Source organism: Pandoraea sp., from assembly GCF_004297875.1.
Classification (GTDB): Bacteria; Pseudomonadota; Gammaproteobacteria; order Burkholderiales; family Burkholderiaceae; genus Pandoraea.
In genome coordinates, this window is sequence record NZ_SCSK01000003.1 from 1 (window position 1) to 55,311 (window position 55,311).

Below are 55,311 nucleotides of genomic sequence, written 5' to 3' on the forward strand. Positions count from 1 at the left end.
GAGGGCATCAACAACACCATCAAGGTCATCAAGCGTCGGGCTTACGGGTACCGCGACGAGGAATATTTCTTCCTCAAGATCCGCGCCGCCTTCCCCGGTATCCCGCGATGAACCAAAAAAAAGCCCTGCCTAAGCAGGGCTTTTCGAAGTCAGAGTGCTTACTTCTTGGTGCCGACGACTTCGACTTGCACGCGACGGTTCGGTGCCAGGCAGGCGATCAGCGCCTTGCGGTTACGTTGGTGGCAATCGGTCTTGACCGGATCACGCTTGCCTTTGCCTTCCGTGTAGATGCGGTTGGCTTCGATGCCTTGGCTGACCAGGAATGCCTTGACAGCTTCGGCGCGACGCACGGACAGGCGATCGTTGTAACGGTCGGAACCGATGCGGTCGGTGTAGCCGGTGGCAACCACGACTTCGAGGTTCACGTCCTTGATCTGAGCGGCCAGGTTGGTCAGCTTTTCTTTGCCTTCGGGTTTCAGGACAGCCTTGTCGAAGTCGAACAGCGCGTCAGCCTGGAAGGTGACTTTTTGGCTGACCGGAGCCGGTGCCGGAGCAGGTGCCGGAGCCGGAGCCGGGGCTTGTGCAATGATCGAGCCGTCGCATTTCGCGTTGGCAGTCGCCGGAGTCCAGAAAGCATCGCGCCAGCACAGTTCGTCGGAACCGTTCTTCCACACCCACTGGCCGCTACCGTTGACCCAGTTGCTGTTGACGGCTTGCTTCGAAGCCGCGATCGGACCCGGTGCGGTCTGGACGTAGCTTTCAGCCATTGCGGATGCAGCCATCACTGCGGTAGCTGCAACAATCGCGAGCTTTGCGAATTTATTCATATTTCTCCTCTCGAAATGAGATTACCGCAGGTTTACTGCGAGCCTAGACGACGGAACAAGTCTTACATCGCTCGAAGTATAGCATCGCCGAACCGGCGCGAGCCGCTACGTACACTTCGAGTAATGTCTAACTTATGCACCGGCATTTTGCCATAGAGCTTTTCTCCGACGCTAAAAAAAACCCCGGTTGCCAAACCTTCTGCGCGGGATTGTGGTTTGAGAGCAACAGTTCGATGTTGGTATTTTCAATAGGGCGACTCCTAACTTTACGGATTTTATTTTCCGACCCGTGAGAGCTTCCCGATAAGGACTGTGGCGAACCCGGAGCCGATGGTCGCGCATGTTAGAATGTTTGGATAATATCGCGCGCAGCTTCCTATCGCGATAAACGCTTGATAGAAACCAATAATGGATCAGTTCGCCAAAGAAACGCTCCCGATATCGCTAGAAGAAGAGATGCGCCGCTCGTATCTTGATTACGCCATGAGCGTGATCGTGGGGCGAGCCCTGCCGGACGTTCGGGACGGCCTCAAACCGGTGCATCGGCGCGTTTTGTTTGCGATGCACGAACTGAACAACGACTGGAATCGGGCGTACAAGAAGTCCGCGCGTATCGTCGGGGACGTGATCGGTAAATACCATCCGCATGGCGATTCGGCGGTGTACGACACGATTGTTCGGATGGCGCAGGATTTCTCGCTGCGTTACATGTTGGTGGACGGTCAGGGCAATTTCGGTTCGGTCGACGGCGATAATGCGGCGGCAATGCGCTATACCGAAATCCGCATGGCGAAGATCGGCCACGAGTTGCTGGCCGATATCGACAAGGAAACCGTCGATTTCGGTCCGAATTACGACGGCAGCGAGAGGGAGCCTCTCATCCTGCCCGCCAGGATTCCCAACTTGCTGATCAACGGATCGTCCGGGATCGCCGTCGGGATGGCCACCAATATTCCACCGCATAATTTCAACGAAGTGGTTGATGCCTGTCTGCACGTGCTCAAACACCCGGAGGCGACGGTCGACGAGCTGATCGAGATCATTCCGGCGCCGGACTTTCCGACCGCCGGGGTCATCTACGGCATTGCCGGCGTTCGCGACGGTTACCGCACCGGCCGCGGTCGTGTGGTGATGCGCGCCACCACGCATTTCGAAGAAATCGACAGAGGGCAGCGCACGGCGATCATCGTCGACGAACTTCCTTATCAGGTGAACAAGCGCTCGTTACTCGAGCGCATTGCCGAGCTGGTCAATGAGAAGCGCCTGGAGGGCATCTCCGATATCCGCGACGAATCCGACAAGAGCGGCATGCGCGTCGTGATCGAGCTCAAGCGCGGCGAGGTGCCGGAGGTTGTCCTCAATAACCTGTATAAGAATACGCAGTTGCAGGACACCTTCGGCATGAACATGGTGGCGCTGGTCGATGGCCAGCCGAAGCTGCTGAATCTGCGTGAAATGCTGGTGCATTTCCTGTCGCATCGCCGCGAAGTCATCACGCGCCGCACCATTTTCGAGTTGCGCAAGGCGCGCGAGCGTGGTCACGTACTCGAAGGCTTGGCGGTCGCGCTGGCCAATATCGATGAATTCATCGCGATCATCAAGGCGGCGCCGACGCCGCCGGTTGCGAAACAGGAGTTGATGGCGCATGCCTGGGATTCCGCGGTGGTTCGCGAGATGCTCGGTCGCGCCCAGGCCGATACGCCGGGCGGGCTGGCCGCATTCCGGCCCGATGGCCTCGATCCGCTGGTCGGGATGCAGAGCGACGGGCTGTATCGCCTGTCGGATACGCAAGCGCAGGAAATTCTGCAAATGCGGCTGCAGCGCCTGACCGGGCTCGAGCAGGACAAGATCGTCGCGGAATACAAGGAAGTCATGGCGCAGATCGCCGATTTGCTCGATATTCTTGCGTCGCCGGAGCGCATCACTACGATCATTGCGCAGGAGCTGAGTGCAGCGCGATCCGAGTTCGGCGATGCGCGCCGCTCGCGGATCGAACTGAATGCGACCGAGCTTTTCACGGAAGATTTGATCACGCCGCAGGACATGGTCGTGACGCTGTCCCATGCCGGATACATCAAGTCTCAGCCGCTGTCCGAATACCGGGCGCAAAAGCGCGGAGGGCGCGGCAAGCAGGCAACGGCGACCAAGGAAGACGACTGGATCGACACGCTGTTCATCGCCAATACGCACGACACGATACTTTGCTTCTCCAATCGCGGGCGCGTCTACTGGCTGAAAGTGTACGAGGTGCCCCAGGGTTCGCGCAACTCGCGCGGCAAGCCAATCGTCAACATGTTCCCGTTGACGGATGGCGAGAAGATCAACGTGGTGCTGCCGGTCAAGGAGTTCTCGGATGATCGGTATGTCTTCATGGCGACCAGTCTGGGGACGGTCAAAAAGACGCCGCTGGAGGCATTTAGCCGCCCGATGAAGCGCGGCATCATCGCCGTCAATCTCGACGGTGGAGACATCCTGATCGGGGCCGCGATCACGGATGGAGCGCACGATGTCATGTTGTTCTCCGACGCCGGCAAGGCGGTGCGCTTCGACGAAAACGACGTACGCCCGATGGGGCGGGAGGCGCGCGGCGTGCGCGGCATGCAACTGGAAGACGGCCAGCAGGTCATTGCACTGCTGGTGGCGGAGAACGAGCAGCAGTCGGTGCTGACCGCCACCGAAAACGGTTACGGAAAGCGCACGTCGATTGTTGAATATACGCGCCACGGCCGCGGCACAAAGGGTATGATTGCTATCCAGACCAGCGAGCGAAACGGCAAGGTGGTAGCTGCTACACTGGTGGAGGCCGACGACGAGATCATGCTGATCACGACGGGCGGCGTGCTGATCCGGACCCGGGTGGCTGAAATCCGGGAAATGGGGCGCGCCACCCAAGGTGTGACGCTGATCAGTCTGGACGAGGGCACCAAACTGTCGGGGCTGCAGCCGATTGCTGAGACCGATGGTGAGGTGGATGAAGCCGACCTCAAATCGTGACGGTCGATTGTACTGGCAAGCGAAATCTCGAACGAGAACGCATCTCAACATGTCAGGCGATTTGCCTGCGAATTATGTAATGGAGTTACCAAAATAATGCGATTCATTAACGTCAAGAAGTGGATGTGGTTGTTGCTGGTTGTGCCTGCGATGGCGATGGCTCAGCAAAGCACCTCGATCGATGCCGGCAAGCGTGCCGCGATCAAGGACTTGCTCAATGCGATCGATGCCGACAAGTTGGTTCAGGCGATCGGCGAAGGCGCTCAGGAACAATCGAAGCAAATGGTGCCGGCGATTCTCGAGCAGGCGCTGGTGCAGAACAAATCGTTGACGGAAGCGCAAAAGCGGGCGGCCGTCCCTACCTTGCAGAAAGACTCGATTCCGAAATTGGTTGATCAGGCCGGCAAGGTATTCACGTCCGACAACTTCAAGAACGACGCGATCCAGGCGCAATACGAAGCCTATGCCAAGTACTATACGACCGACGAAATCAAGGACCTGACCAAGTTCTACAAGAGCCCCACCGGCCAGAAGTACATCAAGGTGCAGGATCAGGTCGGTCAGGATGTCGTTGGCGGCCTGATGCGCAAATACATGCCGCAAGCCATCCAGGCGACGCGCACCTTGGCCGAAAAGGACGTCGCTGCCGTCAAGCCGGCGAAGTGATTTTCTTTTCCGTTTGACCGATAATGGCCGTTCGCGGGTAACTGCTGGCGGCCATTGTTGTTTTGGCGGCGCCCAGTGCGCCCCATACCAGAGTTGAAACGCAAGAGGCGACGCAGACTTGTTGCTGCGCATCCTTTTGCGTTTCAACTTTTCCCTTGAACAGCAATGACACGCCCCTACAATTTTTCGGCTGGTCCTGCGGTGCTGCCCCCCGAAGTGCTCGCGCAGGCCGCCGCTGAAATGCTCGACTGGCATGGCTCGGGCATGAGCGTGATGGAAATGAGCCATCGCGGCAAGGAGTTCACATCGATCATCGAGCAGGCCGAGGCTGATCTGCGTGAGTTGCTGGCGGTGCCGCGCGACTACCGAATCCTGTTCATGCAAGGCGGGGCGCTGGCCGAGAACGCCATCGTGCCGATGAATCTGCTGGGCAACAGGCGCGAAGCCGATTACATCGTCACTGGCGCATGGTCGATCAAATCCCAAAAGGAAGCGGGCAAGTATTGTTCGGTGAACATTGCCGCCAGCAGCGAGGCGGACGGATTCAAGGCGATCCCGCCGCAGGAGACCTGGCGTTTGTCCAAGGATCCGGCTTATGTGCATATCTGCACCAACGAAACGATTCACGGCGTCGAATATTTCTGGGTTCCGGACTTGAGGTCGGCCGGGTTGCACGATGTCCCGCTGGTGGCCGACGTGTCGTCGCACATCCTGTCTCGACCGATGGACGTTTCGAAATTCGATGTCATGTATGGTGGCGCACAGAAGAACATCGGGCCGGCTGGTCTGACGCTGGTGATCGTGCGTGAAACGTTGTTGGGACGAGCATTGCCGGTTTGTCCGTCAGCCTTCGACTGGAAAACCGTCGCCGAAGCCCATTCCATGTATAACACGCCGCCGACCTATGCGATCTACATTGCCGGGTTGGTGTTCCAGTGGATCAAGCGGCAAGGCGGCCTGGCTGTCATGGAGCGGCGCAACAAGGCAAAGGCCGAGATGCTCTATCAATGTCTGGATGAGAGCGATTTCTATCGTACCCAAGTTGCCCCGGCCTGCAGGTCGCGCATGAACGTACCGTTTTTCCTGCCCGATGAGCAGATGAACGAGTTGTTCCTGAATGGCGCGCGCGAACGTGGTCTGCTGCAACTCAAGGGGCACAAGCTCGTGGGCGGCATGCGGGCGTCGATCTACAATGCGATGCCGCTCGAGGGCGTGCAGGCACTGGTCGATTATCTAAAGGAATTTGAGCGCAGCCACGGCTAACGGCACCAGCGCCCTATGCTCATGAGCTCTTTCCCGGGCGCAGGACCGATCACATTCGCTGAACAAAGACAGATTGATGGCAGACGAACTCTCCGCATTACTGGCGCCGCTGCGCGCGAAAATCGACGCGATCGACGAACAGTTGCTCCGATTGCTGAACCAGCGCGCGGCGGTCGCGCTCGAGGTCGGTGAAGTCAAGAAACGCCTGGGCGCTCCGGTTTTCCGGCCTGAGCGCGAGTTGCAAGTGATCGCCCGCTTGCAGGACGCGAATGGTGGACCGCTTGGCAATGACAGCCTGTCGGCGATCTGGCGCGAAATCATGTCGGCTAGCCGCGCGCTCGAAAAGCCGCTGGCGGTTGCTTACTTGGGGCCGTCCGGAACCTACAGCGAGCAGGCTGCATTCGGTTACTTTGGGCGCAGTGTTCAAGAGCAGCCCTGTGCTTCGATCGATGATGTATTCCGCGCCGTCGAAGCCGGAGCTGCCGATTTCGGCGTCGTGCCGGTAGAAAATTCCACCGAAGGCGCCGTTTCGCGCACGCTCGACTTGCTGCTCCAGTCGCCGCTGACGATCAGCGGTGAAGTGGCGCTGCCGATTCATCATAATCTTCTGACGCTCAGCGGCAAGTTGACAGGCGTGACTACCGTCTGTGCCCATCCTCAGGCGCTGGCGCAATGCCAGCACTGGCTGAGCGCCAATGCGCCGCAACTGGAGCGGCGCTCGGTATCCAGCAATGCTGAGGGGGCACGGCTGGCCAGCGTCGATGCGACGGTGGCGGCCATTGCGGGGGACGCGGCAGCGGTGCAATATGGTTTGCAGGTCGCACAAGCGCATATTCAGGATGATCCACACAACAGAACCCGCTTCGTTGTGATCGGCACGCTTGACACAGCGCCGAGCGGGCATGATCAAACTTCGCTGATTCTCTCCGTGGCCAACCGTGCGGGAGCCGTGTTTGGTTTGCTCGAGCCCCTGGCGCGGCACGGTGTTTCAATGACTCGCTTCGAATCCCGTCCGGCCAAGAGCGGTGCGTGGGAATATTATTTCTACGTCGATATCGAGGGTCATCGCGCCGACCCGAAAATTGCCGGCGCGCTGGCGGAGCTTGAGGAACGCGCCGCGTATTGTAAAGTGCTCGGCTCGTATCCTCAGGCTCGCTGAGCCGCTTGACGTCTCCTTTTCTCATGTCCATTCAAAAACTTGTCATCGCTGGCGTCGGCTTGATTGGAGGATCGCTTGCGCTGGCGCTCAGGCAGGCGGGCGTCGTCGGGCAAATCGTCGGTATCGGACGCAATCGCAGCAGCTTGCAGCATGCACTGAGGCTCGGCGTTATCGATGACATCGCCGAGTCGATCGAGTCGGCCCTGGCGGGCGCGGATATCGTCGTCCTGGCCGCTCCTGTGGCCCAGACGCCGGCCTTGTTGGGCGCCATGGCGCCGTACCTGCGCGGCGACACGATCGTGACCGACGCCGGCAGCACCAAGAGGGATGCGGTCGTTGCGGCGCACGCCGCGCTGGGTCCCGATGCCTGGCGTTTCGTGCCGGCGCACCCGATAGCCGGCGGGGAATTGAGCGGTGTCGATGCGGCTCAGGCTGACCTGTATCGCGGCAAGCGGGCGATAGTATGTCCGTTGCCGGAAAATCGTCTGACCGACGTCGCCCGTATCGAGCAGATGTGGCGCGCTGCCGGCGCGCTGGTCAAGCATATGACGCCCGAGCAGCACGATGCCGTGTTCGCGGCAGTCAGCCATCTGCCGCACATTCTCTCGTATGCGATGGTCGCGCAAATCCTGGACAGCTCATACGCAGATCTGAAACTGGACAACGCGGGCGCTGGATTCCGTGATTTCACACGAATCGCGGCATCGAATCCTGAAATGTGGCGTGATATTTGTTTGGCCAATGGGGCGGCCCTGCTGGGTGAAATCGACGGTTACATGGCAATGTTGCAAGATATTCGGCGCATGCTTGCGGCCGCAGACGGCGCCGCGCTCGAGCGCGTATTTTCGCGCGCCAGTCGGGCGCGACTCGACTGGGGAAAGCTGCAAGGAAAATGATGAACTTCCTCGATCTTGGTCCATTCTCGAGGGCTTCCGGCACGATCAAGTTGCCTGGCTCGAAAAGCATTTCCAATCGTGTGCTGCTTCTGGCTGCGTTGAGTCAGGGCGTGACCGTAGTGCACGACCTGCTGGCGTCGGACGACACTCATGTGATGCTCGAAGCGTTGCGCACACTGGGCGTTCAGTGGGAACAACCCGGTGACGGCAGCACGATAGTACATGGCGTTGGCGGCAATTTTCCGGTCAAGCAAGCGACCCTTTTCATGGGCAACGCGGGGACCGCAATTCGACCACTGACAGCCGCCTTGGCGCTCAATCGAGGCGATTATCATGTTTCCGGCGTGCCACGCATGCATGAGCGGCCGATCGGCGACCTGGTGGACGGCCTGCGGCAGATTGGCGCCCGCATCGACTACACGGGACAGCCCGGCTTTCCGCCGCTGCATATCCATCCGGCTGATGCGCAACTGAATCAGGCGCCGATTCGGGTGCGAGGTGATGTTTCCAGCCAGTTCCTGACCGCACTGTTGATGGCCGCCCCGCTACTGAGGGCGTCCGGCGACGGGGTCGAGATTCTTGTCGACGGTGAACTGATTTCCAAGCCGTACATCGATATCACGTTGCGATTGATGAGCCGCTTTGGTGTGCAAGTGCAGCGCGACGGGTGGCAGCGATTCATGGTGCCGGGTGCCGCGCAAGGCAACGGGTACCGAAGCCCCGGGGCGATTCATGTCGAGGGCGATGCGTCGTCAGCATCCTACTTTATCGCGGCAGGCGCCATCGGCGGCGGGCCGGTCACTGTCGAGGGGGTCGGGCGCGACAGTATTCAGGGGGATATCCGGTTTGTCGACGCCCTCGAACAGATGGGCGCCAATATTACGCTGGGTGAACATTCGATCGTTGCGCACGGCGTCTCGACCAAGCATGGCAAGTTGCGCGCGATAGACATGGATTTCAATCACATTCCCGATGCGACGATGACGATTGCCGTCGCGGCATTGTTTGCCGATGGCACCAGTTGCCTGCGTAATATCGGCAGTTGGCGGGTCAAGGAGACCGATCGTCTGGCCGCCATGGCGACCGAATTGCGCAAACTTGGCGCCGATGTCGAGGAAGGTGCCGACTTCCTGTGCATTACGCCGCCGTCAATATTTTGCGGCAATGCGGCCATCGATACCTACGATGATCACCGTATGGCGATGTGCTTTTCGCTCGCCAGTCTGGGGGGCGTGCCCGTGCGCATCAACGATCCGGGTTGCGTGGCAAAAACATTCCCCGATTATTTTGCTGAATTTGGCCGGATTGTCGATTAGAGCGATACCCTCCGGGAGGCTCCATTCGTCCGATTGCGAATGCCCCGACTATACTGAATCCGGTAACAGGGCAATGTCTCGCGAAGAGATTCGGAGGTTGACGGGCGGGGATCGTGCCGTAACGTGGGGGTGCGGGCCCGCTCTCTTTGCTCCCCACGGTGCCGGGTCTCGGTGTCTGAAAATATCATAACCAAGCGGGGATTTTGCTATCTCATGGATGCCTTTGAGCGCGACGATAACGCGATACCAGTGATTACCGTTGATGGGCCGACGGCCTCGGGGAAAGGAACCGTAGCGCATCGGGTTGCCGATGCGCTGGAGTTTCATTATCTGGACAGCGGCGCGCTATACCGCTTGACCGCGCTGGCCAGTGCTCGCCACGGTATCGCGCCGGACGACGCCGACGCCCTGTCGGTACTGGCCGAGACCCTGGATGTTCGCTTCAGCGGGCAGCGAATATGGCTCTCCGGTGAGGACGTCACAGACGCGATTCGTGCCGAGGCGATCGGTAACCGGGCATCGGCAATTGCCGTCCATGGCGCGGTCAGGCACGCTCTGCTGGCGCTTCAGCACGGCTTCAGGAAGGCGCCGGGACTGGTTGCCGATGGCCGCGACATGGGCACAGTCGTCTTCCCTGATGCGGTTTTGAAGGTGTTTCTGACCGCGAGCGTTCAGGCTCGCGCGCAGAGGCGATATAAGCAATTGATAGGAAAAGGTTTTTCTGCTAATATAGATAGTCTTTTACTGGATTTGCAGGAGCGCGACGCGCGGGATCGCACCCGTGCCGAAGCGCCGTTGCGACCGGCGGAAGGAGCGAGAGTCCTCGATACTTCTGGCATGACTGCCGATCAGGCGGTTGCGCAGGTGCTCGAATGGTTCTCGCAGGCGCAGTACCCGCAAGGTGCCTGAACCTGTGTTCAAGGTGTGTTTTTAACTTTTAACCCCCCGTTGTGGCGCGGCTCCACATGCGTGTCTCACGGTATTTTTCATTTTTATGTCCGACCTGCAAACCTCGACAAACGAATCTTTCGCGGCCCTGTTCGAAGAGTCGCTCTCCCGCCAAGACATGCGCGCTGGCGAAGTTATCAGCGCAGAAGTGGTGCGTGTCGACCACAATTTCGTGGTTGTCAACGCGGGACTCAAGTCCGAAGCTTATATTCCCATTGAAGAATTCCTGAACGATCAGGGCGAGGTCGAGGTTCAGGCCGGCGATTTCGTTTCCGTGGCAATCGACGCCCTGGAAAACGGCTATGGCGACACGGTCCTGTCGCGTGACAAGGCCAAGCGCCTGGCTTCGTGGCTGTCGCTCGAAAAAGCTCTGGAATCGGGCGAGCTCGTCACAGGCACGATCACCGGCAAGGTCAAGGGCGGCCTGACCGTCATGGTCAACGGCATTCGCGCTTTCCTGCCCGGTTCGCTGGTGGATACCCGTCCGGTCAAGGACACCACGCCGTACGAAGGCAAGACTCTCGAATTCAAGGTCATCAAGCTCGATCGCAAGCGCAATAACGTGGTGTTGTCGCGTCGTGCCGTCATCGAGGCGACCCAAGGTGAAGAGCGCGCCAAGCTGATGGAAACGCTCAAGGAAGGCGCGATCGTCAAGGGCGTGGTTAAAAACATCACCGACTATGGTGCGTTCGTTGATCTGGGTGGCATCGATGGCCTGTTGCATATCACCGATATCGCCTGGCGTCGCGTTCGTCATCCGAGCGAAGTGCTGTCCGTTGGTCAGGAAGTGACCGCCAAGATTCTGAAGTTCGATCAGGAAAAGGGTCGAGTTTCCCTGGGCGTGAAGCAGCTTGGCGAAGATCCGTGGGAAGGCATCGCACGCCGTTACCCGCAAGGCACCCGCCTGTTCGGCAAGGTCACGAACATCACCGACTACGGTTCGTTCGTTGAAGTCGAATCCGGTATCGAGGGTTTGGTGCACGTGTCCGAAATGGACTGGACCAACAAGAACGTGGCTCCGTCCAAAGTCGTTCAGTTGGGCGACGAAGTCGAAGTCATGGTCCTCGAGATCGATGAAGACCGCCGGCGTATCAGTCTCGGCATGAAGCAGTGCAAACCCAATCCTTGGGACGATTTCAGCCGCAACTTCAAGAAGGGCGACAAACTGACGGGCGCGATCAAATCGATTACCGATTTTGGCGTGTTCATCGGCTTGCCTGGCGGTATCGATGGGTTGGTGCATCTGTCGGATCTGTCCTGGAGCGAAACTGGCGAAGAAGCCGTGCGCAAGTACAAGAAGGGCGACGAGGTCGAAGCCGTCGTGCTGGGCATCGATGTCGAGAAAGAGCGCATTTCGCTCGGTATCAAGCAACTCGAAGGCGATCCGTTCAACAATTTCGTGGCGATGAACGACAAGGGTGCGCTGGTCAACGGTGTCATCAAGTCGGTTGACGCGAAGGGCGCGGTCGTCAGCTTGGGCGATGATGTCGAAGGGTATCTGCGTGCCTCCGAGATTACCCACGATCGAGTGGAAGATGCACGTAACGTCCTCAAAGAAGGCGATACGGTGAACGCGATGATCGTGAACATCGATCGCAAGTCGCGCAACATCAACCTGTCGATCAAAGCGAAGGATTCCGCCGAGCAACAGGAAGCCATCCAGAAACTGCAGTCGCAGTCAGACAGCTCGGCTGCCAGTGGCACCACCAATCTGGGGGCGCTACTCAAAGCCAAGCTCGATAGCCAGAATCAATAAGGTTCGAGCCTTATGACCAAATCCGAATTGGTCAACCAGCTCGCGGCGCGGTTTCCGCAACTGGTGCTCAAAGACGCCGATTTCGCCGTCAAGGCGATACTTGATGCGATGGCCGATGCCTTGGCATGCGGTCACCGCATCGAGATTCGCGGCTTCGGCAGCTTTGGGCTCAACCGGAGGCCGCCGCGGGTTGGGCGTAATCCCAAATCAGGGGAGAAGGTGCTGGTGCCGGAGAAGTTCGTGCCACACTTCAAGCCAGGCAAGGAATTGCGCGAGCGAGTCGACCACAAGGCCGAGCAAAACTAGCAATTCGTTTCCCAAGCAAAAAAAGCGTCTTCTGACGCTTTTTTTGTTTCTGCGCGGGACGTTTTCTTTCGCTCGCCTGTCGTGCGGCGATGCACGAGGGCTTTCCGGTACAATACGGCGACACTGCATGGCGCAGGCCCGAAGGCGGGTTGTCATGTATTTCAAACCTGCCGCAGGAGCATTTCGACATGAAATTAATTGTTTGGATCGTACGGCTGGTGATTTTCCTGGTGCTTTTGCTGCTCGCGCTGGCCAATACCGATGAGGTCCCGCTGCATCTGTTTCTTGGGCACACATGGACTGCGCCCCTGATTCTGATCGGCCTTGCGTTCTTCGTGGTGGGAATGCTGATGGGTGTGCTGGCGACGTTGCCGAGTCTCGTGCGTCAGCGCTTCGATCTGCGCCGCGCGCGCCGGGCGCTCGACCAGGCTCAACGAGACGCGGGCGGGGCACAACAGCAACCGCCCATCCTGCCGCCCGTCTGAATGCCCCAACGCCAGTTTGACGGCGTTTAACCCGACACTATCAAAAGAAATACCACAATGGAATTCGAGGTCTGGTGGTTGCTGGCGATCCCAGTGATCTTTGGGCTGGGTTGGGCCGCATCCCGGTTCGACGTCAAAAGCCTGCTTTCCGAGAGCAGCAACTTACCGCGATCTTATTTTCGTGGGCTCAATTTTCTGCTGAACGAGCAACCCGATAAGGCGATCGACGCTTTCATCGAGGTTGCCAAGCTCGATCCTGAGACAACGGAGCTGCATTTTGCGCTCGGCAGCCTGTTTCGCCGGCGGGGCGAAACTGAGCGCGCCATCCGGGTTCACCAGAACTTGCTGAGTCGCGACGATTTGCCGCTGAGCGAGCAGGAGCATGCGCTTTTCGATCTCGGGCAGGATTTCCTGAAAGCAGGCTTACTGGATCGCGCGGAAGAAGCCTTTCAGCGACTGCAAACTGGCAGCTTCGCAAAGCAGGCCCAGCACAGTGTGCTGGCAATCTACCAAATCGAAAAAGAGTGGCACAAGGCGCTCGAGTGCGCCGACCGCCTGGCAGCCGACGATGGTTCTTCCTACCAAAAGGAAATCTCCCAATTTCATTGCGAACTGGCGCAGGAAGCATTGCAGCGAAAAGACGCTGCAGCCGCCTCGGCCGAAATCGAGGCGGCATTGCGCGTCAACCCGGCGAATGTGCGGGCAATGCTGCTGCGCGGCGATATGCTGCTGCACAATGGCGATGCGGCGGGTGCGCTGGCAATCCTGAGTGAGGTGCCCCGACAGAATCCAACCTACGTGGGCTTTGCCGCGGGCCGCCTGATGCGCGCTTATGAGTCGCTGGGGCGGACGGCCGAGGGTATCGTTCATCTGCGCGACATGCTTTCGCGCCATCCTTCGGATGATCTCGCCGAAGTCGTGTTTGACAAAGTCATGGCGCAGGATGGACCCGACGCGGCCTATGCCGTAGTGCGTGACGAAATGAAACGTGCACCCAGCGTGCAGTCCGCCGTCAAACTGCTGACAGCGCATCATGAACACGCCAGTGAATCGCAACAGGCCGATTTGGCGATGGTGCGAGAGTGGCTACTGCAGCGTACCAGGAATTTGCCACGCTACGTCTGCGAACAGTGCGGCTTTCGGGCCCGCTTTTTTTACTGGCAATGCCCAGGGTGCGGTGGCTGGGAAACCTACGTGCCCCGCCGCGCCGACATGCCAGCTTCATCCTGATCCTATTTGTATCGAGCAGCTATGAAAGTTACTATCATCGGCACCGGTTATGTTGGACTTGTCACGGGAGCCTGTCTGGCCGAGCTTGGCAACGACGTTTTTTGCCTGGACATCGACCAACGCAAGATCGACATTCTGAATGGTGGCGGCGTGCCGATCCATGAACCTGGCTTGCAGGAGATCATCGACCGTAACCGTGCCAGCGGGCGTATGGTGTTCTCGACCGACATCGCCGCCAGTGTGGCGCATGGGCAGATTCAGTTCATTGCTGTGGGCACGCCACCGGACGAAGACGGCTCGGCAGATTTGCAGTATGTGCTGGCAGCGGCTCGGAACATCGGACGTTACATGACGGAGTACAAGGTTGTTGTCGATAAATCGACGGTCCCGGTCGGAACGGCGGACAGGGTGACCGAAGTGATTGCCCGGGAACTGGCGGCGCGCGGCGCCGATACCGAATTCGCTGTGGTGTCGAATCCGGAGTTCCTCAAGGAAGGCGCCGCGGTAGAAGATTTCATGCGCCCCGATCGCATTGTGCTGGGCTGCCGTGACGACGTTGCCGGGCAGAAAGCCAAGGCGCTGATGAAAGCGCTATATGCGCCGTTCAATCGCAACCATGAACGGACTTTTTTTATGGATGTGCACTCTGCGGAGTTCACCAAATATGCCGCTAACGCGATGCTGGCGACGCGCATTTCCTTCATGAACGAACTCGCCAACCTGGCCGATCGCGTCGGTGCCGATATCGAGCACGTGCGTTTGGGCATTGGTTCGGATCCGCGTATCGGCTATGACTTCCTCTACGCCGGATGTGGCTACGGCGGGTCGTGTTTCCCCAAGGACGTCCAGGCGTTGATGCGAACCGCGAACGAGAACGGTCTGCCGCTGCAGATTTTGGCGTCGGTCGAGGCAGTCAACGAACGGCAAAAGGAAGTGTTGATCGCCAAGATCCTGGCGCGCTTGGGTGAACGCCTGGACGGCAAGACATTTGCTATCTGGGGGTTGGCGTTCAAGCCCAATACCGATGACATGCGCGAAGCGCCGAGCCGGCGCATCATTGCCGCACTGCTGGCGCGTGGCGCTTCCGTGCGGATTTATGACCCCGTCGCCATGGATGAGGCCCGCCGAGTGCTGGCGCTCGATTTCGCGGGACAAGAGGAGTTACTGGCTCACATCACCTTTGCCAAATCACAGAATGATGCACTCGAAGACGCCGACGCGCTGGTCATCGTCACGGAATGGAAGGCTTTCCGTAGTCCCGACTTCGAGCGCGTCAAGGCAGCCATGAGGGCGCCGCTGGTATTCGACGGTCGTAATCTTTACGCTCCGGACGCGATGAGCGAACTGGGCATCGAATATTACGCCATTGGGCGCTCTGCCGCGCCGCAACGTTCATGAGCACGACGATGACTGATTCAGACACCATTACGCGCGCGCGACTCGCTGCGGCACACGTGTTGGTCGTCGGCGATGTGATGCTGGACCGGTACTGGTTTGGCGATGTCAACCGTATATCACCCGAAGCGCCGGTACCCGTCGTGCATGTAAAACGCAACGAAGAGCGCCTGGGCGGCGCCGCCAACGTCGCCCTCAACGCCGCCGCACTCGGGGCAAAAGCCGATCTGCTCTGCGTGATTGGGCAGGACGAACCCGGTGACCGCATCGCGGACATGTTGGCGGCGAGTGCCGTGGCATCGCACATCCACCGCGATGCGGAATTATCGACAACGATCAAGCTGAGAATCGTGTCGCGCCAACAACAATTACTGCGGATCGATTTCGAAAATCAGCCGGCTCACGAAATTCTGCTCGGCGTTCTAGATCGATATCGCAAGCTGCTGCCAGCGCACAACGTCGTTTTATTGTCTGACTATGCCAAGGGCGGTCTGACCCATGTTCAGCCCATGATCGAGGCGGCCAGGGCCGCTGGTGTGCCGGTTCTGGTCGACCCCAAGGGCAGCGAATACGCGAGATACCGGGGCGCCACCGTACTTACCCCCAATCGTTCGGAATTGCAGCAAGTCGTTGGGCAGTGGCACTCGGAGGGGGATTTGGTGGCGCGCGCGCAAAAGCTTCGCAGCGATCTGGCGCTCGACGCGCTACTGCTGACTCGTTCCGAGGAAGGCATGACGCTGTTCACTGCAGATGATGTGCTGAACGTGCCTGCTCAAGCACGCGAAGTGTACGATGTCTCCGGCGCGGGCGACACCGTGATCGCGACGCTGGCCTCGCTGGTCGGGGCGGGCGTGCCTCTGGCTGATGCGGTGCGGCACGCGAACCGGGCGGGCAGTATCGTCGTCGGCAAGCTCGGCACGGCGACCGTCGATTACACAGAACTTTTCCCGGGCAACTGACATGACTATTATCGTCACCGGCGCCGCAGGCTTTATCGGCGCCAACCTTGTCAAGGCACTCAATGAGCGCGGCGAGACCGACATCGTGGCGGTCGATAATCTGACTCGTGCCGACAAGTTTCGCAATTTGGTTGATTGCGAGATCAGCGATTACCTCGATAAAACCGATTTCATCGAGCGCATGGCGCGGCGCGAGTTCGGTAAAGTACGCGCGGTATTCCACGAGGGTGCATGTTCCGACACGATGGAAACCGACGGCCGCTACATGATGGAAAACAATTTCCGCTACACGCGCGCGCTGCTCGACAGTTGCCTGACGCAAGCAGTGCCATTGCTGTACGCGTCTTCGGCTGCGGTCTATGGCGGCTCTGACACTTTCGTCGAGTCGCGTGAACATGAGCGGCCGCTCAACGTCTATGGGTATTCGAAGTTTCTTTTCGATCAGGTTATACGGCGGCTGACTCGGAATGCCGGCGGAAAACTGCCGAGCCAGGTCGTGGGGTTTCGCTATTTCAATGTTTATGGTCCGCGCGAGGCGCACAAAGAGCGCATGGCGTCGGTTGCCTTTCACAATTTCAACCAGTTCCGCAGCGAAGGCAAGGTCAAGCTGTTCGGCGAATATGGCGGGTATGCCGCCGGTCAGCAAAGCCGTGATTTCGTATCGGTCGAGGATGTCGTAAAGGTCAATCTGCATTTCTTCGACCACCCGGAACAAAGCGGTATTTACAACCTGGGATCTGGCCGTGCCCAGCCGTTCAATGACGTTGCAATGGCGGTAGTCAATACGCTTCGCGGTGTGCAGGGCATGCCGGCAATGCCGCTGGACGCGTTGGTGCGTGACGGATTGATTGAATATATCCCGTTCCCGGACGCATTGCGCGGCAAGTATCAATGCTTCACGCAAGCCGATATCGCTCAATTGAGGGCGGCGGGCTATGACGCCCCGTTCCTGAGTGTCGCTCAAGGCGTTGAGCGGTATTGCCATTGGCTACTTTCAAAATAGTTCTGTAACAGCCTTCGAGAGCTGGAAGCGTTTGCGCCACGCGCTCGTTGCTGTCGGTTCTCCACCGATGGCGAGGGTGCGGGGTGTTGACACAGGGAGGGCAACGGCATCGTCGTATGCCCATTTTAAAAGTGGTCAATCTCGATAAGGACCGCATTATGTTGAAGAAAGTACTGCTGGCAGTTGTCGCTTTTTTTGTTTTCTCTGGTATGGCTGCGGCCGCCGTTGACGTCAATACGGCCAGCCAGGCTCAATTGGAAACGCTCAAGGGTATTGGCGCCGCCAAATCAAAGGCGATCGTGGAAGAACGCGCCAAGAATGGCCCGTTCAAAAGCGCCGAGGACCTCGCCAGGCGAGTCAAGGGCCTTGGGAGCAAATCCGTTGCCAAACTCGAGGCGGAGGGATTGACGTTCGGTGGCAAGACGGCCGCTCCAGTGACATCAAGCAAGCATCGTGACGCGAAAGGCAGTGCCCATACGGCCGACAAGCCAGTCAAGAAAAGCGCCACGAATCAGGGCGCAGCGAGCTCGCCTGCCGGCCATTCCGCGCAAAAGTAGCGATCCGTCGTTTCTTCAATGAACCGCCCCTGGCCTCCGCCTTCGGCGGTTTTTTCTTTTCCCCATGACCGGTTGGGCGACTGTCCGAGCCGATCCGAAGCGTCGCGCTCTGCCCTGGTTTAGAATGCAAGCACTCTCTATGCTCGCGAGCTTTTTGCAATGACTTACAAAACCATTGAAGACACGATCGGCAATACCCCCCTGGTGCAACTGGTGCGCTTGCCGGACGAAGAGGCGCGTCGTCGCAACAACGTGGTTCTGGGCAAGCTTGAAGGCAATAATCCGGCGGGGTCGGTCAAAGACCGCCCGGCGTTGTCGATGATCAAGCATGCACAAGCCCGCGGCCGGATCAAGCCGGGTGATACGCTGATCGAGGCGACCAGCGGCAATACCGGTATCGCGCTGGCGATGGCGGCTGCCATACGCGGGTACAAAATGATCCTCGTCATGCCGGAAGACTTGTCAATCGAGCGCCGCCAGAGCATGGCAGCCTATGGTGCGCAAATCATTTTGACGCCGGTCAAGGGCGGCATGGAGTACGCCCGCGACCTGGCGAATCAAATGGAAAAAGACGGCAAAGGGGTGATTCTCGATCAGTTCGCCAACCCGGACAATCCGCTGGCCCACTACGAAACGACGGGCCCGGAAATCTGGCGCGACACGGGCGGGAGGATCACGCACTTCATCTCGGCCATGGGCACGACCGGCACGATCATGGGCGTATCGCAGTATCTGAAAGAACAAAACGCAGCAATTCAAATCGTTGGCGCCGAACCTGCGGAGGGATCGCGGATTCCCGGCATTCGCAAATGGCCGGAAGCCTACTTGCCGAAAATTTTCGACAAGAACCGGGTCGATCGTACCGAGTCCGTCACCCAAGCCGAAGCAGAGGTCATGGCACGACGCCTCGCGGCTGAGGAAGGTATTTTCTGCGGCATTTCGGCAGCTGGAGCATGCGCGATTTCGTTGCGCATCGCACGGGAAGTCGAGAACGCTACGATCGTTTTCGTGGTCTGCGATCGCGGCGATCGCTATCTGTCGACCGGCGTATTCCCGGCCTGAGCCCCGTATCGGTCGCATACCACTGCTGGGCGGTGGATTTCCGCGGGCACCCGAGTTTTGTTTATCGCGCGTCTCGGTTTATACCGTTCAGACTCAGGGGGCTTTGGCCGCCTTGATCGCCTGGGCGAGGTCATACACCGCCATCGCATAGAAAAAGCTGCGGTTATAGCGAGTGAGAACGTAGAAATTCTGTAGCCCGAGGAAGTATTGGGTGGGTTGATCGGGAGTCGGCAAATCGACCACCAACACCGGTGTGTTGCTCTGCGCGGCCAAATTCAATCCGGGTTCGTTCATCTCGATGCCCGCCTTCAGGAAATTGCCCAGCGTCCAATGCGGATTGGCCTGCCCGTCCGCGCCAGCCTGCGCCAGCCCTTGGCTGCCAGGGTCGCTTCCGATATGCCAGATGACCGGCCGATCACGCTCCCAGCCATGCTGCATCAGGAAATTGCCCACGCTGCCGATGGCGTCCGCGGCGCTGTGCGCCAGATCGATCTTGCCGTCGCCGTCGTAATCGATCGCGTAGTTGATCAGGCTGGTCGGCATGAATTGAGGGATGCCGATGGCGCCCGCATAGGACCCATAGACCGACAGCGGATCGACATTGCGCTCGCGGGTCCAGATCAAGAAATTTTCCAGCTGCTTGCGAAACATGGTCATGCGGTCGTCCCGATTCTTCGTCTGCGGATAGTCGAAGGCCAGGGTCGTCAAAGCGTCGATGGTACGGAAGTTGCCCATGTGCCGGCCGTAGACCGTCTCGACGCCGATGATGGCAACTATGATGCTCGCGGGCACGCCGAACTGGTTGGAGGCTCGTTTCAAGGCAGCATCGTTGTCCTGCCAGAACTGGACACCGTCGTTGATGCGGATGGAGTCGACCATGCGCGATTGATATGCGGTCCAGTTCTTTGGCGCTGGGATTGGCGGCGGTGCGACCAGACGCGCCGCCGTTTGAGAGTAATCGACTTGCGAAAACAACCGTTTCAACGCCGTGCCGTCGAATCCGTCACGCGCCACCAGATCGGCAATGAACGCGTCGACATCCGGATTGTTGGCATAATGCTGGGGCTCGATTTCCTCCTCCAGCGCGTTGTTTGTCCGATCGTTTCTCGGGGTCGCATGCGCGTGGACAGGGGCCAGGACGACAGCGACGACGGCAATCAAGAACGAAAATGAGACTTTGGCAACAATGCGCACCAGCTTGTCCACGTGAGGAGTCCTTAGCGGATTTTTCATACGGTCAGGCGAGAGTCGGGCAGGAGAAAAGCAATCCACGCAGTATAACCGAGTGAACCTGTGATACCTTAATTCGCGATTTCCCCCAGTTGCCAGCCGTGATGCGAACAGGCGGATAATAGTAATAGAGGCGGCGGAGCCTGGAGACTGGCCACGCAGCGATTTGAATAGATCGAGACAAAGATTTTGTATGGCGACCGGCTTTTACACGCACCCGGACTGTGTGCTCCATGAAATGGGCGAATGGCATCCGGAATGCCCTGCCCGCCTGCAGGCCATTGAAGACCAGTTGATCGCCGGGCGCATCGATGGCCTGCTGGAGCGGCGCGAAGCGCCGTTGGTGGCGGAAGCGGATATTTTGCGCGCGCATACGCGCGCCCACTGGGATTTCCTGTTGGCCAACGCGCCCAAAAGCGGCTACTTCGCGATCGACGGCGATACGGTTCTCAACTCTTACTCCCTGAGGGCTGCCCAACGAGCGGCTGGCGCGGCGGTTGCCGCGACCGACGCGGTGCTGGCCGGCGAGCTGGAGAATGCCTTTTGCAGTATCCGTCCGCCCGGACACCATGCGACTCCCGGCACCGCCATGGGGTTTTGTCTGCTGAATAATATTGCTGTTGCAGTGCGTCATGCGCTCGATGTCCATGGCTTGCAGCGGGTCGCCGTCATCGATTTCGACGTGCATCACGGCAACGGCACCGAAGCCGCGTTCGCGGGAGAGTCCCGCGTGCTGATGTGCAGCATTTTCCAGCATCCGTTTTACCCATACAGCGGCACCGAAAACCCAGCGGCCAACATGGTTAACGTGCCGGTGCCCGCGCGCACCGGCGGGATGGAGGTGCGCGAAATGATCGACCTGACCTGGCTGCCGCGCCTGGAAGAGTTCAAGCCTCAAATGATCTTCATCTCGGCGGGTTTCGATGCGCACCGCGACGACGACCTCGGCGGCCTTGCCTTGACCGAGGCGGATTTCAGCTGGATCACCGCGCAGGTCAAGGCGGTTGCGCAGCGCCATGCTCATGGACGCATCGTCAGCTGTCTGGAGGGGGGATATAACCTGTCGGCGCTTGGTCGCAGTGTCGTCGCGCATTTGAGGGTGCTTGCCGACCTGTAGCCGGACAATTCGCCAGTCTCACAACGAGGAGTTGAGCAATGAACCAGGAAGCCCAGCCGGATGCTCCCCTGCTGTTGCAAACACGCGATGCCCAGGGTGTCGTAACGCTGACCTTGAATCGGCCACGCCAATTCAACGCCTTGTCCGAGGCGATGCTGGATGCGCTGCAGCGGGCTTTGGAAGCTATCGCGGTCGATGAATCGGTGCGGGTGGTGATTATCGGCGGTGCGGGGCCGGCATTTTGCGCCGGACACGACCTCAAGGAGATGCGCGCCGCACCGTCGCTGGCTTATTATCAGGCGCTGTTTGCCCAATGCAGTCGCCTGATGCTGACGATTCAGCGTCTTCCCCAGCCGGTAATCGCCCGCGTGCATGGCCTGGCAACCGCTGCCGGATGCCAGTTGGTCGCCATGTGCGACCTCGCCGTAGCGGCCGACGTCGCGCGATTTGCGGTCTCCGGCATCAACTACGGCCTGTTTTGCGCCACACCCGGTGTGGCGCTGAGCCGGAACGTGTCGCGCAAGCAGGCGATGGAGATGCTGCTGACCGGCGAGTTCATCGATGCCAATACCGCGCGTGAGCGAGGCCTCGTCAATCGCGTCGTGCCGTTGGACAAACTCGACGACGACCTGGGGGCGCTGGCCCGCACGATCTGCGCCAAACCGGCGGTCGCCGTGGCTGCCGGCAAGGGCCTGTTTTATCGCCAACTGGAGACTGGTATCGAAGCCGCATACCAGCTGGCGGGGCAGACGATGGCCTGCAATATGATGGCCGGCGATGCCCTCGAAGGCGTTCAAGCCTTCATCGAAAAGCGCCCGCCGCAGTGGTCCAACGGCTGATCGGTGCGCGAGCGCTCACCACTGGTTTTCGAGCGCGAGCGGGCCGGGTGTCGCCGAGCGGCTCACCGCATAGCCCATATCTGTGAGCAGTTTGCGCGTATCACGCACCATTTCGGGGTTGCCGCACACCATGATGCGTGAATGCTGCGGTGAGAGCGTGGCCTTTGCTGCCTGTTCCAGCGCGCCGTTTTCGATAAGTTGCGTGATACGCCCATCAAGCGTGTCGGGTGCGTTCTCCCGCGTGACTGTTGCCAGATAGCGCAATCTGGCGGTGTGAGTCTCTGGTCCATTGCGAAGCGCGAAATCCTCGATCTCGTCACGGTAAGTCAAATCCGCGGCCAAGCGCACACTGTGCACCAGGAAGATTCGCTCGAATCGATGCCAGGGTTCCGGAATTCGTAGCATAGAGATATATGGCGCGAGCCCGGTGCCGGTCGCAAGCAGCCAGAGATCGCGGCCGTCCTCGAAGCGATCGAGCGTCAGGAAGCCATGGGCGGTATGCGCTACCAGCAATTCGTCGCCTGGCTGCATTTTGGCCAAACGCGGACTGAACTCGCCATTGGGTGCGACTATCGAATAGAACTCCAAATTTTCTTCATCAGGGGCGCAGACGAACGAGTATGCGCGCCAGACTTCGCTGCCATCTTCCTTGTGCAACCCCAATCTGACGAACTGCCCCGCGGTAAAACGCAGGCCGGCCGGGCGCGTCGTTTTGAAAGTAAACAAATTCGGCGTCCAGAATTTAATCTGTGTGATGCGTTGCGCAGAAAATTTCTCCGAATCACTCATGAGACCGGCTCCAATAGTCATGCTTGAAGTATAGTCCGCACGCCGTGCCAGCGAGCTTTAGCCGGAAAGCCGTTAAGGGCAAAGGGTCTTGTGGGTTACGCCGCCGACGCAGCACTTTGCGAATGGGCCAGCAGCCAGCCGGCCAATTCCTGCAAAACCTGCTCCCGGTCGAGGTCGTTCATGGTTTCATGGTAACTGCCGGGATACAGGCGCAGCGTCTTGTCGAGCGAGGCCGAGCCGGCATACAACGCCTGACTGCCGGAAGGCGAGGTCAGGCGATCCTCGGTGCCGTGGAAGATATACAGCGGCATGCGCAACGTGCCGCAAGCAGCCAGCACCCTGGACATGGCGTTGAGCAATTCCGCGCCCGTGCGCGCCGGTGTGCCGCCGTAACAGTTGAGCGGGTCGCTTGCCGCCTGAGCAATGACGGCAAGATCACGCGATATCAGGCGAGTGTCAATCTTGCGCACTGGCAGGCGAGGCAACGCGCGGGCCAGCCAGCGTCCGACCACAATCAGCGCTTTGGGAATGTCCGCGCCGAGTTGAATGGCTGGGCTGCTCAGGACCAGTCCGCGTACTGCCGGTTGGCGGGTGATTGCATATAACGCAGCGATCGTGCCTCCCATGCTGTGGCCTACCAGAAACACGGGTGTCGGACCGCAACGTCGTCGCAGGTCCGTCAGAAACACATCGGTATCGCTCAGATATTCGTCGAACTTGTCGACATACACTCGCGGGCCGCCGGAGCGCCCGTGACCGCGCAAATCGTAAGCGTAGGTGGCGAAGCCATGCTGGCCGAGGTATTCCGCAAGTTTGGCGTATCGGCCGCTATGCTCGCCCATGCCATGCACCAGTGCGATAGCCCCTCGCGGCGCGCCATCGGGCGCTTGCCACGATTGGGCGAACAAGGGCAGACCGTCGCTGCCGTGCAATTCGTAAGCGGTATGGGGCATGATGGGCGCGGCCGAGCATTAAAGCCGCTATTCGATCATAGTCGCTACCTCGGGCGCGAGGGCGGCACTAGAGGAAAAATCCCAAAATCAAAGTGGGAATTCGCTGGTTTTCAATTAAAATAGCACGATCGTTCGAAGCGAGTTTATCGCATCAAACTCATCAAAAGCGCAAAAAACACCGCAATTTGCATCATGATGCCTGTGGTTATAATGGCGCTGGAATGATGTGAATACCATTGTGGAGGAAGTTGATGAAAATTCTGGTACCGGTCAAGCGGGTGGTGGATTACAACGTCAAGGTCCGCGTCAAGAGCGATGGCAGCGGCGTGGACATTGCCAATGTGAAGATGTCGATGAACCCGTTCGACGAAATCGCGGTGGAAGAGGCGGTGCGGCTCAAGGAAGCGGGCGTGGCAACCGAAGTGATCGCCGTGTCGTGCGGCGCCACGCAATGCCAGGAGACGCTGCGCACGGCGCTGGCGATCGGCGCGGACCGCGCGATCCTGGTCGAGTCTGGCGAGGAACTGCAGCCGTTGGCCGTAGCCAAGCTGCTCAAGGCGCTGGTCGACAAGGAGCAGCCGCAACTGGTGATCCTGGGCAAGCAGGCGATCGATGACGACAGCAACCAGACCGGCCAGATGCTGGCCGCGCTCGCCGGCCTGCCGCAGGCGACTTTCGCCTCCAAGGTAGTGGTGGCCGACGGCCAGGCGCAAGTCACGCGCGAGGTCGATGGCGGGCTCGAGACGCTGGCGCTGAATCTGCCGGCGGTGGTCACCACCGATCTGCGCCTGAACGAGCCGCGCTACGTGACGCTGCCCAACATCATGAAGGCCAAGAAAAAGCCGCTGGAGACGGTCACGCCCGAGGCGCTCGGGGTGGACGTCGCGCCGCGTCTGAAAACCCTCAAGGTGAGCGAGCCGGCCAAGCGCAGCGCCGGGGTCAAGGTGCCCGACGTGGCCACGCTGGTCGACAAGCTGAAGAACGAAGCCAAGGTATTGTGAGGGAAGCCGTCATGAGCATTCTTGTAATTGCAGAACACGACAATCAGAGCATCAAGGCCGCCACGCTGAACACCGTGAGCGCAGCGGCGCAGTGCGGCAGCGACGTGCACGTGCTGGTGGCGGGCGCCAATTGCAGCGGCGCGGCCCAGCAGGCGGCCAAGATCGCCGGGGTGAGCAAGGTGCTGGTCGCCGATGCGCCGCATCTGGCCGACGGGCTGGCGGAGAACGTCGCTGCCCAAGTGCTGGCGATCGCCCAGGGTTACAGCCATATCCTCGCGCCGGCCACGGCGTACGGCAAGAACATCGCGCCGCGCGTGGCGGCGCTGCTGGACGTCGCGCAGCTCTCCGACATCACCCGCGTGGAGAGCGCAGACACGTTCGAGCGGCCGATCTATGCGGGCAACGCGCTGGCGGTGGTGCAAAGCGCAGACGCGGTGAAGGTCATCACGGTGCGCAGCACGGGGTTCGACGCGGCGGCGGCCGAAGGCGGCAGCGCGGCCATCGAGAACGTGACGGCGGCAGCCGACGCAGGCCTGTCGCGCTTCGTGGGGCGCGAGGTCACCAAGCTGGACCGGCCGGAGCTGACCTCGGCCAAGATCATCGTCTCGGGCGGTCGCGGGCTGGGTTCGGGCGAAAACTACACGAAGGTGCTCGAGCCGTTGGCGGACAAGCTGAACGCGGCGCTGGGCGCTTCGCGCGCGGCGGTCGACGCAGGCTACGTGCCCAACGATTATCAGGTCGGGCAGACCGGCAAGATCGTCGCGCCCCAGTTGTACATCGCGGTGGGCATCTCGGGCGCGATCCAGCATTTGGCCGGCATGAAGGATTCGAAGGTGATCGTGGCGATCAACAAGGATCCGGAGGCGCCGATCTTCTCGGTGGCGGACTACGGCCTGGTGGGCGATCTGTTCACCGTGGTGCCGGAGCTGATTGGCGCGTTGGGCTGAGCCACGCGAGAACACCCGGCAGGTGAAGCAAAAAGCAAGGGCGCATGGCAATTTCCTGCGCCCTTTTTCTCGGTCTCGCGCGGCGTGCATCCCGCGGAACAACACATTTTTTTAATGTCAAAGGAGACGGCCATGAGCTATCAAGCGCCTGTCAAGGAAATGTTGTTTGTCATGAACGAATTGGCCGGACTGGCGCAAGTGGCGGCATTGCCGGGCTTCGAGGATGCCACGCCGGAAACGGTGCAGGCGGTGCTGGAGGAGGCCGCCAAGTTCAATCAGGAGGTGGTCGCGCCGTTGAACGTCACCGGTGACAAGTACCCCAGCACCTGGCAGGACGGCAACGTTCACACGACTCCCGGTTTCAAGGAGGCATTTCGCCAATTCGGCGAAGCTGGCTGGCAGGGGGTGCTGCACCCGCAGGCGTACGGAGGGCAAGGGTTGCCGAAACTGGTAGCGACCGCCTGCAACGAGATGCTCAATGCCGCGAATCTCTCGTTTGCCCTCTGTCCGCTGCTCACCGATGGCGCCGTCGAGGCCTTGTTGACCGCCGGCAACCCGGCGCAACAGCAGCTTTATGTGCCGCGCCTGCTGTCGGGGCAATGGACTGGCACGATGAACCTGACCGAGCCGCAGGCAGGGTCCGACCTGGCACTGGTGCGCACGCGTGCCGAACCACAGGCCGACGGTAGCTACAAGCTATTCGGCACCAAGATATACATCACCTATGGCGAGCACGACATGGCCGAGAATATCGTCCATCTGGTGCTGGCGCGAACCCCCGATGCCCCCGAGGGAGTAAAAGGCATCTCGCTGTTTATCGTGCCCAAGTTCCTGGTCAACGACGATGGCACGCTCGGGGCGCGCAATGACGTGCATTGCGTATCGATCGAGCATAAATTGGGCATCAAGGCGAGCCCGACGGCTGTGTTGCAATTCGGCGACCATGGCGGAGCGACTGGCTACTTGGTCGGCGAACTCAATCACGGCCTCGAGTATATGTTCATCATGATGAACGCCGCCCGGTTTGCTGTCGGCATGCAGGGTGTGTCGATTGCCGATCGCGCTTACCAGAAGGCGGTGGCATACGCCCGCGAGCGGGTGCAAAGCCGGCCAGTCGACGGCTCGGCGCGCCAGGCGGTCACCATCGTCCACCACCCAGACGTCAGGCGCATGCTGATGACCATGCGTGCCCAGACCGAGGGCGCACGGGCGTTGGCTTATGCGGCGGCTGGCGCGTGCGACATCGCGCACCATCACCCCGATGCTCAGGTGCGGCGCGACAATGCGGCGATCTATGAATATCTCGTGCCGATCGTCAAGGGATGGAGTACCGAGATGTCGCTGGAGGTCACCAGCCTGGGCGTGCAAGTGCATGGTGGCATGGGATTCATCGAAGAAACCGGTGCGGCGCAATACTACCGCGACGCAAGGATCCTGACGATTTACGAGGGCACCACGGCCATCCAGGCCAATGACCTGGTGGGGCGCAAGACGGTGCGCGACGGTGGCGCTGCGGCCAGGGCGCTATGTGCCGAAATTGAAGCGACCGAGGCACAATTGACGGCCCAGGGCGAGGCCGGCGCGGCCATCGGCCGGCGTCTGGCGGCGGGGCGGCAGGCATTGCTGCGCGTGGTCGACTTCGTGGTCACCCAGACCAAGTCGCAGCCCAATGCCGTCTTTGCCGGCAGCGTGCCGTACTTGAAACTCGCCGGTATTGTATTGGCCGGCTGGCAATTGGGTCGCGCTTTCCTCGCGGCGCAGCGTCGATTCGACGAGGACAAGGCATTTTATGGCGCGAAGCAAGTCACCGCGCGCTTTTTCGCCGATCATGTGCTGACGCAGGCGCCAGGCCTGGCTACCGCCATCATCGAAGGTGGCGAGGGGGTGCTGGCGTTGACCGAAGCGCAGTTCTGATTGTTATCACGAGCAATGCAAGAGGTCGCGGCAACTACCGCGACCTTGCCAGCGGGGCTCGCGCTCGCTCAGGCTCGCCCAGGTAAATGAGCGATGGCGCTCGAAGGGGCTTGATACCGATAGTTCAACGCCTGCGCGACTTCGGCGTTTGTCACTTCGCCATTGGCGACGTTCAGACCGTTGAGCAGATGCGGGTTTGCCTCGAGGGCGCCGCGCACGCCTTGTTCGGCGAGTTGAAGAATGAATGGCAGTGTCACATTGTTGAGCGCCTTTGTGGATGTCCGCGGCACGCCGCCCGGCATATTGGCGACGCAGTAATGCACAATGTCGTCGACGACGTACACAGGGTCGGCATGCGTGGTCGCGCGCGAGGTTTCACAGCAACCACCCTGATCGATCGCCACGTCGACAATCACCGCGCCACGCTGCATCAGACCCAGCATATCGCGCGTAATCAGCTTGGGTGCCGCCGCCCCCGGAATCAGCACGCCGCCGACCACCAGATCGGCGTCACGCAAATGCTGTTCGATCGCGTGGCGGGTCGAATAAACGGTCTTGATGCGGCCGCCGAACTGGGCCGATAGCCGGCGCAGAACGTCCACCGAGCGGTCGATCACTATCACTTCGGCACCCATCCCGCAGGCGATGGTGGCGGCATTGGAGCCAACCACGCCGCCACCGAGAATCACGATTTTGCCGGGTTCGACGCCCGGTACCCCCGAGAGCAGCAGCCCCAGGCCGCCATGCGATTTCTCCAGGGCGCTGGCGCCCGCTTGAATCGCCATGCGGCCAGCGACTTCGGACATCGGTGCCAGCAGAGGCAGCCCCCCCTGGGACGAGGTCACGGTTTCATAAGCAATGCAGGTCGCGCCGCTCTTGACCAGATCAGCCGTCTGCTCGGGGTCCGGCGCCAAGTGCAAGTACGTGAAAAGCGTTTGCTCGGGCCGCAACCGCGCTCGCTCGACGGCTTGGGGCTCCTTGACTTTGACGATCAGTTCGGCACGCTCGAAAACTTCCGCCGCGCTAGTTGCAATATGGGCGCCGGCGGCAACATAGGTCTGATCGTCCATGCCGATGCCTTCGCCGGCACGGCTCTCGATCCAGACTTCGTGGCCGTGCGCGACCACTTCGCGCACGGCGCCGGGCGTCATGCCGACGCGAAACTCATTGTTCTTGATTTCCTTGGGTACGCCGATTTTCATGGCTGTCTCCTGTCATGCTGTGCTCTGATGCAGTGGTGGAATAAAAAAAAGGCGCTCGAGAGCGCCGCTCGCGTATCAGGCATAAGCCGGTTGCCGCACACCGACGGGTTCGCCCAGGTAACGGGCTACCGATAAGTCGTCCGCGGCGATGGCTGGCCGACGGCCGGAGATCAAGTCGGCCAGCAGTTGGCCCGAGCCGCACGACATGGTCCAGCCAAGCGTGCCGTGCCCCGTGTTCAGGAATAGATTGTTGACTGGCGTGGCGCCGACGATCGGCGTGCCGTCCGGCGTCATTGGCCGCAAACCTGTCCAGAAACTGGCCTCGGCGGTGTCGCCTGCACCGGGATACAGATCATTGACGACCATCTCCAGCGTGGCGCGCCGTTGTGTCTTGAGGCGGTTGTCGTAGCCGACGACCTCGGCCATGCCGCCGACGCGGATGCGATTGTCGAAACGTGTGATCGCAATCTTGTAGGTTTCATCCAGCACGGTCGACACGGGGGCAGCGCGTTCGTCGGCGATGGGTACGGTGATCGAATATCCCTTGAGCGGATACACCGGAATATCGACGATGCCGCGCAGGAACGGGGTCGAATACGAACCGAGCGCGACCACGTAGGCATCGGCGGTAATGATTTGCTCGCCCGAGCGGACACCGCTGATTTCATCGCCGTTCGTCAACAGCCCGTCGATCGGTGTGTCGTAGCGAAATTGCACGCCCAGACTCTCGGCCATCGCGGCCAGGCGCGTCGTGAACAACTGGCAGTCGCCGGTCTCGTCATTGGGCAAGCGCAGGCCACCCGTCAGCTTGTGGCTGACGGCCGCCAGCGCCGGCTCGACCCGTGCCAGTTCGGCGGGCGAGAGCAGTTCGAAGGGCACACCCGCTTGCTCGAGCACGGCGATGTCGCGCGCTGCGTTATCGAGTTGCGCTTGCGTACGGAACAACTGCAACGTGCCTTGCTGGCGCCCCTCGTATTCGATGCCGGTTTCTGCGCGCAAGGCACGGAAGCAATCGCGGCTGTACTCGGCCAAGCGCACCATGCGCTCCTTGTTGACCGCGTAGCGACTGGCAGTGCAGTTGCGCAGCATATGGTAGAGCCAGCGCAACTGGAACAGCGAGCCGTCGGCGCGAATGGCCAACGGCGCGTGGGTCTGGAACAGCCATTTGACGGCTTTGAGCGGGATGCCTGGGGCCGCCCACGGTGAAGCATAACCCGGAGAGATCTGTCCGGCATTGCCGAAACTGGTCTCCAGCGCGGGGCCGGGCTGGCGGTCGAGGACGGTGACCTGATGGCCGGCCCGTGCGAGATAGAAGGCGCTGGCAGTACCAATGACGCCGCTACCGAGAATGACCACCCGCATAGTGTTCTCCGATGCTGTAAATTTAAAGATATGTATTAATAATCGCTATACTATTAACTATTAAGTAGTAATTGTTCATATATATTTCAGATTTTCGAGAAGAAATAATGAGAATCCAGCAGCAGTCCGTGCGCACGCTCGACAAACTGGATCGACGCATCCTGACGATCCTGCAGCGTGAGGGCCGCATCTCGATGAAGGACCTCGCCGAGCAGGTCGGTCTGTCGATCACGCCGTGTATCGAGCGGGTCAAGCGCATGGAGCGTGACGGCGTGATCACCGGCTATTACGCGCGGGTCGATCCGGTGGCGCTGGGCGCCACGCTGCTGGTGTTCGTCGAAATCACGCTGGATCACAAATCGGGCAATATGTTCGAGCAGTTTCGCCGCGAGGTGCTGCGCATTCCCGAGGTGCTCGAGTGTCATCTGGTCTCAGGCGATTTCGACTACCTGATCAAGGCGCGCATCCGGGAGATGTCGGAATACCGCAAGCTGCTGGGCGACATCCTGCTGCAGCTGCCCGGTGCCGTGCAGTCCAAGAGCTATGTGGTGATGGAAGAAATCAAGGAGACGCTCGTGATCGACGTGAACGAATGAGTGGAGCCGCGCGTAGCAGCAAAATCGCCGAGATTCTGGCAAATGGCGGAAGAGACGATATACTGTACAAATATATAGTTATTGAGGGATCGCCATGCCTTCCTCCGGTCAGCCTGGCGCCGTGCTCAAGGGGCGGGGCGCCACGTCCAATCAGGTCGAACGATTCAGTGCCTGGTCACGCGAGCCCGACGAGGCGGTCGAATTCGCCAACGCGGCTCATGAGCACGTGGTGCAATTCAGGACACACGTCACCGACGAAATCGCGCGTCGCATCATTTCCCGCAACAATTCGCCGGACGTGCCGTTCGACCGGTCGATCAATCCCTATCGAGGCTGCGAACACGGCTGCATCTACTGTTTTGCTCGACCGACGCACGCCTATCTCGGACTCTCGCCGGGCCTCGACTTCGAGACGGAGTTATATGCCAAGCGTAACGCCGCGGAGCTGCTGCGCGCGGAATTGACCAAGGCGAGCTATCGGCCGGCGGTACTCGCCCTCGGCGCCAACACCGATCCCTACCAGCCGATCGAGCGCGGGCTTGCCATTACGCGCTCCATACTCGAGGTGCTGGAGGACTTCAATCATCCGGTCGGCATCACCACCAAGTCGGCGCTGGTGGTGCGTGACCTCGACATTCTCTCTCGCATGGCGTGCAAGGGCTTGGTGCGCGTGTTTCTATCGGTGTGCACGCTGGACGCCGATCTTGCGCGGTTGCTGGAGCCGCGCGCCAATACGCCGGGGCGGCGCGTAGAAGCCATCCGTCGGCTCGCCGAGGCGGGCGTGCCTGCCGGCGTCATCGTCGCGCCGATCATACCGGCCCTGAACGACTATGACATCGAGCGTGTGCTCGAGGCGTCGGCCCAGGCTGGCGCGGAGGGCGCCGGCTACGTAATGCTGCGCCTGCCGCTCGAGGTTCGCGATCTGTTTGTCGAATGGCTGCACGCTCACTTCCCGTCACGCGCGGCACATGTGATGAGCCTCATCGAGCAAGTCCGGGACGGCCGTCACAACGACGCAAACTTTGGCAGTCGCATGCGCGGCACTGGCCAATACGCCGAACTGGTCCGCCGGCGTTTCGAACTGGCGTGCCGCCGGCATGGCTTGAATTTGACGCGCCGGCCGTTGGACACGACGCAGTTTCGTCGGCCCGGCGCGCATGGCCCGCAACTGAACCTGTTCTGAGTGACGACCTCAGCGCGCTACGTTTTTTCGCCGCCGGCGACTTCGCGCAACGCCTTGCGAATGATCTTGCCGGTGGTCGTCATCGGCAACGCATCGACGAAACTGACCTCGCGCGGGTACTCATGCGCGGCCAGGCGCGTCTTGACGTGCGTTTGGATTTCCTTGACCAGCGCGTCGCTGGGCTTGTAGTCGGCGTTGAGCACCACGAACGCCTTGACGATCTCGGTGCGTTCACGATCGGGAACGCCGATCACGGCCGCCATGCGCACGGCGGGATGACCGAGCAGGCAGTCTTCGATCGGTCCCGGACCGATGCGGTAGCCGGCGCTGGTGATAACGTCGTCGTTGCGTCCGATGAACCGCACGAAACCATCGACGTCCTCTACGCCAAGATCGCCAGTAATCAAATAGTCGCCGGCGTACTTTGCGCGAGTAGCGTCGGGATTGCCCCAGTAGCCGAGGAACATCACCGGATCGGGAGCGCGCACGGCGATATTGCCCTCGGTGCCAACCGGCAATACTTCGCCGGCATCGTTGACGATCCGCACCTCGTGTCCTGGTGCTGCTTTGCCGATCGAGCCGATTCTGGGGGGAAACAGCGACGAGCACGACGACAGCACCACATTGCATTCGGTCTGTCCGTAGAACTCGTTGATGGTGACGCCCAGCGCGGCCTGCCCCCACTCGATCAACTCTTCGCCAAGGGACTCGCCGCCGCTGGCGACAGCGCGCAGCGAAAGGCGCCAGCGTTGCGGATTCTTGACCGAACGCATCATCTTGAGGGCGGTCGGCGGCAGGAAGGTATGGGTGACGCCATGGCGCGCCATCAGATCGAATGCCGCCTCGCCGTCGAATTTCTCGAAGCGACGGGCAAGCACGGCCACGCCATGGTGCCAGGCCGGCAACAGCACATCGAGCAGTCCGCCGATCCAGGCCCAATCGGCCGGAGTCCACATCAGCCGCGCATGCTCGGGGAAAAACTCGTGCGACATCTCGACGCCGGGCAGATGCCCCAGCAGCACGCGGTGCGCATGCAGCGCGCCTTTGGGTTTGCCGGTCGTGCCGGAAGTGTAGATGATGACGGCGGGGTCGTCCGCTGACGTGTCGACTGGCTCGAACGCATCGGATTCTGCCTGAAGATGTTGCCAGAAATCGCAGGCATCGGTATCGGAAGCTGTCGCGTCGATGCAATAGATCGTCGTCAGATCGGGCAATGTGTCGCGAATCGAGCGAATCTTCTCCAAGCCCAGACGATCGGTGATCAGCGCGGCTGCGCCGCAGTTTGACAAGCGGTACTGGAGTGCCTCAACGCCGAACAACGCGAACAGCGGCACGGCCACCGCTCCCAGTTTGTAGGCGGCGACATGGGCCAGAGCCGTTTCCGGCGTTTGCGGAAGAAAGATGCCGATGCGCTCGCCGCGCTCGATGCCGCGCCGGCGCAGGCTATTGGCGAGTTGATTGGAGCGCGCCTTGATGTCGTCGAAGGTATAGCGTGCTTGCGTGCCGTCGTTCTTTTCATAGATGAGCGCAAGGCGGCCGCTGCCGTCGGCCCATTTGTCGCAGGTGTCGACGCCGATATTGAAGCGTGGCGGGACATGCCACGAAAACCCGGCAACGAGTTCGGCATAAGTGGTTTGCCTGGTCAGCATCTTTGTCTCCTTTGGATTCAGCCGTTACCCGGTGGCCGGCCCGTGCAGGTCAGCGCGGTGATACGGTCGTTTTTGTCATTGTGACAGCGAATTGGGTGGCAGATGTGCCTCGAAGTACGTCTGGAAGCCGACGACGAGACCGAACATCAAGAGCCCGGCGCCCACGAAAAGGGAAAGGCTCACGATCAGAATGACGCTCCAGCCGGAACTGGATTTGCGTGAGTTCCGGCTATTGAAGCGGCCATTCCAGGCATCGTCAGGGCGCAGTCCGTAGACGATCGCGGCCAGCAAGCTGGAAAACAGCGAAACGGCGCCACAGATCGCGAGCCCCCAGCCCAGCGGCGACATCAGTTGGCTGCGCATCAGCAGGTGCCAGCCGCTGAGGCCGAGCAGGGTGCCAAGCACATGCAGCCAACCGAATGTGTCGCGCGGCCCGTACAGATAAAAGCGATGACCGCCAAGCGTGCCGAGTACAGAGGCAAGCAGGGCGGCCACGGTCTTGGATTTATAAGCCATGGGGCGTCAGTAGGGAGATGCGGCCAGTTGTCTTTCGATCGCGCCTGCCCAGAGACGACGCGCCAGTTGGCCATGCCGGCAGGTGCGCCGGATGCCGCAGGCCCACGCCCGGTCAGTGCGGCGCTTATTCTACGCTGGCGCTCGGCCCGATGCTATCGATTTGCCCGGCGTGTTATCGGCCAGCGACCCTTGCCTGGGAATGACCTGACGGGCAAAGGTCAGACGATCCGTGTCGTGTACGAAAAGGACCAGCGTGTCGCCGGTCAGTTCGAACCGGTCGACGTGCGCGAGGGTGGCGAGAAACCGCGATTCGAACGCCATCACGTCGACCGGACAGCTCATGCGGGTGGTCGATGGCGTGTTCAGGCTGATCTGCTGGGTTGCCGGACCGACGTGATATTGCCCGAAAATCCGGTTGCAGCCGCCCGAGCCGCTATAGGCACCGTCTTTCTCGAGCGCCAGGGTAACGTCGCGCGCTGCGGAGGGCACTGAAGCGTGCTGCCCGGTCCAGCTCAACAAGACCCATCGACCGGCCAGCCTGTCGGTGGCGTTCGCGGACTGCTCGATGGCCCCGTTGGCATGCGGCGAAATCGGCGTTGCCGCGCATCCGACAAAGGAACCCAGCACGATCGAGGATGCGGCCAGCAACCGGGCAGCTCTCGTGAAGGCATTCTTTTTGGTCATTTTTGTGATCCGTGGTGCTGCAAAGCGTTGGATGTCTGAGCCGATTGACTCTCGGCTGAGCCGGTCGGTTCCTTGCGGCTGCGTATCGCATATTTTTTGCCGCCATCACCTCATCCTCAGGATATTCCGGTCGACACCGGATGGAAAGCGGCGCGCCACAAAACCCCCTGCGGCGCGCCTGGCCCGGGCCGACGCCGTGCGCACGCTTGGCGTGGCGAGCTGTTGGGGCTGCTCGAAGTGTTTGTTTTGACGATGTTTTTGCGCTATAATCACGCGCTTTCTGTGCTCAAACCCGTTTAGGTTTCTCAAGGAATTACTATGGTCGTTATCCGCCTGGCTCGCGGCGGCGCGAAAAAGCGCCCGTTTTACAACATCGTGGCAACGGATTCCCGTAATCGCCGCGATGGCCGTTTCATCGAGCGCATTGGGTTCTACAACCCGGTCGCGTCGGACAAGGAAGAGGGTCTGCGTATTGCCCAAGACCGCCTGACCTATTGGCAAGGCGTTGGCGCACAGCTGTCGCCGACCGTCACGCGCCTGCTCAAGCAGCAAGTCGCACAAAAGACGGCCTGATTGATATCGTACATGCCTGACGGGTTGGGTATTTCAATACGGTGCGCCGAATCACATGCGCAACGGTGAATCACTGATCCGCCGTCAGGCGACGCGGCAGGGGGACTTGCCGTCGGCTTGCACGCCTGTGACGGCTGGCGATCTGCCGGACGATTTAGTGGAGTTGGGCTATGTCGCGGAAGCGCATGGCATTCGTGGCTGGTTGAAGATACAGCCGCACTCCGCCGATGGCGCAGTGCTCCTGGGGACTCGCCGCTGGTGGTTGCGGTGGCCCGGCGAATGTGATGCCTATGTCATCGAAATCGCCCGCAGTCGCGAGCACAGTGGCTCGATTGTCGCTCAACCGAAAGGCATCGACGGTCGCGATGCTGCCGAAGCCCTCAAGGGTTTTCAGGTTTGGGTGCCCCGCAGCGCCTTTCCGGCGCCGCAGGAAAATGAATTTTACTGGGTCGATTTGATCGGCGCCCAGGTGACCAACCTGCAGGGCGAGACGCTCGGCAAGGTCAGAGGCCTGCTTGACAACGGGGCGCATGCGGTTCTGCGCGTGACTTACCCGGCGATCGACCGGCATGGCGCGGCGCAGGATGCTGAGCGGTTGATTCCGTTCGTCGGCCAGTACGTGCACGAAGTCGATACGGCAAGCGGGCGTATCGTGGTCGACTGGGGGCTGGACTATTAGCGCACACCGGCGAGGCTCGATGGCCTTTGGGGATACATGAGGAGGAGCGGTGCAGTTCGACGTCATCACGCTCTTTCCTGAAATGTTCCAGGCGATTAGCGAATGGGGAATCACCAGTCGCGCCCTGAAGCAGGGGCAGTTCGGAATGCGCTTGTGGAATCCGCGCGATTTCACCAGCAACAACTATCGCACGGTCGACGATCGTCCTTATGGCGGCGGGCCCGGTATGGTGATGTTGGCCAAACCGCTCGAGGATGCGATCGACGCCGCGCGAGCGGCGCAACGTCAGGCGGGGGTGCATAGGCCGCATGTGGTGGCGCTGTCGCCGCAAGGCGCGCCGCTGAGCCACGGTCATGTCATGCGCTTCGCGGCGGAGGAAGGGCTCGTGTTGTTGTGTGGCCGCTACGAGGCGATCGACCAGCGCCTGATCGATCGCTGCGTCGACGAAGAAATCAGCCTGGGTGATTTCGTGCTGTCGGGTGGGGAGTTGCCGGCAATGGCCTTGATGGACGCGGTAGTCCGGCAATTGCCCGGTGTATTGAACGACGCGCAGTCGGCGCAGCAGGACAGTTTCGTGAACGGCCTGCTCGATTGCCCGCATTACACCCGGCCGGAAGAGTATCAAGGCGTGCGTGTCCCGGACGTACTGTTGGGGGGGCACCATGCGGAAATCGAAAAATGGCGACGCCAACAGGCAGTGGCCAACACATGGCGCAAGCGGCCCGATCTGATCGAGGCGGCGCGTCGCAATGGATTGCTCAGCAAGGCCGACGAGGCTGTGCTGGCAAAACTGGCAAACGAGCCGAATTAGTGGCCCGCTTGCCGGAGGGTGGCGTCGTTGAATCGGCGCCGATTAAAAAAACCCATCCTCTGTCGAGACCGGCCCCGTTGGGGTGGTATGAAACGTCGATATGATGGCTATGGAGTAAGCAATGAACCTGATCGAACAACTCGAAAAGGAAGAGATCGTCCGCCTGACCGCCAACAAGAGCATTCCCGAGTTTGCTCCTGGAGACACCGTGGTGGTTAACGTCAACGTCGTTGAAGGAAACCGCAAGCGCGTTCAGGCTTACGAAGGCGTGGTGATCGCCAAGCGCAACCGTGGTCTGAATTCCTCGTTCATCGTGCGCAAGATTTCTTCGGGTGAAGGCGTGGAACGTACGTTCCAAACGTACTCGCCGCTGTTGGCCAGCATCGAAGTCAAGCGTCGCGGCGACGTCCGCCGTGCGAAGCTGTACTATTTGCGCGATCGCTCGGGCAAATCGGCTCGCATCAAGGAAAAGCTGGCGTTCAAGAACAAAAACACGGCGGCAGAAGCCTAAAGCATCGGCAGCACCACGAAAAAGGCACCTTCGGGTGCTTTTTTCTTGGCCGTCGCAATCATCCGGAGGCTAGTAGAATAGACGACACGTTCATTCGAATAACATCGTGGCTTCCCCCCTTATTTCTCACCCAGAGCACCTGCCGGTCATCGCGACCCGCGAGGGCGAGCCGCCGGTGCCGGCCGAGCGCCTGCTGCCGACCGCCTTGCGCGATCGCTTTGCCAATCCGCCTGAATGGCAACCCGAGATCGCTGCCGAACACGGCCTTGCCCGGCTTGGCCAAGCCGTCCTGCCCCGTCAGGCGGCTGTGCTGGTGCCGCTGGTCGAGCGTGGCGAGGGGTTGACGGTATTGTTGACCCGCCGCACTGCGCACCTGAGTGCGCACGCGGGGCAAATCAGCTTCCCCGGCGGGAGTCGCGAGCCGGAAGATCCGAACCCGGTCGCCACCGCGTTGCGCGAGACGCGCGAAGAGATCGGCTTGAAGACCGAGCACGTCGAAGTTATCGGGACGCTGCCCGACTACGTTACCGGTACGGGCTTTCGCATCGCGCCGGTGGTTGGGCTGGTTGCGCCGCCTTTCGCATTGCAGGCCGATCGTCAGGAGGTCGACGAGATTTTCGAAGTGCCACTGCATTTCCTGATGAACCCCAACAATCATCAGGTGCGCCTTTTCAAGTGGCTGGTCGGGGAGCGCCATTTCTATGCCATGCCCTATCCGCGTCCGGGCGGGGGTGAGTTTTTCATCTGGGGCGCGACTGCCGCGATGCTCCGCAATTTCTATCATTTCCTCAGTGCCTGACGCCGTGTTACCTGGTGCGCAAGGCATTGCGCGGCGATCGGCGCGGCGCCGACCTGTGCTATCTTTACGTCATTCCATTCGATAATCCGATCGCATGACATTCTTCTCGGTTTTGCTGGCCCTGATTATCGAACAGGTCCGCGCGCTGTCCACACACAATCCGATCTATAACCTCGTGCGCTCGCACGCGGAGCATACCGCGCAAGGCTTCGATGCCGGCAGGGCCAAGCACGGCCTGCTCGCCTGGCTGGTGGTAGTGGTGCCGTTCGTGCTGGTCGTGGCCGTCGTCTACTACGTGCTGATGCGCATCAATATATTGCTCGGCTTCGCGTGGAACGTGCTGATCGTCTACCTCACGCTGGGTTTTCGCCAGTTCAGCCATTACTTCACCGACATCCACCTCGCCCTGAACAACGACGACCCCAACCGGGCCCGCGAAATCCTGCGACAGTGGATCGGTATCGACACGGTCGACATGCCGGTGCAGGAAGTCGTGAGAAACACACTCGTGCATGCGGTCGTTGCCTCGCATCGTCATGTTTTTGGGGTCTTTTTCTGGTTCCTGATGCCGATCGGGCCGGCCGGAGCCGTGCTCTATCGCATCTCGGAGTATCTGGCGCGCCACTGGTCCGAACCCGGCCCGGATCGCAGTCCTGAATTCAGCCAGTTTGCCCGGCGCGCTTTCTATGTGATCGACTGGATTCCCGCACGCTTGACCTCGATCGGCTTCGCGATCGTCGGCAACTTCGAGGATGCGATCTATGCGTGGCGCACCTATGCCAGGCAATGGCCCGACGGCAATGACGGCATTCTGCTCGCGGCCGGCAGCGGCGCGCTCGGCGCCCGGCTGGTTGGCCCGCTGGCCGAGCCGTCGAGCGTCGACACGCTGGACGGTGATCACGAGGCGCCGTTGCCGGTTGGCAGCGACTGCACGCCGCGAACCCTGCAGGCGGCGGTGGGCCTGGTCTGGCGTGCGGTGCTGCTATGGATGCTGCTGTTAATGATGCTGACGATTGCCGTCTGGTTCGGCTGATTTCATACGGCGCTCTACCATGGCAACTGTTGTTCGGATTCGTGCAGCAGTTGTGCATAGAGTGCGTGACGCCGAAGGGTGATGCGGCCGTCGGCCAGTGCTGCCAGGATCGCGCAGCCGGGCTCCTTGGTGTGGTGACAGTTGTAGAACCGGCATCCCGTGAGCAGCAGACGAAACTCTGGAAAGGCCCGCTCCAGCTGCCCCTCGCTCAAATGATGCAGGCCGAACTCCTGAAAACCCGGGGAATCGATCAGCGCGCCCCCGCCCGGCAAATGAAACAGCCGCGTGAAGGTCGTGGTGTGGCGCCCTGAGTTGAGCACGTGCGAAATTTCGCGCGTTGCCGCTTCCGCATCCGGCACCAGCAGATTGACCAGCGACGACTTGCCCATGCCCGACTGTCCCAGCAGCAGCGTGGCGCGATCGGCCAAAGCCGGCAGCAGGCGGGCCTGTGCCTCCTGCGGCGCCTGCTTGATCGAGACTTCGACGACCTCATAACCCAGCGCCTGATATGGCGCCAGGCGCTCGCGCGCGGCCGGTAGCGCGCCGGCCACGTCGGTCTTGTTGAGCACGATCAGCGGCGCGAGTTCGTGAGCCTCCGCCGCGACCAGCGCGCGTCCGAGCAGATCCTCGCTGAACGAGGGCTGCGTGGCGAGCATGATCAGCAGGCGATCGATATTGGCGGCGAAGAGCTTGCTCTTGAACTGATCCGAGCGATACAGCAGGTTGCGGCGCGGCAAAATGTCCTCGATCACACCCTGGTCGGCGGCGGTGCGCTGCAGTGCGACCCGATCGCCCACCGCGACGGCGCTCTTCTTGCCGCGCGGAAAGCACAGCAGCGTCTCGCTAGTGTCATCGAGCTCCACCGCATAGTGCCGGCCATGCGCGGCCACGACTCGGCCCGCCAACGCGGCGACCGGCGCCGCGGCGGATTTTCCCCGGGGAGCGGACGCGCGCTTCATGCGTGCGAGAGCAGCCGGTCGATGCGTTGCGAGGCAGGCGGATGAGAATAATAGAACGCTGTGTAGAGCGGATCGGGCGTCAAGGTCGACGCGTTATCCTGATATAGCTTGACCAATGCGTTGACGAGATCGGTGGCGCCCGTCTGCTGGGCGGCGAACGCATCGGCCTGGAATTCGTGCCGCCGCGACGACAGGCTGCCCAGCGGGCTGAAGAAAAAACCGAACACGGGCAGCACCAGGAAAAACAATACCAGCGCCAGGCCAGCGTTGCTGCCGGTCAACGATGGCATGACGCCCAGTTGGATATAGAACCAGGTGCGGCCCGACAGCCAGCCGAGCAGCGCCAGAAACACCAGGCTCAGCGCGAAGGTCACGACGATTCGCTTGAGCACGTGGCGATGCTTGAAATGCCCCAGCTCGTGCGCGAGCACCGCTTCGACTTCGGTAGGCGAGAGCCGACTGAGCAGCGTATCGAAAAACACGATCCGCTTGGCCGCGCCAAAGCCGGTGAAGTAGGCATTGCCATGCGCCGAGCGGCGGCTGCCATCCATCACGAACAGCCCTTTGGCGGCAAAGCCGCACCGTTTCATCAGCGCCTCGATACGGGCCTTCAGCGCTTCATCATTGAGCGGCTCGAATTTATTGAAAAGCGGCGCGATCACAGTCGGGTACAGCACCAGCACCACGAGATTGAACGCCACCCACACGGCCCAGGCATAAAGCCACCACCACTGGCCAGCCTGCGTCATCAGCCACAGCACGGCCAGCAACAGGGGCACGCCCAGGATGACGCCGACCAGGGCCGACTTCAGCAGGTCGGCAATGAACAGGCCAAGCGTCATGCGATTGAAACCGAAGCGCTGCTCGATGACAAACTGACGAATATAGGCGAACGGCAAATCGACGATGCCGGAGATCACCAGCACGGCGCCAACCAGCACGACCTGCGCCAGGATGCCCTGTCCCAGCCATTCGATGACCCCCACATGCAACCATTGCAACCCGCCCAGCAGGGTCCAGGCCAGCAACAGAACGCCCTGCGCCAGTGTCTCCCACACGCCGAGCCGGGTGCGGGCTATCGTGTAGTCGGCCGCGCGCTGGTGATCGCTCAGTGCGATGGTTGCCGCGAACTGAGCCGGCACGGCGCCGCGATGCTGCGCCACATAGCGTACTTGCCGCACGGCCAGCCAGAGCTTCGCAATCACCATCGCCAGCAGGAAAAACACAAAAAGGTAAGTAAACATCCGGATTTGCTGACTCGTCGAGGAGGAATGCTCGAATTATAGATTCTTTCGCCGCTGCTCTCCGGCTTGCCCGCCGTGAAATCGGTAAAGCGCGCCAAAACGCGCGTATTCGGGCAAAATGGCAGCCTGTTCCGACCCGCCAGGCCTATGCCTGCGGCGGATCCAATCCGACTATTTTTCAGAGCCCCATGTCAGACACGCCAACCACACCCGCGGCCGCCACGCCCGCGACTTCGCCGGACGCGCAGCCCGCCATTGTCAAGAATGAGTTTCACCTTATCTGGGTCGATATGGAAATGACCGGCCTGCAGCCCGAGCAGGACCGCATCATCGAGGTCGCCGTGGTGGTGACAGATTCGGAGCTGAACTTGCTGGCCGAAGGCCCGGTGTTGGCGATCCATCAGTCCGACGCCGTGCTCGACGGCATGGACAACTGGAACAAGACCACCCATGGCCGCTCCGGGCTGATCGATCGCGTCAAGGCCTCGGGCATCGGCGAGCCGCAGGCCGAAGACCTGCTGCTGGCGTTTCTCGCGCAGTACGTGCCGGCCGGCAAATCGCCGATGTGCGGCAATTCGATCTGCCAGGACCGCCGCTTCATGGCGCGCTACATGCCGCGCCTGGAAGCGTTTTTCCATTACCGCAATCTCGACGTCAGCACGGTCAAGGAACTCTGCCGGCGCTGGCAGCCGCAGATCGCCAAAGGGTTCAACAAGCGCGGCATGCACACCGCGCTGGCCGATATCCACGAATCGATCGACGAGCTGAAATACTATCGCGAGCACTTCATCGGCCAGCCTGGCGCGGTTGCCGTCAGCCAATCCTGAGACACGGTGCGGCGCTCACGTGGTGTGCCACCACTGCCAGAGCGCCGACGCCAGCAGCAGGGTGCCGGTAAAAAACAAAATAATCAGCAGCACGCGGCGAAACGCCAGGTCGCTTAGCCGTACATACAGCCGCGCGCCCAGGCCGGCGCTGATCAACGCCGTCGGCAACAGCAGCGCGAACAGCCGCAGCACTTCGCCGGTCAGCAAGCCGTTGAAGAGATAGACGACCAGCGTCAGTGACTGCATCGCAATGAAGAAGCTCTGACACACCGCGCGCTGCACGTCCTTGGGCCAATTGCGCAGGATGCACCACAAGGTCGGCACCGGGCCGATTAGCCCGGCGATTCCGCCGAGCACCCCGGCCACGGCGCCGATCGCGCCGTCGGCCTTGCGTCCGCCCCAGCGAATGCCGGGCAAACTGGCGGACCAGAGCATCAGCGGGCAGTACACGAAAAGCAACGCGCCCACTGTCATGCGTAGCCACAGCGGGTCCAGATATGGCAGCAGGCTCGCGCCCACCGGCACGCCAATTACGCCGCCCGCGATAAACGGCCACACCATCGAGGGGCGAATACTATGCCGCACGGTGCGGATCGTCAGCAACTGCCCCGACAGCGACCCCACGACCAGCATGGGGCCGATGAGTTGCGGCTTGATGGTCCAGGCCCAGAACACCATGGCCACTAGTCCGAAAGCAAATCCCGCCAGGCCGGAAATGAAGCCGCCGACGGCCGAGCCGATCAGCACCAGGACGGCGGTCTGGCTCATGCGGCCAGCAGCGATTGTCCAGGCTGCACGCGCGTGAACTTGACCGGTTCGTGCGATACGCTCAAATCGTCTCCGGCGCGTGCGGCTTCACGCGCGCGCACGACCGTATAGGTCGAGGTCGCGAGATCGCCCGCCTCGGGGTGATCGTCGCGGAAATGCGCGCCGCGGGAATCCTTGCGCGCCAGCGCCGCGGCGACAATTGCGCGGCTCACGGCAATCAGATTGTCGAGGTTGAGCCAGTCGTGCCAGGTCAGATGAAACGTGCGCGCCCCGTCGTCGATGCCGCAACGATCCAGCCGCGCGGCCAGCTCGGCCAGCGTATCCCCGGCGCGCGTCAGGCCCGCAGCGGTGCGAATGATGCCGGCGTCCTGCCACATGGTTTCATACAGCGCATCGCGAATCGCCTGCAGTTGCCCCGCCGGTTGACGGAACGGGTGCTCGCTGCGCGCGATCGTGCGGACAATGGCGTCCTCGTCCGGCGCGCGCCAATCGCTGTGGCCGATCCACGCCGCCATGGCGTCGCCGGCGATACCGCCGAATACAGTGGAGTTGGCCACGCCGTTGCCGCCGAGGCGATTGGCGCCATGCACGCCGCCGGTGTCTTCACCCGCCGCGAACAGGCCGGGGAGTTCGGTCGCGCCGTCGGTCTCGAACATCACGCCGCCCATCATGTAGTGCGCGGTGGGCACCACCTCGACCCGCCCACCGGCCAGATCGAAACCGCAATCGGCACAACGTTCCACCATGCCCTTGAATTGGCGGCGCACATTCTCCGGCCCCAGGTGCGCCATGCTGATGTACACGCCGCCATTCGGGCTCACCTGGCCCGCGAGCATTTCGCGATAAATCGAGCGCGACACGATGTCGCGCGTGGCGCGCTCGGCGCGGGCGTCATAGCGCGCCATGAAGCGCTCGCCGGCGCCGTTGAGCAAATATCCGCCAGCGCCGCGCAGGCCCTCCTCGAGCACCGTGCCGGTCATGCGGGTGTGCTGCCCGGCCAACAGGCCGGTCGGATGGAACTGCACCATTTCCAGGTCACGCAACGGCAGCCCGCTTTGCAGCGCCATCGCCAGGCCGTCGCAACTCTTGTCGCCGCTGGGGGTGTGGTACTTGTACATCGTCGGACCGCCCCCGGTGGCGAGCAGCACCGCGCGTGCCTGCACGAAAACGTAGGCGCCGCTGCGCACGTCGATCATCAGTACGCCGGCCAGTGACGTGCCATCGCTCGAACGGATCAGCGCGATGGCGCGATGCTCCTCCAGCCGGTCGATGCCGGCCGCCCAAACCTGCTCGGCCAGCCGGCCGATGATCTCGATGCCGGTCAGGTCGCCCTTGTGAACCGTGCGATCGAACGTCTGGCCGGCGAACGCCTTTTGATGCAGGGTACCGTCCGGGTTGCGATCGAAAAAGCAGCCGATTTCGTTCTCGAGTTCGTGTACGCGCTCGACCGCGCCGTTGACCAGCGTCCAGGCCAGTTCCTGATTGGGCAGCCACTTGCCGCCCTCGATGGTGTCCATGAAATGCCGCTCGATCGAGTCGCCCTCGGCCAGCGCCACGTTATAGCCGCCCTGGACCATGCGGGTGCAGCCGCATTTGCCAAGCAGTCCCTTGACGGCGATCGTCACGCGTAGCGCCGGCGCGGCGCGCTTGGCATGCAGCGCGGCAAACAGCCCCGCGCCGCCCGCGCCGAGAATCAGGATATCGGTCTGGATACGACGCAGCGGCAGGCTCATGAGCGTACTCCGAGGGCCGCCAGCGCATCGGCGCGCCGCGCCTGGGCCTGAGCCGCCACGTCGGCATAAAGACTGCCGCCGTGACTGTCCATGCCCACCAGCAACGGGCCGAAATCGCGGATGCGGAACCGCCACAGCGACTCCGGATTGAGGTCGTCGAGATCGACGTCCTCGATCGCTTCGATCCACGTCGTCTCGAGCGCGGCAGCCCCCCCCACGATCGCCAGATAAGCGCCGCCCAATTCCGCGAAGGCGTCGAGCGAGTCGCTGCCCAGGCCCCCTTTGCCGATGATCAGGCGCACGCCCAACTGCGTCATCAATGGCCGTGTGAAACGCTCCATGCGCGCGCTGGTGGTCGTGCCGATGCACACCGGCGCGTAGCCGGCTGGATACTGCGGTGACGGCGGCACGCGCCGCACGTTGGGCGCGGTGTGGATCGCCGCGCCGCCGCGCATGTCGAAGCGGGTCGTGCGGCCATGATCGAACATCGCAATCTGGTTGGCATCGCGAATGCCGAACAGCGTGCCGTTGAGCGTGACCGTGTCGCCCGCGCGCAGCGAGCGCACGGCGGCTTCGTCGATCGGCAGCGTAATGTCGTGATGCGCCATGGCGCCTCCTCAATGCAGACGACGTTATTCGTAAGCCACGCCGGCCGGCGTAAAGCGCGCGAGCGCGCGTCGCGCCGAGTGGCATTGCATATTGACCGCGACCGGGTTGAGCGTGATGTGCGTGTGGGCCACCTCGACATGCACGGCAAACGCGGTGGCGTCTCCGCCCAGCCCCTGGGCGCCGACGCCCAGCGTGTTGACCACGTTCGACAGTTGCGTCTCGAGCGCGCGTCCCTCCGGATCCTCGCAATGCGAGCCGAGCGGACGGGTCGCGGCGATTTTGGCCAGATGCACGCAGAGATCGGCGGTGCCGCCGACGCCGACGCCGACGATGGTCGGCGGGCAGGTCTTGCCGCCGGCCGACAGCACGCAATCGACGACAAACGTCTTGATGGCATCGACGCCCTCGGCGGGCAGCGCCATCTTCAGCCAGGAATTGTTCTCCGAGCCGCTGCCTTTCGGGATCATCTCCAGCGTCAGGCAGTCGGGCGCCTCGCAAAAATCGATATGAATGACCGGGATGCGCGTGCCGCACGACGTGTGCAGATTCTGCCGGGTCAGCGGGTGCACGACCGATGAGCGTAGCGGATGCTCGCGCGTGGCGCGCGCCACTCCGCTGGCAATCGCTTCCTTCAGAGCCCAGCCGTCGAACTCGACGCCGCGGCCGACGACCACGTTGTATATCGGAATGCCGGTGTCCTGACACAGCAGATTATCGGTTTGCTCGGCCACCGCGATATTACGCACCATGGTGTCGAGCACGCGGCGCCCGGTGGCGCTGCGCTCGTTCGCCTGCAGGCGGCTGAAGCCCGCCTTGATGTCGTCGGGCAGGATTTTCAGCGCGCGAATATAAAGCAGGCGGGCGGCTTCTTCCACCGCCGCTGGATCGACTTTCATCGGGAGAACTCCTCCATCAGGATTGCATGCCCCAGCGCTGCACGGTGTGCCGTTCGATCACGCGGAAGATCAGATTCTCGATCGCCAGGCCAATCAGGATCACCGTGAGCAGGCCGGCAAAGACGTTGGCAATATCCAGCAGATTCTTGTTTTCATAGATAAACCAGCCCAGCCCGCCGGAGCCCGAACTCACGCCGAACACCAGTTCAGCGGCGATCAGCGTGCGCCAGGCAAAGGCCCAACCGATCTTGAGCCCGGTCAGGATGCTGGGGAACGCCGCTGGCATGAGGATCTTCGTGATATAGGCTGGCCCACGCAAACCGTAGTTGCGCCCCACCATCTTCAGCGTGGTGCTGACCGACGAAAATCCCGAGTGCGTATTGAGCGCAACCGACCAGGTCACCGAGTGGATCAGCACGAACACGATGCTGCCGGTGCCGAGTCCGAACCAGATCAGCGCCAGCGGCAGCAGGGCGATGGCCGGCAGCGGGTTGAGCATCGAGGTCATGGTCTCCAGAAAGTCCGTGCCGATGCGCGACGAAATGGCCAGCGCGGTGAGCAGCCCCGCCAGCACGACGCCCGCCGCGTAGCCGATCAGCAGCACGTGGATGGACGCCCATGAGCGATGCAGCAGTTCGCCGCTGAGCATGCCCTTGAAAAACGCTTCGAAAGTCGCGCTCAGGGTGGGCAAGAGCAGAGAATTGTTGAGCGCGCGGCCGTAACCCTCCCAGATCAATGCCAGCACCAGCAGGATGAACAGCTTGCGCAGCCAGCCCTGGTTGTACAGCTTCTCGAAACCCGACAAAGGCTTTTCCACCACGCTGAACTGCTTGGCTTCGGCTTCCTGGCGCACGATTTCATCGCGCGGGACTGGCACCCCCAGCGAGACGCGACTTGAATTCAAGGTGCCATCAGACATTCTCGGTCTCCTTGATGGTTTCGGCGAACAGCATCTGCTGAATGCGCTGTTCCAGCGCCAACGCCGATGCACTGTCGGTCGCGGTGTTGAGCTCGGCCCGCACCTGTCCGGGGTGGGGCGAGAGCAGCAGAATCCGGCTGCCGATCTTGATGGCCTCCGGGATCGAATGGGTGACGAACAGCACCGTGAACCGTGTGTCCTCCCACAGCGCCAGCAACTCGTCCTGCATCTTGCGACGCGTTAGCGCGTCGAGTGCGGCAAACGGCTCGTCCATCAGCAGGATGTCGGGCTCCATGGCCATGCCGCGCGCGATCGCCACGCGTTGCTTCATGCCGCCCGACAGCGTATGCGGATAGTTGTCGGCAAACTTCGTCAGCCCCACCTTGTCGATGTAGTGCATGGCGCGCTCGCGCATTGCGTGGCGATCCAGGCGCTGGGTCGATTCGAGCGGAAACAGCACGTTTTCGCGCACCGTTTTCCAGGGCAACAACTGATCGAACTCCTGGAACACCATCATGCGATCGGGACCGGGCTTGCGGATCAACTGCCCCTTCAGTCGCATCTCCCCCTCGGTGGGCGTGAGATAGCCGCCCACCGCCTTGAGCAGCGTCGACTTCCCGCAGCCGGACGGGCCGAGCAGAATGAAGCGATCTCCCTTGAACACCTGGAAACTGACGCGGTAGGTCGCCATCACCAAATGACGTGGCGTTTTATATTGCAGTGTGACGCCCGCCACATCGAGCAACGCTTGCGAATGACTCATGCGGTGAATCCTCGTGGGTGAAATGTCAGCTGCCGTTGGCGTTCTGGATCGTCGGGAAAAACATATCTTTCCAACTGGCGGGCTGCTTGCCGATCAAACCCGTGCTTTTCATGAACGTTGCATACTTCATCACGTTCTGCGGCACCGTGGTGAACGACACATCAGGGTTGTCGATCATCTTCTCGATCTCGGCGGGGTCGCCTTTTTGCTTGCTAAGGCGCAGGTAAGTCTCGGCGGCCCACTTCTTGTCATGGTTGATCATGTCGATCGATTGTTGCAGCGCGCTCATGAATGCCTTGATCAGCTTGGGGTTCTGCTGATAAAAAGCCTTGGTGCACCACACCAGATTGAAAGTCGACTTGCCGCCCAGCACGTCGTAGGAATTGAGCACCGTGTGAATGCCGGGCTTTTGCAGTTCCTGCTCCTGGAATGGCGGCGAGCCGAAATGCGCGTCGATTTCGCTGGCGCCCGACATCAGTGCCTGCTGGGCGTCGGGGTGCGAGAGCGATACCGTCAAATGATCGAGCACGTTCTGCTTGCCGGGCCCGAACGCCTGCAGCGCGGCCATTTGCAATGTGATGGCCTGGATCGACACCTTGGCCGCGGGCAGGGCGATCTTGTCCTTGTCGGTGAAATCCTTGATGGTCTTGACGGCGGGGTTGCTGGTGTTGAGCAGCAGCGGCATCGAATTGATCGACGACAGCGCCCGCACTTCGAGCGGCGTATTCGCCGTCTTGGCCCACATCATGACCATCGGTCCCACCCCGCCCGAGGCGATCTGCAACGAACCGGAGAGCAGTGCATCGTTCATGACGTTGCCGCCAGCGAACTTCACCCAGGAAACCTTCAGGTCGGGTATGCCTTCGGCAGCCGCCTGTTTTTCCATTAACTTCTGGTCTTGCATGATCATCAGCGGCAAGTAACTGACGCCATACTCCTGCGCGATCTTGATTTCGCTCATTTCGGCATGCGCGGCGGCGCAGGCGACAATAAGCAAGCCAGCCAATAGGGAACGACACACTTTCATGGTTCTTTCCTCCGAGTTGCGGACAGATGCCGCGTCATACCGCCGATGCGTGATCAGCGGATCAGGACCAACAGATAAGCCAAGCCAAACAGCGTCGTAAAAGCGATAGCAAGAGTCGATAGGGTTTTTTGCAAGGCGTGCCAGGCGAGGAATTCAATGCATAAAACGCGTATGCCAGCGGCCAAATGTGCGGCCAATGCAACCACCACGGCCCACTCCAGGACTCTCACTGCAGGCGTGCGCGTGACGTCGAGCAGTGTCTGTAGTGGCGCGGCACCCGTCAATGCCTGACCCAGCACCAGAAAATGCAGCGGTAGAAAGAACGCCAGCGCCAGCCCGGATAAGCGATGCGCCAGATAGAGCCGCCACGACCCGGGACGTTGCAGAGATTTCGTATGCGCGCTCATGCGCCCCCCCAACACACGGCATATACCGCGCGCAGTCCCAGTGCGGCGAGCGCGGCGCCGTAGAGCAGGCAGGCCAGATCGAGGCCGCGCCCGCGCCAACGGGTCCATTCCAGCAAGATGTTGCGCAGGCCGAGCGGTGCGTGAATCGCCACCGCTATCACGAAGGTGCCGTAAAACATCGTCCATGGCAGGCTGGCCCGCGTGCGGCCCAGAATCGCCGCAGCGCTCAGCCCATGACGCACGGCAAATATCAAGGTGGCCAGATGGACGGCCACGCAGCATGCCAGCACCATCGCCGTCGCACGCTGCGCGATAAAGCGCTGCATTTCGGCGCGGCGGGCAGGCGTCATGATTGACCTCGCAGCCATGCCTGCACGCCAGCTTTCTTCAACTCGGCAATGGCCCCGGTCAATGGCAGATGCTTCGGACAGTTGGCCGTGCAATTCATTTGTGTGTGGCATGACGGCGCGCCGGCGGCGTCGAGCACCGCGTCCAGGCGTGCTGCATTGCCAATGTCGCGCTCGTCGTTGACCAGACTCCAGGCTCGATTCAGCGCCGCCGGGCCGAGATAGTCGGGCCGTTGCGCAACCACGTCGCATGAGGCATAGCAAACGCCGCAGCCGATGCATTCGATGCTGGCGTCGGCCGCGCGGCGCGCCTTGCTCGCGGGCTGCACCGGCGCCACCTCGTCATGTCGTGTGCGGGCGCCCTGGAAGCGTCCATGCGCCTGTGTCAGCTTGTCGAAAAAAACCGACATGTCGGCGACCAGATCGCGAATCACCGGCAGGTTGCGCAGCGGGCGCAATTCCAGCGTATCGCCTTGCATGACGTCGGCCACATGCGTGCGGCAGGTCCAGCGCGGGCGGCCGTTGACCATCATCGCGCAGGAGCCGCACATGCCGACCCGGCACGCGAAGCGATAGGACAGGGTGGGGTCTTGCGTGCGCTGGATTTCGGTCACCACATCCAGCACCGTCTGGCTGGTCAGGCGAGGCACGGTGAAGCGTTGCAGATGACCACCCGCAACATCACCACGCCATACATCGACGGCAAGCATCGCTGACATCGTGTCTCCTGTCGGTGTTTTTATTGTTGTTATTTAAATCATATGTATGTGTTGCAGTATAGGCCAACGCCCCATGCGCCGCAACTGCTGCGCCGACATGGCGGCGACTACGCGGCGCTTTCTCCGGCCAGGTCTCGCAATTGTCCGGCCAGACCCTCGGGCAGCGTGATGCCTTGCTGTTGCGCGTCGGCGCGCAGCTTGTCGCGGCGCGCGCCGGGCAAGCGCACTGCATCGTCCAATTGCATCGCAGCGATCAGATCCTCGACGCGCTGCGCATAGGCGGCGTTGCCCGCCAGTGCGCCGGGATCGACCAGCCAGAACAACTGCCCCAGGCAGGGCCGGTTGCCCGCCCCTTCGAAAAAGGAATCGGCCTCGAAGCCGAACTGCGAACCGGTGAGCGCGACGCACAGCAGTTCCACCATCAGCGCCAGCATGGCGCCCTTGACGCCGCCGAACGGCAGCATCATGCCCGCCAGCGCGGCCTTCGCATCGGTGGTTGGCTGGCCGTCGACATCGAGCGCCCAGTTCGGGGGGATCGGCTTGCCTTCCTTGGCGGCGATCATGATCTTGCCGCGCGCGACCTCCGAGAGCGACATATCGATCAGCAGCGGGCGGCCACTCGCACGCGGGAACACCGCGCCGATCGGGTTGGTGCCGAATAGCGCACGGCGGCCCTGCCAGGCAGGAATCGCGGCCGGAGAATTGCTGAATGCGAGTCCCACCATGCCAGCCTCGGCGACCGCTTCGAGGTGATAGGCGGCCATGCCGAAATGGTGACTGCGCGTGATGCCGGCCACGGCGGTGCCATGCCGGCGCGCCCGCTCGATGGCGGTGTCGATCGCCAACCGGCAGGCCGGGTAGGCCAGGCCATCGGCGGCGTCGACCAGCAATGCGGCGTCGCGACCGGCGGCCAGCCGCGGCTCTGCCTTCAGATCGACGCGCTGGTGGCGAGCGTGCTCCAGATACATCGGCAGGCGTGCCATGCCGTGCGACGGCAAGCCGCACAGCTCGGCGTAGACGAGCGCCCGCGCGGTCGTGCCGGCCGCGGCGTCGCTCGCGCCGGCGCGGCGCAGGACGCGTTCGGCCAGCTCGGTGAGTTCGGTGACAGTGAATTGGGCCATGGTCCTGAGGGCTAGGTTGCTTTCGAAGGTGTTGTGTTTTCGAGCACGGCGGCCACGCGCTGCGCCACCATCGTGCTCACACGCTGGTTGGCCTCGTGCGAGAGACCGGCGATATGCGGCGTGAGCAGCAAGTTGGGCGCGCCGGCCAGCGCGCTGCGCGCGGCCAGCGGCTCGTCCTCGAACACGTCGAGCGCCGCGCCGCCGAGGCGGCCGGCGCGCAGGGCCGCGGCCAGCGCCGTTTCATCGACCACGCCGCCGCGGGCGGTGTTGATGAGAATCGCACCGGGCTTCATCGCGCCGAGCCGGGCCGCATCGATCAGATGGCGGGTCTGCGGGGTCAGCGGCACGTGCAGTGTCACGACGTCGGCTTGCGCCAGAATATCGTCGAGCGTGGCGCGCGTGGTCCCGTTTTCCTGCCAGCAGGCGGCGTCCGGCGGCAGCACGGCGTCGCATGCGAGCACGTTCATGCCAAGCGCGTGCGCCAGGCGCGCGCTCAGTTGCCCGATACCGCCGAAACCTACAACGCCCAGCGTCTTGCCCGCGATCTCCCGCCCCCCGGACAACGCTGTGCGCGGCCAGGCACCCTGCGCGACCTGCTCGGTGGCCCGGTAGGTGCCGCGCAACAAGAGCAGCGCGCTGGCGATCACATACTCTGCCACCGCGCGCGCGTTGGCGCCGGTTGCGGGCGCCACCTCGACGCGCCGCGCCGCGCAGGCGGGCAAATCGAGATTGTCGAGCCCCACGCCAAGCCGCCCGACCACGCGCAGAAACGGGGCGCCGGCGAGCAGGGGTTCGGTAACCTGCGTGCGATTGCGTACGATCAGCGCGTCGGCGTCGCTCAGCAGCGAGGTCAGTGCGGCGGGCTGCTCCACCAGGGCGGGATCGTAGTGCACGGTAAAGCGCTCACTCAGCCACGCAACGGCGGCGTCGTCCATGAATTCGGAAATGACGATCTTCGGCATGGTTCCTCGACCCGGGGGGAAGGCGGGCGGCCGAGCCGGCGAAGCGGCCCGGCCGGTGCAGGGCGCGGCGCGCCCGTTGCGTCAGGCGCTTTCGAACAGCCGCGTGAGTACGAACTCGCGATGACCGAGCGCCTCGGCCGAGGTGAAGCGCCCGTTGGCGGTGGCCAGCATGCACTCGAGCAGCTTGTCGCCGGTCTGATCGAGATTGAGTTCGCGTTGCAGCAAGCCGGAGCAATCGACGTCGATATGCTCGGACATCGTCCGCACGGTGCGCGGGTTGGCGCACAGCTTGATGACCGGCAGGATCGGATTGCCGATCACATTGCCCTGGCCGGTCGGGAAAAAGTGCACGACATAGCCTGCCGCGGCGCACAGCGTGACCATCTCGGCGGCGGCCGACGACGAATCCATGAACCACAGCCCGGGGCCGGTGGGCGTCTCGGCCTTGTCGAGCACGCCGTCGACCTTGCACACCTTGCCGATCTTCTGAATATTGCCCAGCGCCTTTTCCTCGATCGTGGTCAAACCGCCGGCGATATTGCCTTTGGTCGGCTGGGACTCTGAGAGGTCGTCGGTTTTCCAGCGGTTGATCATGTCCTGGTAGCGATTGAACATGAACATGAATTTCTCGCGCACGGCGTCGTTGGCGCAGCGTGCCGCGACGATCTGCTCGCCGCCGGTGATCTCCGAGGTTTCGCCGAACACCAGCGTGTTGCCCAGCGGATAGAGCTTGTCGAAGGCGTTGCCCACGGTAGGATTCGAGCCGCAGCCGGAGGTCGTGTCGGATTCGCCGCACTTGGTCGAGACCCACAACTCGCCGATCGGGCATTCGGTGCGATGCAGCGCCGTCGCGTGGTGGACGAACTCCTTGGCCTTCTTCGAGGCGCGCATGATGGTGTCGTGATCGCCGTGCAATTCGATGCCGAAGCCGACCACCGGCTTGCCTGTCTTGGCAATGCCGTCGACCACCCGTTTGGTCCAGCCTTCCTCGATGCCGATGACGATCACCGCCGCGACGTTCGGGTTGCTGCCGGTGCCGATCAGCGTGCGGAAATGCAACTCCAGATCGGCGCCGAACTGCAGCCGGCCATAGGGGTGCGGGATCGCCATGGTGCCCTTGATATTGTTGGCAACCGCTTCGGCCGCGGCATTGGACAGATCGTCCACGGGCAGAATGATGACGTGGTTGCGCACGCCGACGCGCCCGTTCTCGCGCCGGTAGCCCCAGAAGGTAGTGTTTTTGTCTATGACAGCCATGATGGAATCCTCGATAGGAAATTGAGCAGGGTGGACGATGCGCGACTTACCAGCGCTTGGTCTTGATGTTGTGCACGTGGGCGTGATCGCCCGCCTTGATCGGGGCGACGACCTTGCCGATGTCCACGCCATATTTGTAGACCGTGTCGCCGACCTGCATGTCGCTCAGCGCGACCTTGTGCCCGATCGGAATGTCCTGACGTGCCTTGACCTGAATGATCTTGTCTTCGTCCATGATCCAGGCATTGAGCTCGGTGCCCGCCTGAATTCCTTCCACCACCGCCACGGCAACCGTGTCCTTGGCTTCGTGCAGTACCGCATGAATCATGATTATCTCCTCGCTTTGAATGGCGTCCTCGCCCAGGCAGTCGGCGCCGATGGGTCGTCCTGGTGAGTTGCATAGTATGCACAAGTGAGATCAATGTCAACTAAGTGATCTATATGAGTTGATTGAATTGTCCCGAATGCTAGAATAGCCGCATCCGCAGGAGACTGATTTCACTATGAACAACGATATTGCAATGCCGCACACCGCGATGATCGGCAGTACTCTGTATAAAGAGGTCAAGCGCGGCATCCTGGCGGCACTGGCCGGCGGGGAATGGAAGGCGGGCGAGGCGATCCCGGCCGAGCGCAAGCTGGGCGAGCGCTTCGGCGTATCGATCGGGACGCTGCGCAAGGCGATTGACGAGCTGGTGGCCGAAAATATTCTGATCCGCCACCAGGGGCGCGGCACCTTCGTTGCCACGCATGCGCGCGACCATCACTATTTCCGGTTCTTCCGGGTGGTCCGGCAAGATGGTTACAAAACCTATCCCACGGTCGTGCTTGAGCGTTTTCGCAAGGCCAAGGCCAGCCGCGAAGCCTGCGAGAAGCTGGGTCTGGGCACGGGGGCGAAGGTATTTCAGTTCACCAACCGGTTGATGCTCGACGACGACATCGTGATGCTCGACGAAATCACGCTGCCCGAAGCGCTGTTCGCCGGCCTGACCGAGGCCGATCTGCGGGATCGCCCGACCACGTTGTACAACCTTTACCAGGATGTCTTCGGTCTCAATGTGATTCGCACCGACGAGCGCCTGCGGGCGGGGCTTGCCGAGGGCGACTCGGCTCGCCTGCTGGGTGTGCCGAGCGGCACGCCGGTCATCGAGTTGCGCCGGATTGCGTTTTCATATCACGACCAGCCGGTCGAGTGGCGCATTTCGCGCCTGAATACCGAGAAATACGAGTATCTCGTGAGCGAGGCCGGGGCATGAGCGCGCCGCGCGCCATCGACTTCGATACGCGCAAAGCACTACTGTTTGCCCTGACCGCCGAGCGGCTTTCGGCCTTTTACGAATATGGACAGTGGATGACCGGGCCGCAGGGCGCGACCCTGGCGGCGCAATGGCTCTCGCGCTCGAAACTCCAGCTGGCGCTGGCAGAGCGCCGCCTGCTATCGGACCTGAGCGACCAAATGGCTCGTGAGTTGGCCGGCACGCTCTCGCGCGAAGCCGGGCTCTACACGGCGCACGCCATGATGGAGGCGCTCGATCCGAACCAT

59 protein-coding genes (1 of these 59 only partly in view) are annotated in these 55,311 nt (G+C 61.5%); 33 read left to right on the forward strand and 26 right to left on the reverse strand.

Annotated elements, in window-relative coordinates:
• Window positions 1-111: transposase (locus tag EPN80_RS00880; RefSeq protein WP_197347236.1), on the forward strand; the 111-nt coding region annotated here is incomplete at its 5' end.
• A gap of 47 nt (window positions 112-158) precedes the next feature.
• Here the strand turns inward: EPN80_RS00880 and ompA are convergent.
• Complete coding sequence (gene ompA, locus EPN80_RS00885) at window positions 159-827, reverse strand: outer membrane protein OmpA (protein WP_293022435.1); 669 nt, start codon at window positions 825-827, stop codon at window positions 159-161.
• A gap of 408 nt (window positions 828-1,235) precedes the next feature.
• On the opposite strand from ompA, the gene gyrA reads away from it, so the two are divergent.
• On the forward strand, window positions 1,236-3,821 hold the full coding sequence (gene gyrA, locus EPN80_RS00890; protein WP_293022438.1) for a DNA gyrase subunit A: 2,586 nt from the start codon (window positions 1,236-1,238) through the stop codon (window positions 3,819-3,821).
• A gap of 96 nt (window positions 3,822-3,917) precedes the next feature.
• A complete protein-coding gene (locus EPN80_RS00895; RefSeq protein WP_293022440.1) occupies window positions 3,918-4,487 on the forward strand; it encodes a DUF2059 domain-containing protein in 570 nt (189 codons plus the stop codon).
• On the opposite strand, the gene EPN80_RS00900 is transcribed toward EPN80_RS00895, so the two are convergent.
• Window positions 4,471-4,659 (reverse strand): hypothetical protein, encoded by a 189-nt coding sequence (locus tag EPN80_RS00900; RefSeq protein ID WP_293022442.1) that lies wholly within the window; start codon window positions 4,657-4,659, stop codon window positions 4,471-4,473. The genes EPN80_RS00895 and EPN80_RS00900 overlap by 17 nt on opposite strands.
• Between EPN80_RS00900 and serC the strand changes: the two genes are divergently transcribed.
• The 14 genes from serC (at window position 4,653) to cysM (ending at window position 18,822) form a co-directional block, all read left to right on the forward strand.
• Window positions 4,653-5,750, forward strand: coding sequence for a 3-phosphoserine/phosphohydroxythreonine transaminase (gene serC / locus EPN80_RS00905; protein ID WP_293022445.1), 1,098 nt, complete (start codon window positions 4,653-4,655; stop codon window positions 5,748-5,750). The genes EPN80_RS00900 and serC overlap by 7 nt on opposite strands.
• A gap of 76 nt (window positions 5,751-5,826) precedes the next feature.
• A complete protein-coding gene (gene pheA / locus EPN80_RS00910) occupies window positions 5,827-6,909 on the forward strand; it encodes a prephenate dehydratase (protein WP_293022447.1) in 1,083 nt (360 codons plus the stop codon).
• Window positions 6,910-6,932: 23 nt separating this feature from the next.
• Complete coding sequence (locus EPN80_RS00915; protein WP_293022450.1) at window positions 6,933-7,805, forward strand: prephenate dehydrogenase/arogenate dehydrogenase family protein; 873 nt, start codon at window positions 6,933-6,935, stop codon at window positions 7,803-7,805.
• Window positions 7,805-9,121 carry a 3-phosphoshikimate 1-carboxyvinyltransferase gene (gene aroA / locus EPN80_RS00920; RefSeq protein ID WP_293022799.1) on the forward strand — a complete coding sequence of 439 codons (1,317 nt, stop codon included), beginning with the start codon at window positions 7,805-7,807 and terminating at the stop codon, window positions 9,119-9,121. The genes EPN80_RS00915 and aroA overlap by 1 nt, the downstream gene beginning before the upstream one ends.
• A gap of 213 nt (window positions 9,122-9,334) precedes the next feature.
• Complete coding sequence (gene cmk, locus EPN80_RS00925; protein WP_293022801.1) at window positions 9,335-10,030, forward strand: (d)CMP kinase; 696 nt, start codon at window positions 9,335-9,337, stop codon at window positions 10,028-10,030.
• An 85-nt stretch (window positions 10,031-10,115) separates the two neighbouring features.
• Complete coding sequence (rpsA, locus tag EPN80_RS00930; protein ID WP_293022453.1) at window positions 10,116-11,825, forward strand: 30S ribosomal protein S1; 1,710 nt, start codon at window positions 10,116-10,118, stop codon at window positions 11,823-11,825.
• Between the two features lie 12 nt (window positions 11,826-11,837).
• The gene (locus tag EPN80_RS00935) at window positions 11,838-12,131 is read left to right on the forward strand and encodes an integration host factor subunit beta (RefSeq protein WP_047214542.1); all 294 of its coding nucleotides are present in this window, start codon (window positions 11,838-11,840) and stop codon (window positions 12,129-12,131) included.
• Between the two features lie 188 nt (window positions 12,132-12,319).
• The gene (locus tag EPN80_RS00940) at window positions 12,320-12,616 is read left to right on the forward strand and encodes a lipopolysaccharide assembly LapA domain-containing protein (protein ID WP_293022467.1); all 297 of its coding nucleotides are present in this window, start codon (window positions 12,320-12,322) and stop codon (window positions 12,614-12,616) included.
• Between the two features lie 57 nt (window positions 12,617-12,673).
• Window positions 12,674-13,846, forward strand: a complete 1,173-nt coding sequence (gene lapB, locus EPN80_RS00945) for a lipopolysaccharide assembly protein LapB (protein ID WP_293022470.1) — start codon at window positions 12,674-12,676, stop codon at window positions 13,844-13,846.
• 21 nt (window positions 13,847-13,867) lie between these two features.
• A complete protein-coding gene (locus tag EPN80_RS00950; RefSeq protein WP_293022472.1) occupies window positions 13,868-15,244 on the forward strand; it encodes a UDP-glucose/GDP-mannose dehydrogenase family protein in 1,377 nt (458 codons plus the stop codon).
• The gene (gene rfaE1 / locus EPN80_RS00955) at window positions 15,241-16,200 is read left to right on the forward strand and encodes a D-glycero-beta-D-manno-heptose-7-phosphate kinase (RefSeq protein WP_293022474.1); all 960 of its coding nucleotides are present in this window, start codon (window positions 15,241-15,243) and stop codon (window positions 16,198-16,200) included. The genes EPN80_RS00950 and rfaE1 overlap by 4 nt, the downstream gene beginning before the upstream one ends.
• A 1-nt stretch (window position 16,201) precedes the next feature.
• Window positions 16,202-17,203: an ADP-glyceromanno-heptose 6-epimerase gene (gene rfaD, locus EPN80_RS00960; protein WP_293022476.1), complete on the forward strand. Its 1,002-nt coding sequence runs from the start codon at window positions 16,202-16,204 to the stop codon at window positions 17,201-17,203.
• A 116-nt stretch (window positions 17,204-17,319) separates the two neighbouring features.
• Window positions 17,320-17,760, forward strand: a complete 441-nt coding sequence (locus tag EPN80_RS21075; RefSeq protein WP_366929049.1) for a DUF655 domain-containing protein — start codon at window positions 17,320-17,322, stop codon at window positions 17,758-17,760.
• A 159-nt stretch (window positions 17,761-17,919) separates the two neighbouring features.
• Window positions 17,920-18,822 (forward strand): cysteine synthase CysM, encoded by a 903-nt coding sequence (gene cysM / locus EPN80_RS00970; protein WP_293022478.1) that lies wholly within the window; start codon window positions 17,920-17,922, stop codon window positions 18,820-18,822.
• Window positions 18,823-18,915: 93 nt separating this feature from the next.
• Here cysM and mltB read toward each other — a convergent pair whose 3' ends face one another.
• Window positions 18,916-20,028 carry a lytic murein transglycosylase B gene (gene mltB, locus EPN80_RS00975; RefSeq protein WP_293022481.1) on the reverse strand — a complete coding sequence of 371 codons (1,113 nt, stop codon included), beginning with the start codon at window positions 20,026-20,028 and terminating at the stop codon, window positions 18,916-18,918.
• Between the two features lie 217 nt (window positions 20,029-20,245).
• Here mltB and EPN80_RS00980 point away from each other — a divergent pair, with 217 nt between their 5' ends.
• Complete coding sequence (locus EPN80_RS00980) at window positions 20,246-21,169, forward strand: histone deacetylase family protein (protein ID WP_293022484.1); 924 nt, start codon at window positions 20,246-20,248, stop codon at window positions 21,167-21,169.
• A 38-nt stretch (window positions 21,170-21,207) separates the two neighbouring features.
• Window positions 21,208-22,008 carry an enoyl-CoA hydratase gene (locus tag EPN80_RS00985; RefSeq protein ID WP_293022487.1) on the forward strand — a complete coding sequence of 267 codons (801 nt, stop codon included), beginning with the start codon at window positions 21,208-21,210 and terminating at the stop codon, window positions 22,006-22,008.
• A 15-nt stretch (window positions 22,009-22,023) separates the two neighbouring features.
• Here the strand turns inward: EPN80_RS00985 and EPN80_RS00990 are convergent, their stop codons facing one another.
• Both EPN80_RS00990 and EPN80_RS00995 read right to left on the reverse strand, forming a co-directional pair.
• Window positions 22,024-22,818, reverse strand: a complete 795-nt coding sequence (locus tag EPN80_RS00990) for a ferredoxin--NADP reductase (protein WP_293022489.1) — start codon at window positions 22,816-22,818, stop codon at window positions 22,024-22,026.
• 74 nt (window positions 22,819-22,892) lie between these two features.
• The gene (locus tag EPN80_RS00995) at window positions 22,893-23,750 is read right to left on the reverse strand and encodes an alpha/beta hydrolase (protein WP_293022491.1); all 858 of its coding nucleotides are present in this window, start codon (window positions 23,748-23,750) and stop codon (window positions 22,893-22,895) included.
• A gap of 251 nt (window positions 23,751-24,001) precedes the next feature.
• Between EPN80_RS00995 and EPN80_RS01000 the strand changes: the two genes are divergently transcribed.
• The 3 genes from EPN80_RS01000 to EPN80_RS01010 all read left to right on the forward strand — a co-directional run bounded on the left by EPN80_RS01000 (window position 24,002) and on the right by EPN80_RS01010 (window position 27,612).
• A complete protein-coding gene (locus EPN80_RS01000; protein WP_293022494.1) occupies window positions 24,002-24,751 on the forward strand; it encodes an electron transfer flavoprotein subunit beta/FixA family protein in 750 nt (249 codons plus the stop codon).
• A gap of 11 nt (window positions 24,752-24,762) precedes the next feature.
• On the forward strand, window positions 24,763-25,698 hold the full coding sequence (locus EPN80_RS01005; protein ID WP_293022496.1) for an FAD-binding protein: 936 nt from the start codon (window positions 24,763-24,765) through the stop codon (window positions 25,696-25,698).
• A 132-nt stretch (window positions 25,699-25,830) separates the two neighbouring features.
• Complete coding sequence (locus tag EPN80_RS01010; protein WP_293022498.1) at window positions 25,831-27,612, forward strand: acyl-CoA dehydrogenase; 1,782 nt, start codon at window positions 25,831-25,833, stop codon at window positions 27,610-27,612.
• Between the two features lie 68 nt (window positions 27,613-27,680).
• Here EPN80_RS01010 and ald read toward each other — a convergent pair whose 3' ends face one another.
• Window positions 27,681-28,814 carry an alanine dehydrogenase gene (gene ald / locus EPN80_RS01015; protein WP_293022500.1) on the reverse strand — a complete coding sequence of 378 codons (1,134 nt, stop codon included), beginning with the start codon at window positions 28,812-28,814 and terminating at the stop codon, window positions 27,681-27,683.
• Between the two features lie 75 nt (window positions 28,815-28,889).
• The gene (locus tag EPN80_RS01020) at window positions 28,890-30,176 is read right to left on the reverse strand and encodes a D-amino acid dehydrogenase (RefSeq protein ID WP_293022501.1); all 1,287 of its coding nucleotides are present in this window, start codon (window positions 30,174-30,176) and stop codon (window positions 28,890-28,892) included.
• Between the two features lie 107 nt (window positions 30,177-30,283).
• On the opposite strand from EPN80_RS01020, the gene EPN80_RS01025 reads away from it, so the two are divergent.
• Window positions 30,284-30,772, forward strand: a complete 489-nt coding sequence (locus EPN80_RS01025) for an Lrp/AsnC ligand binding domain-containing protein (protein WP_293022502.1) — start codon at window positions 30,284-30,286, stop codon at window positions 30,770-30,772.
• A gap of 94 nt (window positions 30,773-30,866) precedes the next feature.
• Window positions 30,867-31,955 (forward strand): PA0069 family radical SAM protein, encoded by a 1,089-nt coding sequence (locus tag EPN80_RS01030; RefSeq protein WP_293022504.1) that lies wholly within the window; start codon window positions 30,867-30,869, stop codon window positions 31,953-31,955.
• A 17-nt stretch (window positions 31,956-31,972) separates the two neighbouring features.
• Here EPN80_RS01030 and EPN80_RS01035 read toward each other — a convergent pair whose 3' ends face one another.
• The 3 genes from EPN80_RS01035 to EPN80_RS01045 form a co-directional block, all read right to left on the reverse strand.
• Complete coding sequence (locus EPN80_RS01035; RefSeq protein ID WP_293022507.1) at window positions 31,973-33,604, reverse strand: acyl-CoA synthetase; 1,632 nt, start codon at window positions 33,602-33,604, stop codon at window positions 31,973-31,975.
• Between the two features lie 75 nt (window positions 33,605-33,679).
• Entirely contained in the window at window positions 33,680-34,120 is a 441-nt protein-coding gene (locus EPN80_RS01040) for an NINE protein (RefSeq protein ID WP_293022510.1), read from the reverse strand.
• A 129-nt stretch (window positions 34,121-34,249) separates the two neighbouring features.
• Window positions 34,250-34,804, reverse strand: a complete 555-nt coding sequence (locus EPN80_RS01045; protein ID WP_293022513.1) for an META domain-containing protein — start codon at window positions 34,802-34,804, stop codon at window positions 34,250-34,252.
• Window positions 34,805-35,122: 318 nt separating this feature from the next.
• Here EPN80_RS01045 and rpsP point away from each other — a divergent pair, with 318 nt between their 5' ends.
• The 6 genes from rpsP to EPN80_RS01075 all read left to right on the forward strand — a co-directional run bounded on the left by rpsP (window position 35,123) and on the right by EPN80_RS01075 (window position 39,210).
• On the forward strand, window positions 35,123-35,377 hold the full coding sequence (gene rpsP, locus EPN80_RS01050; RefSeq protein ID WP_293022516.1) for a 30S ribosomal protein S16: 255 nt from the start codon (window positions 35,123-35,125) through the stop codon (window positions 35,375-35,377).
• A gap of 55 nt (window positions 35,378-35,432) precedes the next feature.
• A complete protein-coding gene (rimM, locus tag EPN80_RS01055) occupies window positions 35,433-36,056 on the forward strand; it encodes a ribosome maturation factor RimM (protein WP_293022519.1) in 624 nt (207 codons plus the stop codon).
• 49 nt (window positions 36,057-36,105) lie between these two features.
• Complete coding sequence (trmD, locus tag EPN80_RS01060; protein WP_293022522.1) at window positions 36,106-36,867, forward strand: tRNA (guanosine(37)-N1)-methyltransferase TrmD; 762 nt, start codon at window positions 36,106-36,108, stop codon at window positions 36,865-36,867.
• Window positions 36,868-36,988: 121 nt separating this feature from the next.
• Window positions 36,989-37,378: a 50S ribosomal protein L19 gene (gene rplS / locus EPN80_RS01065; RefSeq protein ID WP_293022525.1), complete on the forward strand. Its 390-nt coding sequence runs from the start codon at window positions 36,989-36,991 to the stop codon at window positions 37,376-37,378.
• A 103-nt stretch (window positions 37,379-37,481) separates the two neighbouring features.
• Complete coding sequence (locus tag EPN80_RS01070; RefSeq protein WP_293022803.1) at window positions 37,482-38,177, forward strand: CoA pyrophosphatase; 696 nt, start codon at window positions 37,482-37,484, stop codon at window positions 38,175-38,177.
• Between the two features lie 94 nt (window positions 38,178-38,271).
• Complete coding sequence (locus EPN80_RS01075; RefSeq protein ID WP_293022528.1) at window positions 38,272-39,210, forward strand: CobD/CbiB family protein; 939 nt, start codon at window positions 38,272-38,274, stop codon at window positions 39,208-39,210.
• 14 nt (window positions 39,211-39,224) lie between these two features.
• Here the strand turns inward: EPN80_RS01075 and rsgA are convergent, their stop codons facing one another.
• Window positions 39,225-40,169 carry a ribosome small subunit-dependent GTPase A gene (gene rsgA / locus EPN80_RS01080; protein WP_293022531.1) on the reverse strand — a complete coding sequence of 315 codons (945 nt, stop codon included), beginning with the start codon at window positions 40,167-40,169 and terminating at the stop codon, window positions 39,225-39,227.
• Window positions 40,166-41,413 (reverse strand): M48 family metallopeptidase, encoded by a 1,248-nt coding sequence (locus EPN80_RS01085; RefSeq protein ID WP_293022534.1) that lies wholly within the window; start codon window positions 41,411-41,413, stop codon window positions 40,166-40,168. Before EPN80_RS01085 ends, rsgA begins: the two co-directional genes overlap by 4 nt.
• Window positions 41,414-41,601: 188 nt before the next feature.
• Between EPN80_RS01085 and orn the strand changes: the two genes are divergently transcribed.
• Complete coding sequence (gene orn, locus EPN80_RS01090; protein ID WP_293022537.1) at window positions 41,602-42,240, forward strand: oligoribonuclease; 639 nt, start codon at window positions 41,602-41,604, stop codon at window positions 42,238-42,240.
• Between the two features lie 15 nt (window positions 42,241-42,255).
• Here the strand turns inward: orn and EPN80_RS01095 are convergent, their stop codons facing one another.
• The 14 genes from EPN80_RS01095 to EPN80_RS01160 form a co-directional block, all read right to left on the reverse strand.
• Window positions 42,256-43,008, reverse strand: coding sequence for a sulfite exporter TauE/SafE family protein (locus EPN80_RS01095; RefSeq protein WP_293022540.1), 753 nt, complete (start codon window positions 43,006-43,008; stop codon window positions 42,256-42,258).
• Window positions 43,005-44,741, reverse strand: a complete 1,737-nt coding sequence (locus EPN80_RS01100; protein ID WP_293022543.1) for an FAD-binding protein — start codon at window positions 44,739-44,741, stop codon at window positions 43,005-43,007. The genes EPN80_RS01095 and EPN80_RS01100 overlap by 4 nt, the downstream gene beginning before the upstream one ends.
• Window positions 44,738-45,349: a fumarate hydratase C-terminal domain-containing protein gene (locus EPN80_RS01105; protein ID WP_293022546.1), complete on the reverse strand. Its 612-nt coding sequence runs from the start codon at window positions 45,347-45,349 to the stop codon at window positions 44,738-44,740. Before EPN80_RS01105 ends, EPN80_RS01100 begins: the two co-directional genes overlap by 4 nt.
• A 24-nt stretch (window positions 45,350-45,373) precedes the next feature.
• Window positions 45,374-46,246 carry a fumarate hydratase gene (locus EPN80_RS01110; protein ID WP_293022548.1) on the reverse strand — a complete coding sequence of 291 codons (873 nt, stop codon included), beginning with the start codon at window positions 46,244-46,246 and terminating at the stop codon, window positions 45,374-45,376.
• A 16-nt stretch (window positions 46,247-46,262) separates the two neighbouring features.
• Entirely contained in the window at window positions 46,263-47,165 is a 903-nt protein-coding gene (locus tag EPN80_RS01115; protein ID WP_293022549.1) for an ABC transporter permease, read from the reverse strand.
• Window positions 47,158-47,928 (reverse strand): ABC transporter ATP-binding protein, encoded by a 771-nt coding sequence (locus EPN80_RS01120; RefSeq protein ID WP_293022552.1) that lies wholly within the window; start codon window positions 47,926-47,928, stop codon window positions 47,158-47,160. The genes EPN80_RS01115 and EPN80_RS01120 overlap by 8 nt, the downstream gene beginning before the upstream one ends.
• Window positions 47,929-47,953: 25 nt before the next feature.
• Complete coding sequence (locus tag EPN80_RS01125; RefSeq protein ID WP_293022555.1) at window positions 47,954-48,955, reverse strand: ABC transporter substrate-binding protein; 1,002 nt, start codon at window positions 48,953-48,955, stop codon at window positions 47,954-47,956.
• 53 nt (window positions 48,956-49,008) lie between these two features.
• Window positions 49,009-49,362, reverse strand: coding sequence for a succinate dehydrogenase (locus EPN80_RS01130; RefSeq protein ID WP_293022558.1), 354 nt, complete (start codon window positions 49,360-49,362; stop codon window positions 49,009-49,011).
• Window positions 49,359-49,712, reverse strand: coding sequence for a succinate dehydrogenase (locus tag EPN80_RS01135; RefSeq protein WP_293022561.1), 354 nt, complete (start codon window positions 49,710-49,712; stop codon window positions 49,359-49,361). Before EPN80_RS01135 ends, EPN80_RS01130 begins: the two co-directional genes overlap by 4 nt.
• Window positions 49,709-50,428 (reverse strand): succinate dehydrogenase/fumarate reductase iron-sulfur subunit, encoded by a 720-nt coding sequence (locus tag EPN80_RS01140; RefSeq protein ID WP_293022564.1) that lies wholly within the window; start codon window positions 50,426-50,428, stop codon window positions 49,709-49,711. The genes EPN80_RS01135 and EPN80_RS01140 overlap by 4 nt, the downstream gene beginning before the upstream one ends.
• 107 nt (window positions 50,429-50,535) lie before the next feature.
• On the reverse strand, window positions 50,536-51,549 hold the full coding sequence (locus EPN80_RS01145; RefSeq protein ID WP_293022567.1) for an Ldh family oxidoreductase: 1,014 nt from the start codon (window positions 51,547-51,549) through the stop codon (window positions 50,536-50,538).
• Between the two features lie 11 nt (window positions 51,550-51,560).
• Window positions 51,561-52,511 carry a hydroxyacid dehydrogenase gene (locus EPN80_RS01150; RefSeq protein ID WP_293022570.1) on the reverse strand — a complete coding sequence of 317 codons (951 nt, stop codon included), beginning with the start codon at window positions 52,509-52,511 and terminating at the stop codon, window positions 51,561-51,563.
• An 81-nt stretch (window positions 52,512-52,592) separates the two neighbouring features.
• Window positions 52,593-53,768, reverse strand: coding sequence for a UxaA family hydrolase (locus EPN80_RS01155; RefSeq protein WP_293022573.1), 1,176 nt, complete (start codon window positions 53,766-53,768; stop codon window positions 52,593-52,595).
• 46 nt (window positions 53,769-53,814) lie between these two features.
• Complete coding sequence (locus EPN80_RS01160; protein WP_047214496.1) at window positions 53,815-54,096, reverse strand: UxaA family hydrolase; 282 nt, start codon at window positions 54,094-54,096, stop codon at window positions 53,815-53,817.
• Between the two features lie 175 nt (window positions 54,097-54,271).
• On the opposite strand from EPN80_RS01160, the gene EPN80_RS01165 reads away from it, so the two are divergent.
• Window positions 54,272-55,024, forward strand: coding sequence for a GntR family transcriptional regulator (locus EPN80_RS01165; protein ID WP_293022579.1), 753 nt, complete (start codon window positions 54,272-54,274; stop codon window positions 55,022-55,024).
• Window positions 55,021-55,311 carry the 5' portion of a hypothetical protein gene (locus EPN80_RS01170; RefSeq protein WP_293022582.1) on the forward strand. Its footprint extends 72 nt past the window's final position, so the window shows 291 of its 363 coding nt (coding positions 1-291); its start codon is at window positions 55,021-55,023; its stop codon lies off the right edge, out of view. Before EPN80_RS01165 ends, EPN80_RS01170 begins: the two co-directional genes overlap by 4 nt.

Coding starts and splice junctions, on each gene's coding strand:
- rpsA (WP_293022453.1), top strand. CDS start 10,116: ATGTCCGACCTGCAAACCTCGACAAACGAATCTTTCGCGGCCCTGTTC.
- ald (WP_293022500.1), bottom strand. CDS start 28,814: ATGAAAATCGGCGTACCCAAGGAAATCAAGAACAATGAGTTTCGCGTC.
- EPN80_RS01105 (WP_293022546.1), bottom strand. CDS start 45,349: ATGGCGCATCACGACATTACGCTGCCGATCGACGAAGCCGCCGTGCGC.
- cysM (WP_293022478.1), top strand. CDS start 17,920: ATGACTTACAAAACCATTGAAGACACGATCGGCAATACCCCCCTGGTG.
- EPN80_RS01010 (WP_293022498.1), top strand. CDS start 25,831: ATGAGCTATCAAGCGCCTGTCAAGGAAATGTTGTTTGTCATGAACGAA.
- EPN80_RS01160 (WP_047214496.1), bottom strand. CDS start 54,096: ATGATTCATGCGGTACTGCACGAAGCCAAGGACACGGTTGCCGTGGCG.
- rpsP (WP_293022516.1), top strand. CDS start 35,123: ATGGTCGTTATCCGCCTGGCTCGCGGCGGCGCGAAAAAGCGCCCGTTT.
- EPN80_RS00915 (WP_293022450.1), top strand. CDS start 6,933: ATGTCCATTCAAAAACTTGTCATCGCTGGCGTCGGCTTGATTGGAGGA.
- EPN80_RS00940 (WP_293022467.1), top strand. CDS start 12,320: ATGAAATTAATTGTTTGGATCGTACGGCTGGTGATTTTCCTGGTGCTT.
- EPN80_RS01000 (WP_293022494.1), top strand. CDS start 24,002: ATGAAAATTCTGGTACCGGTCAAGCGGGTGGTGGATTACAACGTCAAG.
- lapB (WP_293022470.1), top strand. CDS start 12,674: ATGGAATTCGAGGTCTGGTGGTTGCTGGCGATCCCAGTGATCTTTGGG.
- EPN80_RS00935 (WP_047214542.1), top strand. CDS start 11,838: ATGACCAAATCCGAATTGGTCAACCAGCTCGCGGCGCGGTTTCCGCAA.
- EPN80_RS01115 (WP_293022549.1), bottom strand. CDS start 47,165: ATGTCTGATGGCACCTTGAATTCAAGTCGCGTCTCGCTGGGGGTGCCA.
- EPN80_RS01030 (WP_293022504.1), top strand. CDS start 30,867: ATGCCTTCCTCCGGTCAGCCTGGCGCCGTGCTCAAGGGGCGGGGCGCC.
- pheA (WP_293022447.1), top strand. CDS start 5,827: ATGGCAGACGAACTCTCCGCATTACTGGCGCCGCTGCGCGCGAAAATC.
- EPN80_RS01035 (WP_293022507.1), bottom strand. CDS start 33,604: ATGCTGACCAGGCAAACCACTTATGCCGAACTCGTTGCCGGGTTTTCG.
- rsgA (WP_293022531.1), bottom strand. CDS start 40,169: ATGAAGCGCGCGTCCGCTCCCCGGGGAAAATCCGCCGCGGCGCCGGTC.
- EPN80_RS01145 (WP_293022567.1), bottom strand. CDS start 51,549: ATGGCCCAATTCACTGTCACCGAACTCACCGAGCTGGCCGAACGCGTC.
- EPN80_RS01025 (WP_293022502.1), top strand. CDS start 30,284: ATGAGAATCCAGCAGCAGTCCGTGCGCACGCTCGACAAACTGGATCGA.
- rplS (WP_293022525.1), top strand. CDS start 36,989: ATGAACCTGATCGAACAACTCGAAAAGGAAGAGATCGTCCGCCTGACC.
- EPN80_RS01100 (WP_293022543.1), bottom strand. CDS start 44,741: ATGAGCCTGCCGCTGCGTCGTATCCAGACCGATATCCTGATTCTCGGC.
- EPN80_RS01135 (WP_293022561.1), bottom strand. CDS start 49,712: ATGACGCCTGCCCGCCGCGCCGAAATGCAGCGCTTTATCGCGCAGCGT.
- rfaD (WP_293022476.1), top strand. CDS start 16,202: ATGACTATTATCGTCACCGGCGCCGCAGGCTTTATCGGCGCCAACCTT.
- rimM (WP_293022519.1), top strand. CDS start 35,433: ATGCGCAACGGTGAATCACTGATCCGCCGTCAGGCGACGCGGCAGGGG.
- EPN80_RS01040 (WP_293022510.1), bottom strand. CDS start 34,120: ATGGCTTATAAATCCAAGACCGTGGCCGCCCTGCTTGCCTCTGTACTC.
- EPN80_RS01095 (WP_293022540.1), bottom strand. CDS start 43,008: ATGAGCCAGACCGCCGTCCTGGTGCTGATCGGCTCGGCCGTCGGCGGC.
- EPN80_RS01165 (WP_293022579.1), top strand. CDS start 54,272: ATGAACAACGATATTGCAATGCCGCACACCGCGATGATCGGCAGTACT.
- EPN80_RS00950 (WP_293022472.1), top strand. CDS start 13,868: ATGAAAGTTACTATCATCGGCACCGGTTATGTTGGACTTGTCACGGGA.
- EPN80_RS01130 (WP_293022558.1), bottom strand. CDS start 49,362: ATGAGCGCGCATACGAAATCTCTGCAACGTCCCGGGTCGTGGCGGCTC.
- EPN80_RS01005 (WP_293022496.1), top strand. CDS start 24,763: ATGAGCATTCTTGTAATTGCAGAACACGACAATCAGAGCATCAAGGCC.
- EPN80_RS00895 (WP_293022440.1), top strand. CDS start 3,918: ATGCGATTCATTAACGTCAAGAAGTGGATGTGGTTGTTGCTGGTTGTG.
- EPN80_RS00995 (WP_293022491.1), bottom strand. CDS start 23,750: ATGCCCCATACCGCTTACGAATTGCACGGCAGCGACGGTCTGCCCTTG.
- EPN80_RS01020 (WP_293022501.1), bottom strand. CDS start 30,176: ATGCGGGTGGTCATTCTCGGTAGCGGCGTCATTGGTACTGCCAGCGCC.
- serC (WP_293022445.1), top strand. CDS start 4,653: ATGACACGCCCCTACAATTTTTCGGCTGGTCCTGCGGTGCTGCCCCCC.
- EPN80_RS01125 (WP_293022555.1), bottom strand. CDS start 48,955: ATGAAAGTGTGTCGTTCCCTATTGGCTGGCTTGCTTATTGTCGCCTGC.
- EPN80_RS00980 (WP_293022484.1), top strand. CDS start 20,246: ATGGCGACCGGCTTTTACACGCACCCGGACTGTGTGCTCCATGAAATG.
- EPN80_RS00985 (WP_293022487.1), top strand. CDS start 21,208: ATGAACCAGGAAGCCCAGCCGGATGCTCCCCTGCTGTTGCAAACACGC.
- EPN80_RS00990 (WP_293022489.1), bottom strand. CDS start 22,818: ATGACTATTGGAGCCGGTCTCATGAGTGATTCGGAGAAATTTTCTGCG.
- EPN80_RS01110 (WP_293022548.1), bottom strand. CDS start 46,246: ATGAAAGTCGATCCAGCGGCGGTGGAAGAAGCCGCCCGCCTGCTTTAT.
- orn (WP_293022537.1), top strand. CDS start 41,602: ATGTCAGACACGCCAACCACACCCGCGGCCGCCACGCCCGCGACTTCG.
- EPN80_RS01120 (WP_293022552.1), bottom strand. CDS start 47,928: ATGAGTCATTCGCAAGCGTTGCTCGATGTGGCGGGCGTCACACTGCAA.
- EPN80_RS01075 (WP_293022528.1), top strand. CDS start 38,272: ATGACATTCTTCTCGGTTTTGCTGGCCCTGATTATCGAACAGGTCCGC.
- EPN80_RS01045 (WP_293022513.1), bottom strand. CDS start 34,804: ATGACCAAAAAGAATGCCTTCACGAGAGCTGCCCGGTTGCTGGCCGCA.
- gyrA (WP_293022438.1), top strand. CDS start 1,236: ATGGATCAGTTCGCCAAAGAAACGCTCCCGATATCGCTAGAAGAAGAG.
- EPN80_RS01140 (WP_293022564.1), bottom strand. CDS start 50,428: ATGTCAGCGATGCTTGCCGTCGATGTATGGCGTGGTGATGTTGCGGGT.
- EPN80_RS01150 (WP_293022570.1), bottom strand. CDS start 52,511: ATGCCGAAGATCGTCATTTCCGAATTCATGGACGACGCCGCCGTTGCG.
- aroA (WP_293022799.1), top strand. CDS start 7,805: ATGAACTTCCTCGATCTTGGTCCATTCTCGAGGGCTTCCGGCACGATC.
- cmk (WP_293022801.1), top strand. CDS start 9,335: ATGGATGCCTTTGAGCGCGACGATAACGCGATACCAGTGATTACCGTT.
- EPN80_RS01155 (WP_293022573.1), bottom strand. CDS start 53,768: ATGGCTGTCATAGACAAAAACACTACCTTCTGGGGCTACCGGCGCGAG.
- EPN80_RS01085 (WP_293022534.1), bottom strand. CDS start 41,413: ATGTTTACTTACCTTTTTGTGTTTTTCCTGCTGGCGATGGTGATTGCG.
- rfaE1 (WP_293022474.1), top strand. CDS start 15,241: ATGAGCACGACGATGACTGATTCAGACACCATTACGCGCGCGCGACTC.
- ompA (WP_293022435.1), bottom strand. CDS start 827: ATGAATAAATTCGCAAAGCTCGCGATTGTTGCAGCTACCGCAGTGATG.
- EPN80_RS21075 (WP_366929049.1), top strand. CDS start 17,320: ATGCCCATTTTAAAAGTGGTCAATCTCGATAAGGACCGCATTATGTTG.